The sequence below is a fragment of the Clostridium algidicarnis genome (genome assembly GCF_000703125.1).
GTDB lineage: Bacteria > Bacillota > Clostridia > Clostridiales > Clostridiaceae > Clostridium_L > Clostridium_L algidicarnis.
This window is the reverse complement of the sequence record NZ_JNLN01000001.1, coordinates 628358-686028: the sequence shown is the minus strand read 5'-3', so window position 1 is coordinate 686028 and position 57671 is coordinate 628358. Positions and strand designations below refer to the sequence as shown.

At 30.0% G+C, this 57671-nt stretch carries 63 protein-coding genes and 1 pseudogene (2 of these 64 running past the window's edge); 60 read left to right on the top strand and 4 right to left on the bottom strand.

Translation table 11 applies throughout. The features are described 5' to 3' along the window. The 8 genes from BV55_RS0103385 to BV55_RS0103350 all read left to right on the top strand — a co-directional run. On the top strand, nt 1-200 hold the 3' portion of the coding sequence (locus tag BV55_RS0103385) for a Fe-S-containing hydro-lyase (protein WP_029451362.1). It extends 358 nt beyond the left edge of the window; the window shows 200 of its 558 coding nt (coding positions 359-558); the start codon falls outside the window, past its left edge; it ends in the stop codon at nt 198-200. Between the two features lie 175 nt (nt 201-375). Further along, nucleotides 376-645: a citrate lyase acyl carrier protein gene (gene citD, locus BV55_RS0103380; RefSeq protein WP_029451361.1), complete on the top strand. Its 270-nt coding sequence runs from the start codon at nt 376-378 to the stop codon at nt 643-645. A gap of 41 nt (nt 646-686) precedes the next feature. Beyond that, nucleotides 687-1559: an HpcH/HpaI aldolase/citrate lyase family protein gene (locus BV55_RS0103375; RefSeq protein WP_029451359.1), complete on the top strand. Its 873-nt coding sequence runs from the start codon at nt 687-689 to the stop codon at nt 1557-1559. Nucleotides 1560-1589: 30 nt separating this feature from the next. Further along, on the top strand, nt 1590-3131 hold the full coding sequence (citF, locus tag BV55_RS0103370; protein WP_029451358.1) for a citrate lyase subunit alpha: 1542 nt from the start codon (nt 1590-1592) through the stop codon (nt 3129-3131). Nucleotides 3132-3303: 172 nt separating this feature from the next. Then, the gene (gene citC, locus BV55_RS0103365) at nt 3304-4329 is read left to right on the top strand and encodes a [citrate (pro-3S)-lyase] ligase (RefSeq protein WP_029451357.1); all 1026 of its coding nucleotides are present in this window, start codon (nt 3304-3306) and stop codon (nt 4327-4329) included. 20 nt (nt 4330-4349) lie between these two features. Continuing rightward, nucleotides 4350-4868, top strand: coding sequence for a citrate lyase holo-[acyl-carrier protein] synthase (gene citX / locus BV55_RS0103360; protein WP_029451355.1), 519 nt, complete (start codon nt 4350-4352; stop codon nt 4866-4868). Then, entirely contained in the window at nt 4858-5754 is an 897-nt protein-coding gene (gene citG, locus BV55_RS0103355) for a triphosphoribosyl-dephospho-CoA synthase CitG (protein ID WP_029451353.1), read from the top strand. Before citX ends, citG begins: the two co-directional genes overlap by 11 nt. Next, nucleotides 5747-6421, top strand: coding sequence for a tetratricopeptide repeat protein (locus BV55_RS0103350; RefSeq protein ID WP_242850848.1), 675 nt, complete (start codon nt 5747-5749; stop codon nt 6419-6421). The genes citG and BV55_RS0103350 overlap by 8 nt, the downstream gene beginning before the upstream one ends. Nucleotides 6422-6645: 224 nt before the next feature. On the opposite strand, the gene BV55_RS0103345 is transcribed toward BV55_RS0103350, so the two are convergent. Next, nucleotides 6646-8634 carry a sigma 54-interacting transcriptional regulator gene (locus BV55_RS0103345; protein ID WP_029451349.1) on the bottom strand — a complete coding sequence of 663 codons (1989 nt, stop codon included), beginning with the start codon at nt 8632-8634 and terminating at the stop codon, nt 6646-6648. A 734-nt stretch (nt 8635-9368) separates the two neighbouring features. Here BV55_RS0103345 and ptsP point away from each other — a divergent pair. From ptsP to BV55_RS0103310, 7 genes are all read left to right on the top strand, one after another. Then, nucleotides 9369-10985, top strand: a complete 1617-nt coding sequence (ptsP, locus tag BV55_RS0103340) for a phosphoenolpyruvate--protein phosphotransferase (protein ID WP_029451347.1) — start codon at nt 9369-9371, stop codon at nt 10983-10985. Nucleotides 10986-11230: 245 nt separating this feature from the next. Beyond that, on the top strand, nt 11231-11788 hold the full coding sequence (locus tag BV55_RS15035; protein ID WP_051652386.1) for an RNA polymerase sigma factor: 558 nt from the start codon (nt 11231-11233) through the stop codon (nt 11786-11788). Nucleotides 11789-11795: 7 nt separating this feature from the next. Next, nucleotides 11796-13229 (top strand): DUF4652 domain-containing protein, encoded by a 1434-nt coding sequence (locus BV55_RS0103330; RefSeq protein ID WP_029451346.1) that lies wholly within the window; start codon nt 11796-11798, stop codon nt 13227-13229. Between the two features lie 375 nt (nt 13230-13604). Continuing rightward, nucleotides 13605-14930: a tetratricopeptide repeat protein gene (locus BV55_RS0103325; RefSeq protein WP_029451345.1), complete on the top strand. Its 1326-nt coding sequence runs from the start codon at nt 13605-13607 to the stop codon at nt 14928-14930. A 59-nt stretch (nt 14931-14989) separates the two neighbouring features. Continuing rightward, the gene (gene iadA, locus BV55_RS0103320; protein WP_029451344.1) at nt 14990-16162 is read left to right on the top strand and encodes a beta-aspartyl-peptidase; all 1173 of its coding nucleotides are present in this window, start codon (nt 14990-14992) and stop codon (nt 16160-16162) included. Nucleotides 16163-16295: 133 nt separating this feature from the next. After that, entirely contained in the window at nt 16296-16610 is a 315-nt protein-coding gene (gene trxA / locus BV55_RS0103315) for a thioredoxin (RefSeq protein WP_029451342.1), read from the top strand. Nucleotides 16611-16809: 199 nt separating this feature from the next. Next, entirely contained in the window at nt 16810-17670 is an 861-nt protein-coding gene (locus BV55_RS0103310; protein WP_035794243.1) for an NAD(P)/FAD-dependent oxidoreductase, read from the top strand. Between the two features lie 60 nt (nt 17671-17730). Here BV55_RS0103310 and BV55_RS0103305 read toward each other — a convergent pair whose 3' ends face one another. Then, nucleotides 17731-18357 carry a cell wall hydrolase gene (locus BV55_RS0103305; protein ID WP_242850847.1) on the bottom strand — a complete coding sequence of 209 codons (627 nt, stop codon included), beginning with the start codon at nt 18355-18357 and terminating at the stop codon, nt 17731-17733. A 59-nt stretch (nt 18358-18416) separates the two neighbouring features. Beyond that, on the bottom strand, nt 18417-19499 hold the full coding sequence (locus tag BV55_RS0103300) for a hypothetical protein (protein WP_029451338.1): 1083 nt from the start codon (nt 19497-19499) through the stop codon (nt 18417-18419). Between the two features lie 277 nt (nt 19500-19776). On the opposite strand from BV55_RS0103300, the gene cdaA reads away from it, so the two are divergent. The 42 genes and pseudogenes from cdaA to BV55_RS0103090 all read left to right on the top strand — a co-directional run bounded on the left by cdaA (nt 19777) and on the right by BV55_RS0103090 (nt 51512). Continuing rightward, nucleotides 19777-20628 (top strand): diadenylate cyclase CdaA, encoded by an 852-nt coding sequence (gene cdaA / locus BV55_RS0103295; RefSeq protein ID WP_029451337.1) that lies wholly within the window; start codon nt 19777-19779, stop codon nt 20626-20628. Continuing rightward, nucleotides 20595-21821: a CdaR family protein gene (locus BV55_RS0103290; RefSeq protein WP_029451336.1), complete on the top strand. Its 1227-nt coding sequence runs from the start codon at nt 20595-20597 to the stop codon at nt 21819-21821. The genes cdaA and BV55_RS0103290 overlap by 34 nt, the downstream gene beginning before the upstream one ends. A gap of 188 nt (nt 21822-22009) precedes the next feature. After that, nucleotides 22010-23611 carry an NAD(P)/FAD-dependent oxidoreductase gene (locus BV55_RS0103285; RefSeq protein WP_029451335.1) on the top strand — a complete coding sequence of 534 codons (1602 nt, stop codon included), beginning with the start codon at nt 22010-22012 and terminating at the stop codon, nt 23609-23611. 146 nt (nt 23612-23757) lie between these two features. Next, a complete protein-coding gene (gene buk, locus BV55_RS0103280) occupies nt 23758-24849 on the top strand; it encodes a butyrate kinase (RefSeq protein WP_029451334.1) in 1092 nt (363 codons plus the stop codon). Further along, nucleotides 24842-25747: a phosphate butyryltransferase gene (ptb, locus tag BV55_RS0103275; protein WP_029451333.1), complete on the top strand. Its 906-nt coding sequence runs from the start codon at nt 24842-24844 to the stop codon at nt 25745-25747. Before buk (BV55_RS0103280) ends, ptb begins: the two co-directional genes overlap by 8 nt. A 151-nt stretch (nt 25748-25898) precedes the next feature. Next, nucleotides 25899-26972, top strand: coding sequence for a butyrate kinase (gene buk / locus BV55_RS0103270; protein WP_029451332.1), 1074 nt, complete (start codon nt 25899-25901; stop codon nt 26970-26972). Nucleotides 26973-27199: 227 nt separating this feature from the next. Beyond that, complete coding sequence (locus BV55_RS0103265; protein ID WP_029451330.1) at nt 27200-27862, top strand: P-loop NTPase family protein; 663 nt, start codon at nt 27200-27202, stop codon at nt 27860-27862. 48 nt (nt 27863-27910) lie between these two features. Beyond that, nucleotides 27911-28120, top strand: coding sequence for a 4Fe-4S dicluster domain-containing protein (locus BV55_RS0103260; RefSeq protein ID WP_029451329.1), 210 nt, complete (start codon nt 27911-27913; stop codon nt 28118-28120). Nucleotides 28121-28137: 17 nt separating this feature from the next. Then, complete coding sequence (locus tag BV55_RS0103255) at nt 28138-29208, top strand: 3-methyl-2-oxobutanoate dehydrogenase subunit VorB (protein ID WP_029451328.1); 1071 nt, start codon at nt 28138-28140, stop codon at nt 29206-29208. Continuing rightward, complete coding sequence (locus BV55_RS0103250) at nt 29208-29960, top strand: thiamine pyrophosphate-dependent enzyme (RefSeq protein ID WP_029451327.1); 753 nt, start codon at nt 29208-29210, stop codon at nt 29958-29960. Before BV55_RS0103255 ends, BV55_RS0103250 begins: the two co-directional genes overlap by 1 nt. 1 nt (nt 29961) lies before the next feature. After that, nucleotides 29962-30492 carry a 2-oxoacid:acceptor oxidoreductase family protein gene (locus tag BV55_RS0103245; RefSeq protein ID WP_029451325.1) on the top strand — a complete coding sequence of 177 codons (531 nt, stop codon included), beginning with the start codon at nt 29962-29964 and terminating at the stop codon, nt 30490-30492. Nucleotides 30493-30672: 180 nt separating this feature from the next. After that, complete coding sequence (locus tag BV55_RS0103240) at nt 30673-31308, top strand: YhbD family protein (protein WP_029451324.1); 636 nt, start codon at nt 30673-30675, stop codon at nt 31306-31308. A gap of 42 nt (nt 31309-31350) precedes the next feature. Next, on the top strand, nt 31351-32166 hold the full coding sequence (locus tag BV55_RS0103235) for a polymer-forming cytoskeletal protein (RefSeq protein WP_029451323.1): 816 nt from the start codon (nt 31351-31353) through the stop codon (nt 32164-32166). Between the two features lie 151 nt (nt 32167-32317). Beyond that, nucleotides 32318-32680, top strand: coding sequence for a DUF2089 domain-containing protein (locus BV55_RS0103230; protein ID WP_029451322.1), 363 nt, complete (start codon nt 32318-32320; stop codon nt 32678-32680). 58 nt (nt 32681-32738) lie between these two features. Further along, nucleotides 32739-33110 (top strand): SHOCT-like domain-containing protein, encoded by a 372-nt coding sequence (locus BV55_RS0103225; RefSeq protein WP_029451321.1) that lies wholly within the window; start codon nt 32739-32741, stop codon nt 33108-33110. A 111-nt stretch (nt 33111-33221) separates the two neighbouring features. Beyond that, the gene (locus BV55_RS14790; protein ID WP_035794240.1) at nt 33222-33476 is read left to right on the top strand and encodes a hypothetical protein; all 255 of its coding nucleotides are present in this window, start codon (nt 33222-33224) and stop codon (nt 33474-33476) included. Between the two features lie 19 nt (nt 33477-33495). Beyond that, a complete protein-coding gene (locus BV55_RS0103215; protein WP_029451320.1) occupies nt 33496-34494 on the top strand; it encodes a daunorubicin resistance protein DrrA family ABC transporter ATP-binding protein in 999 nt (332 codons plus the stop codon). Nucleotides 34495-34504: 10 nt separating this feature from the next. After that, nucleotides 34505-35329, top strand: a complete 825-nt coding sequence (locus BV55_RS0103210) for an ABC transporter permease (RefSeq protein ID WP_029451319.1) — start codon at nt 34505-34507, stop codon at nt 35327-35329. 12 nt (nt 35330-35341) lie between these two features. Further along, nucleotides 35342-36169: an ABC transporter permease gene (locus BV55_RS0103205; RefSeq protein ID WP_029451318.1), complete on the top strand. Its 828-nt coding sequence runs from the start codon at nt 35342-35344 to the stop codon at nt 36167-36169. A 210-nt stretch (nt 36170-36379) separates the two neighbouring features. Next, nucleotides 36380-37726: a phosphoglucosamine mutase gene (gene glmM / locus BV55_RS0103200; protein ID WP_029451317.1), complete on the top strand. Its 1347-nt coding sequence runs from the start codon at nt 36380-36382 to the stop codon at nt 37724-37726. A gap of 230 nt (nt 37727-37956) precedes the next feature. Further along, nucleotides 37957-38208 (top strand): hypothetical protein, encoded by a 252-nt coding sequence (locus BV55_RS15510; RefSeq protein ID WP_185162594.1) that lies wholly within the window; start codon nt 37957-37959, stop codon nt 38206-38208. A gap of 311 nt (nt 38209-38519) precedes the next feature. Continuing rightward, nucleotides 38520-38801 (top strand): glycine zipper domain-containing protein, encoded by a 282-nt coding sequence (locus BV55_RS15650; RefSeq protein WP_185162595.1) that lies wholly within the window; start codon nt 38520-38522, stop codon nt 38799-38801. A gap of 113 nt (nt 38802-38914) precedes the next feature. After that, nucleotides 38915-39772 carry a S66 family peptidase gene (locus tag BV55_RS0103185; protein ID WP_029451315.1) on the top strand — a complete coding sequence of 286 codons (858 nt, stop codon included), beginning with the start codon at nt 38915-38917 and terminating at the stop codon, nt 39770-39772. Nucleotides 39773-39901: 129 nt separating this feature from the next. Next, nucleotides 39902-40249 carry a TIGR04076 family protein gene (locus BV55_RS0103180; protein ID WP_029451314.1) on the top strand — a complete coding sequence of 116 codons (348 nt, stop codon included), beginning with the start codon at nt 39902-39904 and terminating at the stop codon, nt 40247-40249. Between the two features lie 146 nt (nt 40250-40395). Next, nucleotides 40396-40575 (top strand): hypothetical protein, encoded by a 180-nt coding sequence (locus BV55_RS0103170; RefSeq protein WP_029451313.1) that lies wholly within the window; start codon nt 40396-40398, stop codon nt 40573-40575. 93 nt (nt 40576-40668) lie between these two features. Continuing rightward, the gene (locus BV55_RS0103165; protein WP_029451312.1) at nt 40669-41115 is read left to right on the top strand and encodes a GNAT family N-acetyltransferase; all 447 of its coding nucleotides are present in this window, start codon (nt 40669-40671) and stop codon (nt 41113-41115) included. 183 nt (nt 41116-41298) lie between these two features. Next, nucleotides 41299-42405 carry a helix-turn-helix domain-containing protein gene (locus BV55_RS0103160; RefSeq protein ID WP_029451311.1) on the top strand — a complete coding sequence of 369 codons (1107 nt, stop codon included), beginning with the start codon at nt 41299-41301 and terminating at the stop codon, nt 42403-42405. 92 nt (nt 42406-42497) lie between these two features. Then, nucleotides 42498-42623 (top strand): hypothetical protein, encoded by a 126-nt coding sequence (locus tag BV55_RS15865; RefSeq protein WP_278246639.1) that lies wholly within the window; start codon nt 42498-42500, stop codon nt 42621-42623. A gap of 308 nt (nt 42624-42931) precedes the next feature. Continuing rightward, nucleotides 42932-43453: a P-loop NTPase family protein gene (locus BV55_RS0103150; RefSeq protein ID WP_029451310.1), complete on the top strand. Its 522-nt coding sequence runs from the start codon at nt 42932-42934 to the stop codon at nt 43451-43453. 25 nt (nt 43454-43478) lie between these two features. Beyond that, the gene (locus BV55_RS0103145) at nt 43479-43955 is read left to right on the top strand and encodes an ASCH domain-containing protein (RefSeq protein ID WP_029451309.1); all 477 of its coding nucleotides are present in this window, start codon (nt 43479-43481) and stop codon (nt 43953-43955) included. A 349-nt stretch (nt 43956-44304) separates the two neighbouring features. Next, nucleotides 44305-44892, top strand: a complete 588-nt coding sequence (locus tag BV55_RS14780) for a damage-control phosphatase ARMT1 family protein (RefSeq protein ID WP_242850846.1) — start codon at nt 44305-44307, stop codon at nt 44890-44892. 88 nt (nt 44893-44980) lie between these two features. Next, nucleotides 44981-45142 (top strand): annotated as a pseudogene (locus BV55_RS15255) (phosphoglucosamine mutase); the annotation flags it as partial. A gap of 279 nt (nt 45143-45421) precedes the next feature. Beyond that, on the top strand, nt 45422-45775 hold the full coding sequence (locus BV55_RS0103135) for a hypothetical protein (protein WP_029451308.1): 354 nt from the start codon (nt 45422-45424) through the stop codon (nt 45773-45775). A gap of 127 nt (nt 45776-45902) precedes the next feature. Then, nucleotides 45903-46643, top strand: a complete 741-nt coding sequence (locus BV55_RS0103130) for a WecB/TagA/CpsF family glycosyltransferase (RefSeq protein WP_029451307.1) — start codon at nt 45903-45905, stop codon at nt 46641-46643. Nucleotides 46644-46867: 224 nt separating this feature from the next. Next, nucleotides 46868-47194: a hypothetical protein gene (locus BV55_RS0103125; protein ID WP_029451306.1), complete on the top strand. Its 327-nt coding sequence runs from the start codon at nt 46868-46870 to the stop codon at nt 47192-47194. A gap of 100 nt (nt 47195-47294) precedes the next feature. Further along, nucleotides 47295-47546, top strand: a complete 252-nt coding sequence (locus tag BV55_RS0103120; RefSeq protein WP_029451305.1) for a hypothetical protein — start codon at nt 47295-47297, stop codon at nt 47544-47546. Nucleotides 47547-47648: 102 nt separating this feature from the next. Next, nucleotides 47649-47978 (top strand): DUF3784 domain-containing protein, encoded by a 330-nt coding sequence (locus BV55_RS0103115; RefSeq protein WP_029451304.1) that lies wholly within the window; start codon nt 47649-47651, stop codon nt 47976-47978. A 126-nt stretch (nt 47979-48104) separates the two neighbouring features. Then, a complete protein-coding gene (locus BV55_RS0103110; RefSeq protein ID WP_029451302.1) occupies nt 48105-48599 on the top strand; it encodes an NUDIX hydrolase in 495 nt (164 codons plus the stop codon). 110 nt (nt 48600-48709) lie between these two features. Beyond that, nucleotides 48710-49510, top strand: a complete 801-nt coding sequence (locus BV55_RS0103105; protein ID WP_051652385.1) for a class I SAM-dependent methyltransferase — start codon at nt 48710-48712, stop codon at nt 49508-49510. A gap of 397 nt (nt 49511-49907) precedes the next feature. After that, nucleotides 49908-50294 (top strand): VOC family protein, encoded by a 387-nt coding sequence (locus BV55_RS0103100; RefSeq protein WP_029451300.1) that lies wholly within the window; start codon nt 49908-49910, stop codon nt 50292-50294. A 296-nt stretch (nt 50295-50590) separates the two neighbouring features. Further along, entirely contained in the window at nt 50591-51034 is a 444-nt protein-coding gene (locus BV55_RS0103095) for a hypothetical protein (protein WP_029451298.1), read from the top strand. Further along, the gene (locus BV55_RS0103090) at nt 51027-51512 is read left to right on the top strand and encodes a hypothetical protein (RefSeq protein WP_029451296.1); all 486 of its coding nucleotides are present in this window, start codon (nt 51027-51029) and stop codon (nt 51510-51512) included. The genes BV55_RS0103095 and BV55_RS0103090 overlap by 8 nt, the downstream gene beginning before the upstream one ends. A gap of 172 nt (nt 51513-51684) precedes the next feature. Here BV55_RS0103090 and BV55_RS0103085 read toward each other — a convergent pair whose 3' ends face one another. After that, the gene (locus BV55_RS0103085) at nt 51685-53010 is read right to left on the bottom strand and encodes an HAD family hydrolase (protein WP_029451295.1); all 1326 of its coding nucleotides are present in this window, start codon (nt 53008-53010) and stop codon (nt 51685-51687) included. 1009 nt (nt 53011-54019) lie between these two features. On the opposite strand from BV55_RS0103085, the gene glmS reads away from it, so the two are divergent. The 3 genes from glmS to BV55_RS14775 form a co-directional block, all read left to right on the top strand. Next, nucleotides 54020-55846, top strand: a complete 1827-nt coding sequence (gene glmS / locus BV55_RS0103075; protein WP_029451294.1) for a glutamine--fructose-6-phosphate transaminase (isomerizing) — start codon at nt 54020-54022, stop codon at nt 55844-55846. Nucleotides 55847-56079: 233 nt separating this feature from the next. Further along, entirely contained in the window at nt 56080-56919 is an 840-nt protein-coding gene (locus BV55_RS0103070) for a heteromeric transposase endonuclease subunit TnsA (RefSeq protein WP_029451292.1), read from the top strand. Then, a protein-coding gene (locus BV55_RS14775; RefSeq protein WP_242850845.1) for a Mu transposase C-terminal domain-containing protein crosses the window boundary here: on the top strand, nt 56916-57671 show its 5' portion. 1173 nt of this gene lie beyond the right edge of the window; 756 of the gene's 1929 nt are visible here — the first part of the coding sequence; the start codon lies at nt 56916-56918; the stop codon falls past the right edge of the window. Before BV55_RS0103070 ends, BV55_RS14775 begins: the two co-directional genes overlap by 4 nt.

Below are 57671 nucleotides of genomic sequence, written 5' to 3'. Positions count from 1 at the left end.
ACTTTGCAGCTATAGGTGGAGCAGCTGCTCTAATAGGAAAATCTGTAGAAGAAGCTGAAATGGTTGCCTACGAAGATTTAGGAGCAGAGGCTATAAGAAAGCTCACAGTGAAGGATCTACCTGTAGTGGTAGTTATAGATAGCGAAGGTAATAACCTATATAAGATAGGACAACAAGCTTATTTAGATAGTTTAAAGTAACTTTAAGGTAGATATTATATTTAATTATAAAAAAATATTATCTTACTATTAGAACACCTTACCCATAGCTAGACGAATTTATTAATATCTTTTAGTTATGGGTAAATAAAACAAACAAAGAGGTTAAAATAAGTATTTAAATTAATGAACCTTTTTTATAAGAGGAGTGATTTTTATGAAAATTTCTAAGGTGGCAAAGGCAGGAACTTTAGAATCTAATGATGTATTTATAATGGTATCCCCAAATGAAGCGGATACTGTAGATATTAAGTTAGAAAGTATAGTAATGAAGCAATTTGGAGACCAAATATTAAAAGTTATAGAGGAAACATTAAAAGATTTAAAGATTGAATCTGTAAGCTTAAAGGCACAGGACAAAGGTGCATTAGATTATACCATAAAGGCAAGAGTAGAAACTGCAATAAAAAGAGCTATGGAAAAGTAGTAAAATAATTATAAGAAACAATATTGTGAGGTGTATTTCAAATGAAAAAATTAAGAAGAACTATGCTTTTTATGCCTGGAAATAATCCAGGGATGCTTCAAAATGCAGCTATACTAGGTGCTGATTCTATAATTTTAGACTTAGAAGATGCAGTAAGCATAACAGAAAAAGATAGTGCTAGAGTATTGGTTAGAGAAGCTATAAAAAATGTGGATTACTCATCTGTAGAGGTGGTAGTTAGAATTAATCCACTAGATACAGAGTTTGGCCATTTAGATTTAGATGGTATAGCAAGAACTAAGCCTGACAGTATAATGGTACCAAAGGCTGATGAAAATGAAATAAGAGAAGCTCATGAAATATTGAATAAAATAGAAGAAGAAGAAGGGTTTGAAAAAGGTTCTATAAAGATAATACCACTTATAGAAACAGCTTTTGGACTTGAAACTGTATATAATGTAATAAACGCTTCAAACAGAGTAGTTGCTATTTTATTAGGTGGAGAAGACTTGACCTCTGATTTAGGTATAAAGAGAACAAAAGATGGAGAAGAAATATTTTATGCGAGAAATAGGGTAGCTACAGTATGTAGAGCCTTTAAAATAGATTCTATAGATACTCCTTTTACAGATACTAATGACTTTGAAGGATTAGAAAAAGATACATTAAAAGCAAAAGGTCTTGGACTTACTGGAAAGTCTGCAATAAACCCAAGACAAATAGACAGTATACATAGTGTTTTTGCACCTACAAAAGAAGAGGTAAATCACGCATTAAGAGTGTTAAAGGCTATGGAACAAGCTGAAAGAGAAGGAAAAGGTGTGTTTTCTTTAGATGGAAAGATGATAGATGCGCCTATAATAAATAGAGCAACAACAACTGTAGAACTAGCTAAATTATTAAATCTTATATAATAAAACAATCAAAAAAGGTGGGATAGACTTATGAATAACTATATAGAAAGAGATATTCCAGAATATATAGAAGGTTATGGAAGTGTGGTTCCATTTAATGGAGCATATCAAAATTCAATAGTAAAAAGAAAGATCTCAGTTAAAGAAAGTTCTGTAGGACCAGAGGATAAAAAGATTTTAGAGTCTATAGATGAAGCTTTAGACAAGGTAGATATAAAAGACGGTATGACAATATCCTTTCATCATCATTTAAGAAATGGTGATAAGGTATTTAACATGCTTTTAGAGAAAATAGCTGAAAGAGGAGTAAAAGATTTAACTGTGGCTGCAAGTGCTATATTTCCAGTACATGCACCCTTAGTAGAATATATAAAAAAAGGCATAGTAACAAACATAATAGCAAGTTATATCTCAGGACCTGTGGCTAAGTGCATTTCAGAAGGTGGTTTAAAAAATCCAGCTATAATGCAAACACATGGAGGTAGAGGAAGGGCTATTGAAAGTGGTGATGTAAAAATAGATGTGGCATTTATTGCAGCACCAACCTCCGATGATTATGGAAATATAAATGGACTAAATGGGAAATCCGCTTGTGGAGCTTTAGGTTACGCTATAGCAGATGCAGAGTATGCAGATAAGGTTATAGCTATTACAGATACTATAGTTCCTTATCCAAACTGTCCTATTGAAATAAGTCAAATCTATGTAGATTATGTTGTAGTTGTAGATTCTATAGGTGATCCTGAAGGCATAGTTTCAGGAACAACAAAGATAACTAAAGATCCTGTGGGACTTAAAATAGCTAAAATGGCTGCAGGGGTTATGGAAGCTTCCGGATTAATTAAGGATGGAATGTCCTTTCAAACAGGTGCTGGGGGTATATCACTTGCTGTAGCACAGGAATTAAAAGATATAATGATAAGAGATAATATAAAAGGCAGCTTTGCTTCAGGTGGAATAACAGGATATATTGTAGATATGTTCAGAGAAGGGTTATTTCAATACTTATTTGATGTGCAATGTTTTGATTTAAAGGCAGTGGAGTCTTATTCTACAAGCCATAAACATCAAAGAATGTCAGCATCTATGTATGGGAATCCTCATAATAAAGGAGCTGTAGTAAATAAGCTAGATATTGTTATTTTAGGAGCTACAGAAATAGACACAAATTTCAATGTAAATGTTACAACAGCATCAGATGGAACTATAATGGGAGGATCAGGAGGACACAGCGATACAGCAGCAGGAGCTAAACTTACAATAATAGTTTCTAATCTTATGAAGGCAAGACTACCTTTAATTAGAGATAAGATTACAACAGTTAATACTCCAGGAGAAACCATAGATGTTTTAGTAACAGAAAGAGGTATTGCAATAAACCCAAGAAGGCAGGATTTAATAGAAAAATTAAAAGGAACAAATCTTCCTATAATGACTATAGAAAAGCTAAAAGATATATGTGAAGAGTTAACAGGAAAACCAAAAGATATAGAATTAAAAGAAGATATAGTAGCAGTAGTTGAATACAGAGATGGAACTGTGATAGACGTTATTAGAAAAACGAAAGAATAGATAGAAAAATAAGTTTTAGATGGAGTTTAAGTCTCCTTCTAAAACTAAAATAGTTATATTACTTAAACTAAAAAAGTTTAAATGATTAAATAAACTGTTATATTTATTCATCTGCTTTTTTGAAAATATATAGCTAAAATTAAATTATTAAAAATAGGAATAGGTGATTCAAATGGATGGATTGCAAATAGAAATTATTGATATTAACAATGAAGAAGAAAGAAATGAAGTTAAAAGATTTTTAAATACCTTTAACTTAAATTACGAAAAAGATATAGATTATACAGTAGTTTTAAGGGGAAAAGGTGATATAGTAGCTACAGCATCTAAGGGTAAAAATATCTTAAAAGGTTTTGCTATAAATCATAAGTTACAAGGTGAAGGAATTACTGCAATGCTCGTAAACTCAATTTTAGATAGGTTGTTTTATGAAGAAATATATCATAGCTTTATATTTACAAAACCTGAAAATATAGATATATTCTCATCTTTAGGATTTAAGCTTTTATATAAAGCACAAAAGGCAGCCTTGCTTGAAAGTGGTATATATGATATTCATGATCATATTAAAAAGCTTATCAAAAAGCATAATATAGATATTACTAAATCAAGATCTGCTTTGGTTATGAATTGCAATCCTTTCACCAAAGGTCACCGATACTTAATTGAAGAGGCTTCAAAGGTTTCAAACGAGGTTTTGGTATTTGTAGTAGAAGAGGATAAGTCAGTTTTTCCATTTGAAAGTCGATATAATATGGTTAAAGACGGAACTTTTGATTTGAATAATGTTAAGGTTATTAGGGGCGGGGAGTATATTATATCTTTGGCTACATTTCCTACATATTTCTTAAAAAAAGAGGATGATATATTAAAAACATATACAGATATAGATGCAGGTATATTTGCAAAGTATTTTTGTAAAGAATTAAATATAGAGAGAAGATTTGTAGGCGAAGAGCCCTATTGTAACGTAACAAGTGCCTATAATGATTCCTTACTTAAACAATTAGAAAGGTTTAATATTGATTTAACTGTAATACCTAGAATGTCTATAGATGGTGAAGCAATAAGTGCCTCTAAAGTTAGAACATTAATAAAGAATGGGGATATTAATAAGTTAGAAGCCCTTCTTCCAAGTGTGACTTTAGAGTTTTTACAAACTGAAATTGGAAAGGAGATAGCAGGAGATATAACATAAGTTAAGTCTTCGAAAAAAATATGAATTACACTAAAGAGGATATTTTAGTAGAGAGGGAAAAAAGGGTAAGTTTCCAAGAAGAACTTTTGGATAGATTCGATAAAACATTAGTCTTTATAAGGGTAAACTATCCAGGGATAATGAAAGATAATAGTACATCACAAGGAATAATAATGGTTATGGACAAACTTTTAGATGCTATGTTTGGCAGTGTAAATGTATTTAAGCTTATCACAATAACAGCAGAGGGACCTAATATTACTATGATTTTAGATAAAGAATCTTTAGAGGTTAAAAAGATGTGTGTTGAAATTGAAGACAATCATCCTTTAGGTAGATGTGTTGATATAGATGTATATTCTAGTGATGATAAAAAGAGTATATCTCGAAAAATATTAGGTAAAGCTCCAAGACGATGTTTTATATGTGATGAAAATGCTATGATTTGTGTAAGATCAGAAAACCATGAATTTAAAGATGTAGTAGATTACATAGAGAAAAGTTATAAATGGTTCAAGGGGGCTGTAAATGAAGGCTAAAGATGAAATAGGACTCATATCCTTTAGCATAGGAGAGCTTGCAGTGCAAGCAATGTTATATGAGGTTTTAACCTACCCTAAACCAGGGCTTGTATCACCAATTAATTCAGGGTCACATAGTGATATGGATTATTATAAATTCATAGATAGTACAACTGCACTTATAAAGTTCATGTTACTTTTTTCTAAGGAAGGTTATTCTAATAAAAGCCATGAAGAAATATTTAAAAATATAAGGGACATAGGCATAGAGGCAGAAAAGGAAATGTTTTTAAAAACTTCAGGAATAAATACTCATAAGGGTATGTTATTTGTTATGGGTATAACTGTAGCTGCAGTATCCAAAACTCTTTATGAAAATCAAGATTTTAAATCAATTCAAGGTAATATGAAAGCTATGACCATAGGAATTACAAAGAAAGATTTTAAAGATATTAACTTGAAAAAAGATCTATCTCATGGTGAAAAGTTATATTTAAAATATGGAATAAAGGGAGTTCGCAAAGAAGTTGAAAAAGGCCTTCCATTAGTTTTTAATTATTCACTTCCCTTTTATGAAGAAAATAAGTTATTAGTACATAAAGATAGAATAGTAAATACACTTATTGGAATAATGCAATATTGTGATGATACAACTATACTATATAGACATTCAATAGATACACTAAATGAAGTAAAGGAAAGATCAAAGTATATATTAGATCTTGGAGGAATGTGCAAAGAAGAAGGAATAAAAGAAATAATGTCTCTAGAAGAAGACTTTATTAAAAGGAAAATTAGTCCTGGTGGAAGTGCAGACATTTTAGCCGTTACAATATTCTTAGAAGAAATAAAAAAGAAATTTTTTATCAATGAATTAGAAGGGGTAAAAAATGCATATGAATAAAGATGTAAAAATAAAGATTAGGCTATTTACAGTATTAACTTTTTTAGCTGTGTTTGTAATATCTTATACAAGGTATGAAGAAGGGATTAAGTTAGAGAAAATAGAAGAAGAGCAAGAGATTATTTTAAAAGAAAAGAAAGATGAAAATGCTAAAATTATTGCAACTAATGAGAAAAATAAAGAATTAGATAGCAAAAACGAAGAAGCCTTGGCTAAGTTTTATGATGGAAAATATGATGAAGCCATACAAAAGTGTGATGAAGTTATAGATTTAGATGAAAATAATTATAAAGCCTATAATATAAAAGGTATAGCTACAGGCTACAAAGGTAATTTTGAAAAAGGCTTAGAGTATATAGATAAATCTTTAGAGATAAATCCAGACTTTGGTTACTCAAGATTTAATAAAGCTTTAATTTATGAACTATTTGGAAAGTATGAGGAATCTCTAAAATTATATGATGAGGCCTTAGAGATTGAAGACTATGTATGGAGCTATTATGGAAAGGCTAGTATATATGGTAGGTATGGAGACTTAGAAAACACTTTAAGATCTATGGAAAAGGCAATAGAATTAGATCCTAAAGTAAAAGAGGCAGCAAAGGAAGAAACGGATTTTAATAATGTTAGAAAGTACAAAGAATTTAATGATTTAATTAACTTTTAAAATTTCAAAGTACTGAGCCTATACTTAAAGTATTCTTTAAGTATAGGCTCAGTACTTATAATTTAAAGTAATAAGTTACGTCATCATAATTTAAAGTGCTTTTAAAGTATAAGTTAAGTCCTTTTAATTTAAAATACTCTTTAAGTATGAGTTAAGTCACTTTAAGTAACATAAAATAATCTTTTAAACATAGCTTATAATTCATTAAAAGTTTAAATTAACAATTAATCCACAGAAATATCATATTTTTTGCACTTTAAAGATACAGTTCTGTGGGTAAGTCCTAGCGCTTTTCCTGCCTTATTAAAACTTTTATATTTTTTCATAGCAAGTTTTATTATTTCTTTTTCGTATTCTTGAAAGTTTAAGATTTCCCCATTTGGAGTATTAATTAAAGTGGTTTCTTTTTCAAGGTCTTTTTGAATATATATAGGGAAGTCTTCTTGTGTAATTATAACTCCTTCACAAAGGTTTATAGCCCTTTCAATTATGTTTTCAAGTTCACGAATATTGCCAGGCCAGTGATACTCTTGAAGTAAAGAAAGACCCTTTTTATTCACTTCAAGAATGTTTTTATCTAATTTTTTATTCAATTTTATGATAAAGTGCTCAACTAAAGGTTCTATATCTTCTTTTCTTTCCCTAAGGGGAGGTAAGGTAATAGGAATAACATTAAGTCTATAAAATAAATCCTCTCTAAAGGTTTTATCTTTTATCATAGAAGATAGATCCTTATTAGTTGCAGCTATAACTCTAACATCAATTTTTTGTGGTGAAGTGCCACCAAGACTTTCAATTTCCATTTCTTGAAGAACTCTTAATAGTTTTGCTTGCATAGATAATAACATATCTCCTATTTCATCTAAAAATATAGTGCCCCCATCTGCAATAGCAAACTTACCAGGTTTATTTTTAATAGCACCTGTAAAGGCTCCTTTTTCATAACCAAAAAGTTCACTTTCTAATAAATTTTCAGGAATGGCAGCACAATTAACTTTAACAAAGGGTTTATTCTTTCTTTTGCTATTATTATGTATTGCTTTAGCTATAAGTTCTTTCCCTGTGCCACTTTCACTAGTAATAAGTACAGTAGAAGTGCCCTGGGAAGCTTTTTCACAAACATCTAAAACCTTTGTGAAGTTTCTATTATAGCCTATTATGTCGTCAAATGTAGATTTTAAGCTAGTATGACGTGTTAGTTCCTCTTTATAATAGTCTAATTCTTTTTGAGACTGTTTAAGCTTATTCATTAAATCTTTTATATCTTCTACCCTTTTAGAGGTAGATATGATGCCTTTAAATTCACCATCAATAAATATAGGTTCTACTGTAGATATTAAATTAATGCCTTCCTTTTTGTATATTATATCTTCTATCTTTTCTTTTGAATTAAGTACTTTCACTCTAATACCTTTAGGTGAGATATCCTTAATGTTTTTACCCAAAATAGAATTACTATTTAAGTTATAATTTTTCTCATAAGATGGATTTACATAGCTTATATAACCATCTGCATCTACAAAACAAATCATATCATGAGAAGAGGCTAAAATCTTTTTAAACTTTTCATTAACTTCTTTCATGCTAGCAATTTCTGAAATGTCTTGAAAGACACCTATAGCACCAATAACCTTATTGTTAGAGAATATAGGACTTCTATTAACCATGGTTATATGATTATTGATATGTTGGATTTTACCTAAATGTTTAATCTTTGATATAATTATATTAGGAAGATCGGAGTTTGGAATTATATCTTTTATATCTTTACCTAAGACATCTTTGGAAGTTTTATCTATAATCTTTAAGGCATAGTCATTTATAGTTGTTATATTTGAATTTATATCTATTACTATTATACCTATTGGTATGTTTTCTATTATTTGTTCATTAGCTATATTAGTTTCTTCTAAAATTGCATCTATGGCCTTCATATGTGGTGAAGTTCCTGGAAGTATATTAATTATGAAAGCACCAAGTTCATCGACAGCTTGCTTATTTTCAGAAGAAATAGTTATGGTTTCACCTTCTCTAATTTTTAAAGACAAAAGAGCAAGCATGCTTATAGCAATTGGATCCTTTGCATAGTTAGTGCTTATATAAATTTTGCTTAAATGTTTTAAAATAAGCTCATCACATTTATTTATTAGCATAGCAGCCACTCTAGTATGAAGACCGTTATGAATTTTTATAACAATATCTTTTGAAAACATCTTTAACCTCCTAAAATAGTATTAATATAAATAAGCGTTGATAAAAAGTATCAACAAATTTAACAAACTTGATACTTTTTATCAACACTATCATACTACACAGATAAATATAAATCTATATAAATAGAAGTATCTTACAAAAACACGGATGTAAAGGTTTTAAAACCCATAAATATAAAAATAAATTATGTATACATGTTTTGCCACACTTATATAAGGGTAATTTAGGGTAAAATATTATTAATAAATAAGGGTTGATAAAATTTATCAGCTTATTGTGATACCATGATGTATATAAGTTAAAATTTTTACTATAATAAATATTTACATGGATAATATGCAAATAAAAACAAAAGATTTAATAGTTCTATTTTATATAATATAAATGTAGTTAGTAAAAGGATAACTGTAGTAATGTGTATAAAGTTTGATGTAGATAAGCTTAGATATGTTAAGTAATATAAATAGTAGAATTTAAATTGGCTTAATTTTGAGACTTTCTTTTATACTACTTTAAAACGTATAAAGATATAAAATTAGTAGGACACTTGGCATGAATATTGCTTTATATATTATAAGGTGGAATTGTTACAAAAGTTAATAAAATAGGATTGTGACAAAAGTTAGTAAGATGAAGAATTTTTAAAATAAAGATAATACTATTATTTAGATAACTTATACAAATGAAAGGTAGGTGAAAATCCTGACTTTAATTATTTAAGTCAGGAAGAATTATGAAAAAAGGTATAGCCGCTTCAAGAGGATACGCTATTGGATATGTGTCAATAAAAGAAAATGAAGAGATAATAATAACTAATGATAAGGTAAAGGATACTAAAGGTGAAATAGAAAGATTGGTAAAAGCCTTAGATCTGTCTAGAACCCAAATAGAAGAAGTTAAACAAAAGGCTTTTGAAAATATGGGAGAAGAAAAGGCTGCTGTTTTTGAAAGTCACATTATGCTTTTAGAAGACCCTGAATTTGTAGGAGCTATTAAATTAGAAATTGAAGATAATAAAACTAATGCAGAAAAAGCTGTAAGTTCAGTATCGGGAACATTTTTAAGTATATTCGAACAGATGGAAGATGAATATATGAAGGAAAGAGCTGCTGACATAAAAGATGTTTCTAATAGAATAATATTGAATCTTTTAGGAAAAGTTAAAGGCCTTGAAATTCAAGAAAAAGATACTATATTAGTGGCAGATGATTTAACACCATCAGACACAGCACAATTAGATAAAGAAAAGGTAATTGCATTTTTAACTAATATTGGAGGAAGAACTTCTCATAGCGCTATAATGGCAAGAACTCTTGAAATTCCAGCGGTGGTTGGCATGAAGGATATAACTTCATTAGTTAAAAATAAGGACCTTGTAATAGTGGATGGTATTGAAGGAAATGTAATAATAAATCCAGATAAAGAAACTATTAAAATATATGAAGAAAAAGCTAAAAGTTATAATAAAGAAGTAGAAGAATTAAAGAGACTTATAGAAGTTAAGACCTCTACAAAATCTGGCAAAAGAATAGATGTATCAGGAAACATAGGACAGCCACAAGATGTAAATAAGGTTATAGAAAATGGAGCTGATGGAGTTGGGCTCTTTAGATCAGAATTTTTATATATGGATAAAGATAAATTCCCAACAGAAGAGGAACAATTTGAATCTTATAAATATGTCCTAGAAAAGATGGAGGATAAACCTGTAGTTATAAGGACTCTAGACATTGGAGGAGATAAAAAGTTATCCTACCTTCCATTACCAGAGGAAATGAATCCTTTCTTAGGATATAGAGCTATAAGATTATGTCTTGATAGAGTGGACATATTTAAAGTACAACTAAGGGCTTTACTAAGAGCTTCTGTATTTGGAAACTTAAAAGTAATGTTTCCTATGATATCTTCTTTAAATGAATTTTTAAAGTCTAAGGAAATAGTAGAAGAATGTAAGAAAGAATTAAAATCAGAGGACATAAAATATAGTGATAATATAGAGTGGGGCATTATGGTGGAAATACCATCAGCCGCAATCTGTGCAAAGGAACTTGCAAAACATGTTGATTTTTTCTCTATAGGTACAAATGATCTTATTCAATATACCCTAGCAGCAGATAGAATGAGTGAAAAAGTATCATACCTTTACGATCCAATGCATCCAGCTGTATTAAGTCTAATAAAGATGACTATAGAAGGAGCTCATAGTGAAGGCAAATGGTGCGGGATGTGTGGGGAAATGGCAGGAGATATAGAAGCTATACCTACATTAATAGAATATGGATTAGATGAATTTTCTATGAGTGCATCTTCAATATTAGGAGCTAAACAAATAATATTAGAGCAGGAATAAAAAATGATTCAAGTTACAAAAAGGCAGTTTAAACACTTTGCTTAATAAACCAATATATGGTACCCTGCATATAATTAAAATCCATATATAATTAAAATGAATATACATTTTTCGAAAATCACAGGATTAACCTGTGATTTTTTGATATAATTTAAATTAGATGTAACTACACCTTAAAGCTTACGTATATATTATGAATAGGAATAGATGCATCCATTATTACATGGATTAGGAGCGTGTTATTTTTGGATGAAGATTTAAAACTTGTAAAAGAAATTTTAGCAGGTAATATTGATAGTTTTAATATAATGGTTAATAAATACCAATCAAACATAATTAAATTTGTATATGGAATGATAAAGGATAAAGAAGCAGCAGAAGATATAACTCAAGAAGTGTTTATAACAATTTATAATAAGTTATATATGTATAATCCTCAATATAAATTTTCTAATTGGATTCTGCAAATAGCTAGGAATAAGTGTATAGACTATATAAGAAAATATAAAAGAGTTTATGAAGCTAATATTGAAGATATTATAAGTGTTTCTTCAAAAGAGCCTTCACCAGAGGAAATATTAGAATTTAAAGAAGTAAAGGTTGTTGTAGAAAAATTTATTAATGGACTTTCAGATATAGATAGACAAATAATAATTCTAAGATATACTGAAAGCTTAACTTTTTTGGATATTTCCGAAATTATGAATATGAGTGAATCAGCAGTAAAAAGGAGATACTATAAATGTAGAGATAAATTTAGAACCTTTTTTATTGATAAGAGAGAAAACATAAAAGGGGTGTAGTATTTATATGAAGTGTGATGTTTTCAGAAAAAAGATTTATGATTATATAGAAGATAATTTACAAAATGATATGAAGATTTCTATGGAAGAACATATAAATAAATGCCCTAATTGCAGGGATATCTATGAAAAGGAGATGGGAATAGAAAACACATTAAAAGATTCATTAGACGTAAATACCACCATGTTTACTAATCTTAGAGGAGACATAGTTGCATCCATAGATAAAAGCAGATATTCTAAAAGAATTCCTAAAAAAATAAAATTCCATTTTTTTAGGAATTCTAAAAGATATATCACCTTTGCAGTGTTTGCCTTTGTATTTTTAATGTCTGCACCTTATTTAAATAGGAATATATTCAATAAAGATGAAAGCTCGAAAATGGCAATAGTAGATCCTAAAGAAGACTTGAATAAGGATTTGAAATTAAAAAGTGAGAACTTAGGTAATAAAGGTATGGATATAAGTAACGAAGAAAAGAGAAGTTCCGCAGAAGATAGAAACTCTGTAGTATTAGAGATAAATAAAGATGAATATAAGGCTATATCTAAAAGGTTGGCAGATGAAACTTATGATAAAAGTGAAAGTATACCTTTGTTTACAAAGGAACCTATAAGTTATGACTATAAGCCACAAGATTCAACACCTTGGATTTCTTCTTTTAATATGGACACTTCCATTTGTATTGAAGGGAAAGAAAGTTACTATTTAAAAGATAAAAGTGGAAGTATAATAGTAAGAGATAATGCTAAAAATGAGGCGTGGAAGATATCTTTAGAAGGTAAAGAAAAAGATAAGAATTACCCAATGTATTTAGAATGGGCAGATGATAAAAATATATTTGTAATAGTAGGTATAGAAAATCATGATATATCTCCTGGAGGTAACCTGTATTCAATAAATTTAGATACTATGAAAGCTAGTTTAGTTTACAATCCAACAGCTAATAAAGAAAAGATTACTAGTGTGGAAAATAACAAAGATAGCTTAGAATTAAAAACAATTTCCTTCAATGATGATTTAAAACAAGAATATCATGAAGAAAAAAGAACTATAAATTATAAAGAAGTAACAAACTCTAAAGAAAATTCTGTAACCTTATTATATGATTTTTCAAGGAATATAAATGAAGGAAACAAGGATACAGCTTTAAAGCTATTCGAAAAAAATTTCAAACAGGAATATAAAAATTATATTGGTGATATTAAGGATATAAATAAATTAAACATAAATAGAATAGTAGATGTAACAGATGCATCACTAAGTAAAAATAATAAATATGATTTTAAAGTCTATGGTGTAATGTCAGATTATGAAATAAATACTAGTGCAGATACAAAACTTAAAAGTTCAACTTACTACAATTATTTTATCTTAATTAAACAAAAGACAGATAAAAACTGGAGTATCCTGCAAATACTAACACCACCACAAAACTAGGATATAAAATTATAATACTACATTGTGGGTGAAAATTAGTTACAAATATATTAAAGTTTTAACAAGCATAGTTTAGGTAATAGAATGAGGATATAGCTACCTTTTAGCTTAGGGTAGCTTTTTTATTTTAAATTAACATTAATATATAATAGAAATCATTGGTATAATTATATTCAATAGGACAGAGATATTTAGTTTATTTTAAAAAAGTTGTTTTAAAACATTTACATAGCAATTATAATGAATTAAGGAAAGCATATATATATAACAATTATAATGAATTAAAGAAAGCATATATACAGCATATATATAGAAACTATAATGAATTAAGAAAAGATTAATAATTATTATAAGCATAGGGAAAAGGAGAACTACATGGATAACACGTCAAAAAGAATATACTCAAAGGCAATGAAATTATACCAAGAGGGGAACATAGATAAGGCTTTAAAGTTTTGTGAAAAAGGAATATCTGAGGATTTAAAAAATGCACCTATAATAAATCTTAAGGGATTATTATTTTATATAAAGGGTGATCTTAAGGGGGCTACTGCTCTTTGGAAGATAAATAAAGATGTAAGTAATGATTCTGTAGCTAAAAAATATCTAGAAGATTCTAATGGTGATAAAGAAAAAGAAGATTTATATAAGGAAGCTGTAAAGTATTTGAAAGAATTAAAATTACCAGAGGCTATGGAAATTTTAAATGTGTGTGAACAAAGTTCATTTAATAGCATAAATGTATATAATGCACTAGCTTTATTGTATATTAAAAAAGGTGAATATGAGAAAGCTAAGGAATATGTAGAGAAGGTCCTATTAATAGATAAAAAAAATAAGGTGGCTTTAGAAAATAAAAGAATGCTTAAAAAATTTGGAGTTTTAAAGTATAAATTTCCTTATGAAAAAGTTGCAGTTTTCATATTTTCTATAATTATTTTATTTGGGTTAGTATGGAGTATAAAAACTTATATTTATCCTTTTGGAAAGATTAAAATAGGACAAGCATATTCCAGCTATCATAATAAAAAAGAAGCTAAAAAGCAAGAGAAAATTAAAGAGAATAAAAAAGATGATGAAAAAGAGAATGAAGCCTTAGAAATAGATAAAGAAATAGAAACGGATAACATTGAAGATAAAGGTGAAGATACAAATAACACCAAGGAGGATGAAAAAACAGATGAAAATAAAAGTTTCCCTTATGAACAGTTTAAAACATCTTTAGATAACAAAGATTTTAATGAAATTTATAGCTTTGTGAAAGCGTGGAACAATAAAACTTTAACTTTAAATGAAAAAAGTTTATTTGTAAAAGGAGAAGCCTTACTTATAGACCAGGGCGGAAAGTATTTTTATGAATTAGGAACTACATATTTGGTAGAAGATAATAAAGAGGCTATAAATAACTTTTTAAAAGCTTATGATTATTCTAAAGAAAGTTATTTAAACCCTCACATAATATATTATTTAGGAACTCTATATGAAAAAGAAGGAAATGTAGAAGAAGCGGTAAAATATTATGATGAATATATAAATTTATATGAAGGACAGGGCTATGAAGATATAGTGTTATATAATATGGCAATAATATATAAAGATACAGATAATAAAAAATCAAAAGAGTATGCTAAAAAGATAGAGGATATGTTCCAAAATTCTATATACAATAATTCAAAGATTCAAGAAATACTTAAAAATTAAAGAAATGATTGGAAGTTAAGGAAGTGCTTAAAAATTAAAGAAAGGGTGTGTGATTTAATATGATTACTATAATAAAAAATGTTGAAGTTTATGCCCCAGATTATTTAGGGAAGAAAGATATAGCTATTGCAGGAGGGAAAATAGAAGAGATAAAAGACTGCATAGAAGTACCAAAGGACTTTTTAGATATTAAAGTTATAGATGGCAGCGGAAAATTATTATTTCCAGGATTTATAGATGCACATGTTCACTTAATAGGTGGAGGTGGAGAAGGAGGCTTTAAAACAAGGACTCCAGAAATACAGCTGTCTGAGTTAATAGAGGCTGGTATAACCACTGTAGTTGGATGTCTTGGAACGGATGGGGTTTGTAGAAATATGAATGCTTTATTTGCTAAGGCTAAAGGGCTTGAGGAAGAAGGTATGACTACTTATTTATATACCGGTTCTTATGAAGTTCCGGTGAAGACAATAACAGGAAATATAAAAGAAGATATCATGTTAATAGATAAGATTATAGGTGTTGGCGAAATTGCTCTTTCGGATCATAGATCATCTCAACCTACCTATGATGAGTTTGTAAGACTTAGCTCCCATGCAAGAGTTGCTGGAATACTTTCAGGCAAGGCTGGTATAGTGCACATACATTTAGGTGACGGCAAAAGAAAGATGGATTATTTAAATAAAATAATAGAAGACACTGAGATACCTATAACTCAATTTGTACCAACTCATATAAATAGGAGCATTGAATTATTTAATGAAGCTATTAATTTTGGAAGAAAAGGAGGATACTTAGATCTTACAACTAGTTCTGATCCGGACTTTTTAGAAAAAGATGAGGTTAAAGCAAGTAGGGGATTAAAATTATTATTAGATGAAGGTATATCCATACATCAAATAACATTTTCTTCAGATGGTGAGGGGAGTCTTCCTATATTCGATGAAAAAAGGCAGATTATAGGCCTTGGAATAGGTTCTGTTAAATCTCTTTATAGAGAAGTAAAAGACGCTATTTTAAAAGACAAGGTCCCAGTAGAGGATGCTATAAGGACTATAACTTCAAATGTAGCAAAGGTATTAAAGCTTAATGATAAGGGATCAATTGTTAAGTCCAAAGATGCAGATTTAGTTATGGTAGATTCTGACTTAAATATAACAAATGTATTTTATAATGGAAAAGAAGTTTTTAATCAAGGAACATTGCTATCAAAAGGAACCTTTGAGAAGTAGCAGGGGTATAATTAATCTTAGTGGTAAATATTTTGGGTTGATGAATATATAAAAGTTGACTATTATTGTTATATGTAATAAAATATAAACAAGGCATACCCAATAGGGGTATAGTTTTAGGAGGTATAATATTATGATGAAAGAAGTAATGGATTCAAATTTTAAAGCCGAGATTCAAAGTCAAAGTGGAGTTGTAGTGGTGGACTTTTGGGCATCATGGTGCGGTCCTTGTAAGATGTTATCACCAGTAATAGAGGAGTTATCCAATGAAATTACTACTGCGAAATTTGCAAAGGTGAATGTAGATGAAAATCCACAAAGTTCTCAAAACTTTAATATAGCAAGTATACCAACACTACTTGTATTTAAGGATGGTAAAGTGGTAGATACTATGGTAGGTTTTAGACCAAAAGCTGAATTAGAACAATTAGTTAAAAGGCATATTTAATTAATTAAAAGATAAGAATGTTTTATATACTTTTAGTTAATGTATAATATCTATAAAGCATTGACTGGTATAATACATTCATGGAACTTTATTTATATAGGTGATTCTAAGGTTCAAGCAAAGTGAGTAATTACTCAAAGTGGATATCTAGATTAATCTTAGAATTATTTAATTTCCTCTAATTTAAGGAGGCATAATTATGCAAAGGTATGACATCGCTATTATAGGCAGTGGACCTGCGGGATTATCCGCTGCGATAAATGCAAAGATAAGAAATAAAAATATAATTGTATTTGGATATGAAGATCTTAGTAGTAAACTTATAAAGGCTCCAAAGATAAATAATTATTTGGGATTTCATGATATAAGTGGTTTAGAACTTAAAGAAAAATTCAAGGAACATATAGAATCAATGAATATAGAGATTACCTACGAAAGAGTTAATAATATATATGCTATGGGAGAGTATTTTTCTATCATGGTAAATGAAACAATTTATGAGGCTAAATCAGTAATTGTTGCAACAGGTATAGAATATACAAAGCCTTTAAAAGGAGAAGAAGAATTCCTTGGTAAAGGCGTAGGTTATTGTGCTACCTGTGATGCACCTTTATATAGAAATAAGGTAGTTACTGTAATTGGATATAATAAAGAGGCAGAAGAGGAAGCAAATTATGTTAGTGAACTTGCGTCTAAACTTTATTATATACCAATGTATAAGTCTAATTATGAGTTAAGAGATGGTATAGAGATAGTAGAAGATAGACCTATAGATATAATAGGTAAAGATAGAGTAGAAAAGCTTATCCTAAGTTCTAGACAGTTAGAAACGGATGGTTTATTTATTTTAAAGGACAGCATATCTCCAGCACAATTAGTACCAGGACTTCTTATGGAAGAAGGCCATATTAAAGTGGATAGAACTATGAAAACTAATATAGAAGGGTGCTTTGCAGCAGGAGACTGTATTGGTAGACCTTATCAGTACATTAAAGCATCTGGTGAAGGATTAATAGCAGCTTTAAGTGCTGTAAGCTATGTAGACTATAAAAGAATATAATAAGGCTTCCCAAAGTTATTTCTTTGGGAAGCTATTTTTATAATTTATATTGTTTTTATTTTAATTTACATCGAAAAACACATGATTTCCTATGGTTTTTATATTAGATTTATTTATATTTTTCATCCACTTAGAAGTTGCAGTATTTGGGTTGTAAAAAAACACAGCTTTATTTGTTGGATCATTACCTTTTATTGCATCCATAACAGCACTATAGCAGCTATCGTCAGGATTTTCATATACAGTATTATCTTTTACACAAGAAAATGCATTTTTTTGAATTATAACATCCCTTATTGTTTTAGGAAAGCTTGGATGAGACGCTCGATTTAATATTACAGAAGCAACTGCAACTTTTCCCTCATAGGGCTCTCCTTTGCTTTCTGCAGATACAGTTTTAGACATAAGGTCTATATCCTCTTTTGATACAAGTACCTTATTGTTACCAAAACTTATAACCTCCACTACGTTATTAGTTTCTTTATAAAGGTCTATAGAATTTATATTATTATTTTCAGAAACCTCTTGACTCAGGGGAATATATACGCCTTCAAAGTCCATAGCCTTAGTCTTAGTTTTATTTAAGGATATTTCAGGTATACTTTCGCTTGCATATACTTTTGGTATAGAGCTTCCAATAAGCATAAAGATCATAAGGAAAGTTAAACCTACGTAATATCTTTTCATAAAGAACCTCCTTTGGTTAACTGTGTTATTGGTATTGTTCCCCACTATAAAATTTTAATTCATTTATTTGCCTTTATTTCATCAGAAAAGGTAGTAAAAGTTGTGTTAAATTTTTGTAAACTCATTTCTATATCTTCATATTTACCTCTAATATCCTCATCTATTATCTCTAGAACACTTTTATCAGTAGTTGAATTAAAAACTGACTTTTCATTATTAATACTACGTTTAAGTTCTTTTAGGTAGATATTATAACTATTTAAAACCTCACCAAAAGCTTGATAGGTATCAATGGCATTAGGTGGGATTCTCATAGAATTAAATTCCCTTTTTATATCTTCAAAACTTTTAAAATCCTTTTCTATATCATTTTCTAATATTTCATAAGTGTATTTACCCTCTCTACATTTTTCAATGAGACTGAACTTATCCACTTTTAGAGATAAAAAGCTTTCTAACATGGAAGATAATGAGGATTTAAATTTTAAATTGTCATTAGTTTTAATATCAATATCTCTTTTTTCTTTTATGGTATTGTTAAAGGACATATAAGCCTCATTTATATATTTTATGCTTTCAGATGGGAAAATGTCTTTTGAGTGTTCAAAGTTACAATTTGAATATTCTTCAATGGCAATTTTTTTATAGTTTTCTACTAATTTTAAGGTTTCATTAAAATCTAAGGAATTAGAATTATCTAATAATACTTTTATTTGCTGGTAAAAAAGGATGTTATTATGTATACCATTTAAAAAGTTAGGACTTATATTAGGATTATCTTTAAAAATAACTTCAGTATCTTCTTTTAGAAGGATTAATTTATCTAAAGAAACATTTATTTTATTCAAATTTATTGAATTATCTTTCGTATAAATAGAGGTAGATAAATCTTTGTTTATTGAATTTAATTTAAGTATGGTATTATCTACAGATGTAGCTTTGTTTTTAGTAGCTTTAGGATTTAGATAATTAAATATACAAAAGGACACAATTATAATAAGGATAAGTGTCAATATTCCTATGATCCAATTTAAAAGTGTATTTTTAGTATTTTTAAAATTCTTAGTGTCTTTAGAGATGTCAGCATCTTTAATATCTTTAGTGGTGTTAGTATCTTTAACATTTTTAACCTCTTCATTCATATGTATCACCCCACATTTAAATTTTATTTATATTATAGAGGTTATTTTGCATATACTGTAAATGCAAGCCACATACTTTTATACAAAAAATATATTATCAAAAAATTTAGGACGAATTATATATCATCCTAAATTAAATATATTAGTATATAAGATACTTAATTACTAAAACAAGGTGCTTATTAAAATTAAAATAAAAAAACTTGTTGACAGGTACTATAAATAGATATATTAGTGTATAATTATAGTTAAGATTTTGATTTAGAGGTGAGAGGCAGTGGATTTAGCAAGTATAATAAATACAGTAAAAAATATATCATTTTTTTCAATATTAGACATATTAGTGGTCTCTTATATTTTCTATAAGGGTTATATGCTTATTAAAGAAACAAGAGCAGAACAATTGTTAAAAGGAATATTGTTAATATTAGTTTTGATTCCTATAAGTTATTTTCTGAGACTTACAATGGTTTATACTATACTTAGTAAAACTATAACTATAGGTGTTTTATCAATCATAATTATTTTTCAACCAGAGATAAGAAGAGCATTAGAGCACCTCGGAAGAACTGCCTTTAATGAAAGACATATATTGCTAGAAGATGAAACACTAATGGAGGAAATAATAACAGAACTTGTAAATGCAGTAGAAAATTTATCTGAAAGTAAAACAGGAGCTTTAATAGCCATTGAGCAAACCACGGGACTAAACGATGTAATAGCCAATGGTACTAAAATAGATGGTATTGTTACAGCAGCATTGCTTGAAAATATATTTGTAGTAAATACTCCTTTGCATGATGGTGCTACAGTAATTAGAAATACTAGAATTGTGGCTTCGGGATGTGTATTACCACTTACAGGGAATACGGATATAAATAAAAAACTAGGAACTAGACATAGAGCGGCTATAGGGCTGTCAGAAGTATCAGATGCATTGATTGTAGTAGTTTCTGAAGAAACGGGAACAATATCTCTTGCTATAAACGGAAGACTTACAAGAAACTACGATAAGGATAAATTAAAAGATATATTAATTAAAATAATGAAAACTAGGCAAGTTAAGGCATCCACCTTAGGAGAGAGGGTGAAGACATGGATAAAAATAAAATTCAAAAAAACTTCTTAATTAAAATATTGTGTTTTATTACAGCTTTTGGAGTTTGGCTCTATATTTATAATGTAGAAAATCCAACTAGAAGCTATAAGCTAACTGGGGTTCCTGTAGAGATAGTAAATACTGATACTATTGAAAGCTCTAAACTTACGGTGCTACCAAATCAAGATCTTACTGTGACATTAACATTAGAAGGGCCAGCCTCTGAAGTTTATAGAGCTAAGGCAGAACAGTTTAAAATTGTAGTAGATCTTAGCACTTATGCAGTAAAAAAAGGGAGTAATCTTATACCTGTAGAGATAACTCAGTATCCTACAAATATAAACATTAAGAAAAATGAGTCTTTAAGGGTAAATGTAGAAATTGATGAATATATAGAAAAGAGTGTACCTGTAAAGCTTGAAGTAGATGTCACTACAAAGGACTCATATTATCCATTTGAGCAAGTAGTTAAGCCTGACAATGTATTGGTTAGCGGTGCTGCTACTTATGTTAATTCTGTGCAGTGGGTTTTAGCTAAGGGCTCAGCAACCAATGCAGATGCAGATGTAAGTTTAAATCTGCCACTAAAGGCTGTAGATGAGACTATGAAAGAAGTAAAAGATGTAAAAATAAACCCAACCACAGTAGATGTACTTATCCCAGTTAGGAAGTCTAAAAATGTAACTATAAAAGTTCCTACAAAGGGAGAAAATAATAAAAATATAATAATAAAAACTATAGAGCCAGCTCCAGCTTCAATAGATTTGGTTGGAGAAACTCAAGATATTGGTAATATAGAGTATATAGAAACAGAAGCATTAGATTTATCTACCATAACAGGTAATAACACTGTGACATTAAAACTAGCATTACCAAAGGATGCAAAGCCCGTTAATGGGAAGGATACTGTATCTGTAAAAGTTACAGTAGAAACAATAAACCAAAACAGTGTGTCAGTTCCTGTAACCATAACAGGTCTTTCAGCAGGCCTTAATGCGGAACCTGGATCTAAAAATATATCTGTAGCTTTAAAAGGAACAGATAGTTTATTAAGTAATATAAAAGATGGAGACATTACAGCTACCATAGATTTAACTAACCTTGCTGAAGGAGAACATTCAATTGCACCAAAGGTAAAGGTTAAAGAAGGAATGACTATTGAAAGCATAAGCCCAGAAAAGCTAAAGATTACAATAACCAAAGTGGTAAAACCAGAAGAATAAATGACAAAATAAATAACTAACAAATGCTTCTCAAAGGATTTCCTTGAGAAGCATTTTAAAAGTGAAAATATAAATAAATAAGCAGATAATTAATGTAAATAATTGTATGCACCTCTGGGGTGCTTCCAATTTATTGGAAGCACCCCAGAGGTGCAGACATAAAATGGAATAAGATTAAGGAGAATAATATGACTATAAGAATAAATAATATAAATTTAAAAATAGATGAAGATATGGATATGCTAAAAGGAAAGGTAGCTAAAAAGTTAGGGATAAATGAAGAAGAATTTATGGAGTTTAAAATAATAAAGGAATCTATAGATGCTAGAAAAAAGAATGATATAAGGTTTAATTATTCAATAGAGGTTAATTTAGAAAATGAAGGTATATTAATTAATAATATAAAAGATAAGGATGTTTTTATAGAAAAGGGATATGAGGAGTTAAATATAGAACTTGGTGATAAAAAACTAAGTCATAGACCTGTCATTGTTGGTATGGGGCCATCAGGTTTATTTAGCGCATTAATGCTAGCAAGATCTGGGTATAATCCAATTATAATTGAAAGAGGCCAAGATGTAGATAGAAGGACCAAAACTGTAGAAGACTTTTGGACCAAGGGAATATTGAATAAGGAATCAAATGTTCAATTTGGTGAAGGTGGGGCTGGTACATTTTCTGATGGAAAGCTTACCACTAGAATAAAGGATAAAAGATGTGATTATATATTAAGAGAACTTGTGAAAGGCGGTGCCCCAAAGGAAATAATATATAAGGGTAAGCCTCATATAGGTACAGATATATTAAAGGGAGTAGTTAAGAATATAAGAAAAGAGATAATAGCTTTAGGGGGAGAGGTCCTATTTGATCATAAATTAGAAGCTATTAATTCGAAAGATGGAATATTAAATTCAATTATGGTTAATGGAAGTGAGATACCTTGTGATTGCTTAATATTATCTATAGGTCATAGTTCAAGAGATACCTATGAGATGCTAAGCAAGTCTTCTGTTTTAATGGAACCTAAGGCCTTTGCTATAGGGGTCAGGGTTGAACATAAACAAGAAGTTATTAATTATAGCCAGTACGGTAAAAATGCAAATCATCCAAGACTTAAGGCAGCGGATTATAGATTAGCATATAGAAGTGAAAAGTTACAAAGATCTGTTTATTCATTTTGTATGTGTCCTGGAGGAGAGGTTGTTGGTGCAAGCTCAGAGGAAAATTTACTTGTGGTAAATGGTATGAGTTATCATAAAAGAGATTTAGAAAATGCAAACTCAGCCATAGTAGTTAGTGTTTCAAAAGAGGACTTTGAAGGAAGTGATATACTAGCGGGAGTTAACTTTCAAAGGCATTATGAAAGATTAGCTTATAATTTAGGTGGGGGAGGATATGTAGCCCCAGTACAACTTGTAGAAGACTTTATACATGATAAAAATAGTACTAAGCTATCAGGGGTAAATCCAAGTTATAGACCAGGATATGAATTTAAAGAGTTAAGTAGATGCCTACCATCCTATGTTGTAGGTGGTTTAAAAGAAGGTATGGTGGATTTTGAAAGAAAGATAAAAGGATTTTCTAAAGAAGGGGCCATAATGACAGGAATTGAAACAAGGACCTCTGCTCCAGTTAGAATAATGAGAAATGAAAAGCTTCAAAGTCCCTCTGTGAATGGATTATATCCAGCAGGAGAAGGCGCAGGATTTGCAGGAGGAATAATATCAGCAGCTGTAGATGGCATTAAGGTAGCTGAAAGTTTAATGAAAGAATATTCACCATTATATTAATTTTTCTAAAAGTTATGGTTTTTATATAAAAATTTGTTACAATATATGAGTAAGCTCAGTTTTGTTCACTGCTTTTTTATAATTTTTAAAATATAAAAAAGTAATGAACAGAATAAATAAATTTAATATAATAGGGGGATTTTTATATGTGTGAAGATTACATATTAGCAATTAATCCTGGTTCAACATCCACTAAGATATCATTATACAATGGTGATATTTGTGTAGAAACTGAAAATATACTTCATACACCTTTAGAAATATCAAAATATGAGGATATCTATTTACAAAAGGATATGCGAACAGAATGTATATTAAATTGGCTGAAAAGAAAAGGTTTAGATTTAAATAAAATTAAAGCTGTAGTTGGTAGAGGTGGACTATTAAGGCCTATGCCAGGGGGAACTTATAAGGTAACAGAAAAGATGATTGAAGATCTTAAAATTGGATATCAAGGTCAGCACGCCTCTAATCTTGGAGGGATTATTGCATACGATATAGGAAAAGATATTAATGCACCAGCATTTATCGTAGATCCTGTAGCTGTAGATGAAATGGATGATGTGGCAAGGATATCAGGAATGCCAGAAATAGAAAGAAAATCATTAGTTCATGCTTTAAATATAAAGGCTGTTACAAGAAGGGTTTGTCAAAGAGTTAACCTAGACTTTAATAATAGCTCCTTTGTAGTAGCACACCTAGGTGGAGGAATTTCAATATCACCACTTAAAAATGGCAGGATACTAGATGCAAATAATGCCAATGAGGACGGTCCATTTTCACCAGAAAGATCAGGAGGACTTCCAGCTGGAGATTTAGTTTCCATTGCATTTAGTGGTAAGTATACTCAAAAAGAATTAAAAAAGATTATAATAGGTAACTCCGGGTTGGTAGGATATTTGGGAACCAATGATGGAAGAGAAGTTACAGAAAGAATAGCTAAAAAAGATGAAAGAGCAAAATTTATATTATATGCTATGTCCTATCAGATAGCAAAAGAAATAGGCTCTATGGCTACAGTTCTAAATGGAAAAGTTGATGCCATAATTTTAACTGGAGGTCTTGCATATAATAAGCAATTAGTTAATTGGGTTAGAAAAATGGTAGAATTTATCGCTCCTTTAGAGGTAGTAGAAGGAGAAGATGAGATGATGGCTTTATCTAAGGGTGCCCTTAGAGTTATAAAAGGTAAAGAAAAAGCAAAAATTTATGAAGAAGAGGTGCAAATAAATGGCTAAGACATTTGAGGAAGTACTAAGTAAAGTAAAAAAAGGAAAGATGAGAACAGTAGCTGTAGCAGTTGCCCAAGATGAACCAGTGCTTGAAGCTGTAAAAGCTGCAAAGGAACAAGGAATAGCAAACGCTATATTAGTTGGAGACGAAAAAGCTATAAAAGAAATAGCAAGACAAATAAATATGGACTTAGAGGGTTTTGAAATAGTTAATGAAGAAAATATTGTCAAGGCAGCATTAAAGGCAGTAGAACTTGTATCTACAGGAAAAGCAGACATGGTTATGAAGGGCTTAATAGATACTGCAAACTTCTTAAGAGCAGTTTTAAATAAAGAGATAGGACTTAGAACAGGAAAACTTATGTCACATGTAGCTGTATTTGAAATACCAAAATATGATAGACTTATATTTATGACAGATGCTGCATTTAATATGTATCCAGATATTAAAGCTAAAATAGATATAATAAACAATTCAGTATATGTGGCAAAAGCAATAGGAGTAGATATGCCAAAGGTTGCTCCAATTTGTGCTGTTGAAGTGGTAAACCCAGATATGCCAGCAACTGTAGATGCATCTATACTTTCAAAGATGAATGATAGAGGACAAATAAAAGACTGTATTGTAGATGGACCTTTTGCTCTAGACATTGCACTTTCTATGGAAGCTGCTAAGCATAAAAAAGTAGGGGGGCAAGTAGCAGGACAAGCAGATATAATGTTATTACCAAATATAGAGGCAGCTAATGTAATGTACAAAACATTAACGTACACTACAGAATCAAAAAATGGTGGTCTTCTTGTTGGAACTTCAGCTCCAGTAATAGTTACATCAAGAGCAGATAGCTTTGAAACAAAATTAAACTCTATAGCCCTGGCAGCATTAGTAGTAGCTGCAAAATAAGTTAAATAAGTTTTTAAATATCTACAAAAAGATTCTATAAATAAATATTTGTAAAAATATTTATTTATAGAAGTATAAGAATGAAAATAAAGATTAAAAAATAAAAACAACAAAAAACTAAAAATAAAATATGAAAACAGGGGGAATACATATGTCATATAAATTACTTATAATAAATCCAGGGTCAACTTCAACCAAAATAGCAGTATATGAGGATGAAAAGGCTTTGCTAACTGAAACATTAAGACATACCTCAGAAGAAATTGAAAGTTACAATAACATATTTGAACAATTTAAATTTAGAAAAGATGTAATTTTAAATGTATTAAAAGAAAAGAATTTCGATATAAAGGAATTAGATGGGGTAATTGGAAGAGGAGGCTTATTAAAACCTATAATAAGTGGAACCTATGAAGTAAACGAGGCTATGATAAGGGATCTTAAAGTTGGAGTTCAAGGACAACATGCCTCAAACCTTGGTGGAATAATAGCAAATGAAATAGGAAAAGAATTAAATGTGCCAGCTTTTATAGTAGATCCAGTAGTTGTAGATGAGATGGATGAGGTAGCAAGAATATCTGGAATGCCAGAAATAGAAAGAAAAAGTATATTTCATGCACTAAATCAAAAAGCTGTAGCAAAAAGATATGCAAAAGAAAGCAAAAAAAGCTATGAAGAATTAAACCTAATAGTTGCACACCTAGGTGGTGGAATTTCTGTTGGGGCTCATAAAGGTGGAAGAGTAGTAGATGTAAACAATGCCTTAGATGGAGAAGGACCATTTTCACCAGAAAGAAGTGGTGGACTTCCAGTAGCAGATCTTGTTAAACTTTGTTATAGTGGCAAGTATACTCAAGACGAAGTGAAGAAAAAGATAAACGGAAAAGGTGGATTTGTAGCTTATCTTCAAAGCAATGATGCAAGAGAAGTTATTGAAAGAGCTTTTGAAAAGGGAGATGAAAAAGCTAAGCTTTTATTTGAAGCTATGGCATATCAAGTAGCAAAGGAAATAGGAAAGAGCGCTGCAGTTTTATGTGGTAAGGTAGATGCGATACTACTAACAGGTGGAATAGCATATTCAGAAAAAATGACAAAGGCCATATCAGATAGAGTAAGCTTTATATCTAAGGTAGTTATCTATCCAGGAGAAGATGAAATGTTAGCACTAGCAGAGGGTGGACTTAGAGTTTTAAATGGAGAAGAAGAGGCTAAAAATTATAAATAAAGTCTCTTTTATGCTAAATTAAGCATTGGAAATTAAAGTGCAATTAACGAATTGTAAGAATATACAGGCATATTCAATATAAATGAATACTTAAAGCATCTAAAAAATATGAGTTTTTAACAGATAAATCATAGTAAAAGACTAGTGTACTTCACATATATATACTATAATAAGAATGTAAGAAAAAATAATATAAAAAATTGAAGTAGCTTGGAGGAAAAAATAGTATGAGTAGAATCAGAATTTTCACAGGTCACTTCGGCAGTGGCAAGTCCGAGATAGCTATAACCTATGCTTTAAATCTTGCAAAAAGTGGCAAGAAGGTTTCATTAGTAGATATAGATATTGTTAATCCTTATTTTTGTATAAGGGACTTAAAAGCGCCACTAGAATCTAAAGGAGTAAGAGTTATATCAGCAGATCCTAGCTTTTCAAATGCCGAACTTATGGTTGTACCACCAGAAGTCTCATCAGCATTTAATGATAAGTCTTCTGAAGTTGTAATGGACATAGGTGGAGACAATACAGGGGCTACAGTTTTAGGACAATACAATGCTTATTTGAAAGAAGAGGATTATGACTTATATTTTGTAATAAATAACAATAGACCTCTTACTTTAGACTCAGAAGCTGTAGAAGAACAAATAAAAGCTATAGAGTCATCTAGTAGACTTAAAATAACATATTTGATCTCTAATACTAATTTATCTTATGAAACTACTACAGAACATATATTAAAAGGGGACAAGGATACCTATGAAACATCTAAAAGGTTAAATATCCCTTATAAATATGTGGTTTGCAGAAGAGATATGGTAGATAGTATAAAGGATAAAGTACATGCACAAATTTTGCCAATAGATATTTACATGAAGCCACCATGGCGTTAAAATCTAACAATAATATGTAATCGTTTTAAAATTAAGGAGGTATAGTTCATGCCAAGAGTTACATTTAGAGAAGAAAGATGCAAAGGATGTGGACAATGTATAATTGCCTGTCCCAAAAAGATAATAAGCTTTTCTGAAAAGCTTAATGAAAAGGGTTACCACCCAGCAACTATAACAGAAGAAAATATGGCATCTTGCATAGGATGTGCGTCCTGTGGAAGAATGTGTCCAGATTTAGTTATAACTGTGGAAAAATAATTTAAGGGGGATTTGAAATGGGACAAAAAGTTTTAATGAAGGGTAACGAAGCAATAGGCGAAGCAGCTATTCAAGCTGATTGTAAATGTTTCTTCGGATATCCTATAACACCTCAAACAGAAGTAGCAGCATATATGGCAAAAAAGATGCCTAAAATAGGAAGAGTATTTATGCAAGCAGAAAGTGAAATTGCAGCTATAAATATGATTTATGGATCAGCAGGAACTGGAACTCGTTGTATGACATCATCTTCTAGCCCTGGAATAAGCTTAAAGGCTGAAGGAATATCATATATAGCCGGAGCAGAACTTCCTTGCGTTATTATAAACATAGTAAGAGGAGGCCCTGGTCTTGGAAGCATACAACCTGCTCAATCAGACTACTTCCAAGCAACTAAAGGACTAGGTCATGGAGACTATAACATGCCTGTTTATGCACCAGCATCTATTCAAGAAATGGTAGACTTAATCCAAGGAGCTTTTGATGTAGCTGATATATATAGAACTCCTGTAATGATTATGGGAGACGGTATGCTTGGACAAATGATGGAACCAGTAGAGTTTAAAGAAAGAAAGAAAAGAGAACTTCCAGAAAAGACTTGGGCAGCAAATGGCCTAAAAGGAAGAAAGACACATAACGTAATAAACTCTTTATATCTTCAATCAGAGGATTTAGAAAAACATAATATAAAATTACAAGCTAAGTTTGCTAAAATAAAGCAAGAAGAAGTTAAATATGAATTATATAACTGTGAAGAAGAATGCGACGTAATAATGGTTGCATACGGAACCACATCAAGAATATGCAAAAATGTTGTAAAACTTGCAGAAGAAAAAGGAGTAAAGCTAGGACTTGTTAGACCTATAACTTTATGGCCATTCCCAGTAGAAGCTTTTGAAAAGGTTATTGATAAGGCTAGACTTGGATTTATATCTGTAGAAATGAGTGCAGGTCAAATGGTAGAAGACGTTAGACTTGCTGTAAATGGAAGAAAACCAGTAGACTTTTACGGAAGAACTGGTGGAATAGTTCCAACACCAGATGAGATACTAAATAAAATTATGCAAATGGTAGGGGGTGCAAAATAATGGCAGTAGTATTTGAACCAACAAAAGGCTTATTAGACAAACCTACTCACTATTGTCCAGGATGTACGCACGGAATTATCCACAGATTAGTGGGAGAGGTATTAGTAGAATTAGATGTTGTAGATAAGACTATCGGAGTTGCTCCAGTTGGATGCTCTGTATTAGCTTATGATTATTTTGCCTGTGATATGTTTGAAGCAGCTCATGGTAGAGCACCAGCAGTTGCTACAGGAATAAAAAGATCAGTACCAGACTCAGTAGTATTTACTTATCAAGGAGACGGAGACCTTGCAGCTATAGGAACAGCAGAAATAGTACATGCTGCAGCTAGAGGAGAAAATATAGTAACAATCTTCGTAAACAACTGTATATATGGAATGACAGGGGGACAAATGGCGCCTACTACATTACCAGGACAAATTACAGAGACATCACCTTATGGAAGAGATGTTGCAACTCAAGGACATCCAATAAGAGTTTCAGAAATGATATCAACTCTTGATGGAGCTTGCTATGTAGAAAGAGTATCTGTAGACAGTGTTCCAAATGTTATAAAAGCTAAAAAAGCTATAAAGAAAGCTTTTGAAAATGCTATAGCAGGGAAAGGATTCTCTATGGTTGAGGTATTATCAATATGCCCAACTAACTGGGGACTATCAACTAAGGAATCACTACAATGGTTAAGAGATAATATGATGACACATTACACACTTGGCGTTAAAAAAGATACAACAGTACCGGAGGTGAAGTAAAATGGCATCACAAGAAATTATATTTGCAGGATTTGGTGGACAAGGAATATTGTCCATGGGTAAGTTTATAGCTTATGCAGGAATGGATGCTAATATGAATGTATCTTGGTTACCATCCTATGGCCCTGAAATGAGGGGAGGAACTGCAAACTGTTCAGTAATACTTGCAGATGAACCAGTAGGATCCCCAATAGTAACTATGCCAGATAGCGTAGTTGTTATGAATAGACCATCTTTAGATAAGTTTGAAAAAACTATAAAAAAAGGTGGACTTGTAATATTAGACTCAGACCTAATCGCAAGAGAAGTAGAAAGAGATGATATACAAGTTATAAGAGTACCAGCTCAAACAATAGCAGCAGAATTAGGATCAACTAAGATTGCTAATATGGTTCTTTTAGGAGCTTTAGTTGCAAAGACAGGTATAGTATCCATGGAAGTACTTCTAGGATCACTAAAAGATCATGGTAAAGAAAAGTTTTTTGAAGTTAATAAAAAAGCTTTAGAAAAAGGTGCAGAATACGCTAAATAAATAAATAAATAAATAAATTTATAGCTGAAAAGCTCATAAAAAGATAAACAAAAAAAGACTTTAGAGGTAAAACTTTAAAGCCTTTTTTTATTTCAAGTAATGAAAATAAATATTTACAACGTAACAATGTTATGTTACACTAAAAATATGGTAAAGGAAAGTAAGAAAGGAGGGATACTTTTGGATGAGGAACTTATTTCAAAAAAGGACTTACTTGAGTTAACAGGAATATCTTACGGCCAATTATACAGATGGAAGAGAAAAAACGTAATACCAGAGGAATGGTTTATTAAAAAATCTACATTTACAGGACAGGAAACCTTTTTTCCAAAAGAAAAGATTTTAGATAGAATAGATAAGATAATAAATCTAAAGGATGGACTGTCTTTAGACGATTTAGCAGATAAGTTTTCTAATAATCCTTCAGATATAATACTTAAAAAAGAAGAAATAATAAAATATAATTTAGCGTCAAAGTGGACTTTTGATGTATACGAAGAAGTTTTTAATGTTTCTTTAGAATATTCTTTTGATGAAGTTCTATATATATATATTTTAGATAGGTTACTACAAAGTGGAGATATAAGCGTAGATGAAGGAAAGTCCATAATAAACTTATTAAATAAAAACTATAATAAATTGAAGGATAAAGAATATGAGATAACATTGTTACGAAGACTTGGGGTGGGGTTATGGATAATAAACGAGTACACAAAGGATATATATTATGATGAAAATTCTAAGGTAGTTATGAGACATTCAATAAGTAAATACGTAGAAGAATTAAAGCTAGAATTAGAAAGGCATAACAACTGAGATTATGATATTATAATAATTTATAGATTAGGAGGATTTAATATGAATGAGTCATTTGATAAAGAAAAAAAGGGTGATATTAAAATATCAGGTTCTGGAAGCGCTGGAGGAGGATCTTATGATGAAGTAAAGATAAGCGGTTCTGGAAAGATAACAGGAGACTTAGATTGTAATTTACTTAAGATTAGTGGTTCTGGAAAGATAGATGGAAACATAAAGGCTAAAGATATTTATACCAGTGGAAGCTTTAAATCTATAGGTAATGTAAAATGTAATGAATTTAAAGGTAGTGGAAGTTCAAAAGTAATGGGGGATATGGAAGCGGATGAATTTAGTTGCAGTGGATCAATGAAGGTGGAGGGAAATTTAAATGGTATCGACATGTCTATATCAGGATCTATTGGTATATCTAAAAGATTAAGTGGAACAAACCTTAAGTGCACGGGAGTTTTAGATGTAGAGGAAAACTGTGAAGTAGAAGAATTTAAATCCTTTGGAGCCTTTAATATAAAAGGATTACTTACAGCGGATAATATAGCTATAAATATAGGAGGTTACTGCAGAGCAAAGGAAATTGGGGGAGAAAAGATAGAGATAAAAATAGGACCTCAAAAGGTATTCAACTTCTTTGGACTTGAAAATATCCTAGGATCTTTATTTAATAATTATTCAGGAAATGTACTAGAAGCGGAAATCATTGAAGGTGATGAAATATATTTAGAATGCACTAGGGCAAAGGTAGTAAGAGGAAATAATATATTTATAGGTAAAGATTGTGAGATTGAAAGAGTAGAATATAAGGGTGAATTAACAATAGAAGATAGTAAATCTGTAAAAGAATCTATTAAGATAGTATAGAAATTAAATATGTTAATATAAGAATTAAATATATTAATATAAGCATTAACATAATTAATAAATACACATAATATAATTAAAAAGATTAATATATAGATTGAAATTAACTTATTAGTGATATATAATTTAGTTATAGGGAGGAGTTGGTAAATTGTCATATAAAGTTTTAAGTAAATGTCCAGTTTGTTCTAAAAAGTTAAAAGTAACAAAACTTCAATGTTCCAGTTGTGGAACTACTATAGAAAATGAATTTTCCCTATCTAAATTTGAATATTTAAATGCAGATCAACTTAATTTTGTAGAGATTTTTCTTAAATCTAGAGGAAGTATAAAAGAGGTAGAAAAAGAGCTTGGAATCTCTTATCCTACAGTTAGAGCTAAATTAGATGAGGTAATATCTACGTTAGGTTATGACGTACCTAAAAAAAGTTCTGTAAATAATACTGAAATCTTAGATATGCTAGAAAGAGGAGAAATAACTTCAGAACAAGCCGTAGAAATGTTAAAGAGTTAAAAATTTTAATACTTAAAGTAATAATAATACATTAATTTAAAATAATGGAGGGGTATTTATGAGAGAGGAAGTATTAAGAGTTTTAAAAATGGTTGAAGAGGGAAAGATTACTTCAGAAAAGGCTTCAGAATTAATAGAAGCTTTAAACAAGTCAGTAGAACCTGAGGCTATGTCTAAAACAAACTCAAATGATGAGAAAATGTTGAAGATAAAGGTTATGTCGGGAGACGAGGATAATGTAAATGTTCAACTTCCAGTAACATTTATAAAGTCTTTAATGGGTTCTTGTAAAAAGGTTCCTTTAAATATAAAAGGAATGGAAAATGTAGATGTAGATATGCTTATAAGTGCTATAGATCAAGGATTAACAGGGAAAATAGTAGATGTAAAAAGTTCCAATGGGGATACTGTAGAAGTGGTAATAGAATAATAATTACAACTCAAGTTATGTCTTAATAAGAGTAAACATTATTAAAGCATAACCCAAATTATTATTTTCAAAATACCCAAGGATTATTAACATTTTAGAGAGGTGTTTTACTTGATAGTTACTGTTAAGTCAGAAGGAAAAAGATTTAAAGTACCTTTTCCAACAAGACTTTTAACTTCAAAACTTGTGCTTAGAATTATAAAAAGGGTATGCATTAAAAATGCAGATGAAGCTCAAAAAAAGTATTTAGAGGATATAGATTTTAATAGTATTTCTAATAGTATGAAGTTACTTAAAAAATACAAAGGATTAAAGATAGTAGATATAAAGTCTAAAGACGGAGACATCATTGAGATAATAGTATGAATTTTATGGGGGGATTTATATGGGGAGTGCTGTGGAAGTTAAAAATCTAAAGAAGTGTTTTATAACGAGGAAAAAGAAATTTTTTAAAACCATAGAGAAGAAAGAGTTTAAGGCTGTGGATGATATAAGTTTTGATATTTATAAAGGAGAAGTTTTTGGATTCTTAGGACCAAATGGAGCAGGTAAAACCACTACTATAAAGATGATAACAGGACTTTTAAGACCAACATCAGGGCAGGTTAAGGTTATGGGAAAAGATGTAGATAAAAATCAAATGGAGGCCTTAAGAAATTTAGGGACAGTGCTTGCAGGGGATAGGAGCGTGTATTGGAAGCTAACAGGAAGAGAAAACCTAGAGTATTTTGCTTCGCTTTATGGCTGCAGTAGTAAAGAGGCTAAAGAAAGAGCCTCTAAGATGCTAAAGAAATTAGAGCTTCAAGAAAAGGCAGATGTATTAGTAGAGAAGTATTCTACTGGTATGAAACAAAAGGTAGCCTTAGGTAAGGCCCTGATTTCTGAGGCACCTGTACTGCTTTTAGACGAGCCTACCTTAGGACTAGATCCACAATCAGCACTAAACCTTAGAGAAATTATTTTGAATCTTAAAAGTGAAGGTAAAACCATATTGCTCACTACTCATTATATGGAGGAAGCAGATTTTCTTTGCGATAGAATAGCAATAATAGATGGAGGTAAGATAATAGCTTTAGATACCCCGAAAAATTTAAAGAAGGGTATAAATAAGTTAAAGCTTATAAAAATAGAAGTTAATAAGAGTAATGATGAAATGATAGATGCTATTAGTAAGATAGATAAGTTGGAAAGGGTTTCAAGCAAGTATGATGATGAAAAAAGAAATTATATATTAACCATACACCATAATAATGGGGATGAAATAATCCAACCAATATTAGATCTTCTATCTCATAATAAATGTAGCATACAAAATATAAAGGTAGTAGAACCTTCACTAGAAGATGTATTCATAAATCTTACTGGAAAAAGTTTAAGGGAGTAGGGGGATATTAATGCAAAGATTAAGAAATATAAGAGCAATAGCAAAAAAAGATCTAACTCAATTAATACGATACCCTACGTGGATGATTAGCTTAACTATATGGCCTTTAATATTCCCTATGATATATATATTAACTGGAGTTGCTATGGCAGGATCAAATGGAGGAGGATTTAAAGACTTTGACAAATTAGCAGGTACAGACAACTTTAGTGCTTTTATAGTGGTAGGGGTAATGGTATGGATGTGGGTAAATTCTGTTATGTGGAGCTTTGGAACATCACTTAGAGATGAGCAAACCAGAGGCACGCTAGAATCTAATTGGCTTTGTCCTATAAATAGATTTGATATGTTAATAGGTGGGGCTATGGTTTCTATAGTAATGGGATTTTTCGTTGTTTTTGTAAGCTTTATTGAGTATAGACTTTTATATGGTATTAAATTTACGGGAAATGTATTAGAGTGGATTATTGTATTTTTGAGCTTAATACCTGGGGTTTATGGATTTGGCAGTATGTTTGCAAGTCTTGTGCTTTGGGCTAAGGAAACTGGAGCAGCAGTTCAGCTAGTTAGAGGTATAATAACGATATTTTGTGGTATAAGCTTTCCTATAATGATAATGCCACAGTGGATGCAAAATGTTGCTAATATTTTACCTTTCACTTTTGGTATATCAGCAGCTAGGAAGATAATGATACAAAACTTAGGAATAGTTGGGGCTAGAGATGATATATTAATGTGTTTATTAATAGGTTGTATATATTTAGCAATTGGTAGAGTATGCTTTATGGCCGTAGAGAAAAAGGTTAGAGACTCAGGATCTCTAGAAAGGTTTTAAGGGTGAGTATTTATGAGTATTAGAGAAAATTTAAATATTTTAAGAGCAAGATTTATAATTTCTGCTAAAATATATTTTAGATATCCTTTAAATATTATATTAAGTTTGTTCAGCCCCATAATATGGCTTAGCCCTTTTTATTTTATGGCAAAAGCTTTTCAGGTTGAAGGTAAAATTTCAGGATTTGAAAGCTATACTGGTAATTCAGATTTTATAGGATTTATGGTTATAGGATACATGATGGCATCTTATATGAGTGTAGCCATGTGGTCTATGGGATTTTCGCTAAAAGAAGAAATGAGACAAGGAGTATTAGAATCTAATTGGAGTACCCCTGCAAATAAGATTCTTTTAATGGTAAGCCAAAGTATGTTTAAGTTTTGCATTGCAACTTTAGAAATAATAATTACAGGAGTTATCTGCCACTGTATCTTTGATTTCAATATAACACCAGATATATTAAAAATAATAGTTATATTAATACCAGGAATAATATCATTAATAGGAATAGGAGTTGCAATTTCTGCAATGGTTCTTATAACTAAAGAGGCAAACACTATTATAGATATATCTAGTGGCTTTTTATCAGCATTTTCAGGTTCGTATTTCCCTCTTAATGTTTTACCTAAATCACTTATGGTAATAAGTTTTGCAATTCCACTAACCTATTTAAATGACAGTATGAGAGGAATACTTTTAGGTCAAAAAACATTTTTACCATTTAAATATGAGCTAATTATAATAATTATGTTTACCTTTTTAAGTGCATTTTTAGGAGTATTTATATTTAATAAAACTGAAAGAAAATGTAGGGAACTTGGAGTTGTTTCAGGACATTAATTTATTAAACGTGTGTATTTAAACAGTATATAAAGTACATTAAGTAGCTTTAAAGAATATACTAATACATTAAAGGCTGTATCATAAAAGATATAGTCTTTAATTTTACATAAATATACAGGTAACAATTTAAAGATTGTTTAAATATCTACCCTATTATATAATAAGAGTGTTAATTAAAAAAATTAAGGATTAAAGTGAGGTAAACCTATGAGTAGAATATTTGGAACCGATGGAGTAAGAGGCATAGCTAATAAAGAGCTTACCGCTGAAATAGCATATAACTTAGGTAGAGCAGGAGCATATGTACTTACGGAAGGAACTCATAAACCAAAGATATTAGTAGGAAAAGACACTAGAATATCTGGGGATATGTTAGAAGCTGCACTTGTTGCTGGGATACTATCAGTAGGAGCAGAGGCAGTTTGTTTAGGGGTAGTACCAACACCAGCTATAGCATATTTAACAAGAGAATATGGGGCAGATGCAGGAGTTATGATATCCGCATCTCATAATCCAGTACAAGATAATGGAATAAAGTTTTTCGATAATAAAGGATATAAGTTATCAGATGAATTAGAAGATAGCATACAAAGCACCATTGAAAGTAACTTTAATGGAGTTCCGGTGCCTATAGGCCCAGATCTCGGGAAAAGGGTAATAGAAGAAGCAGGACTAGAAGAATATGTAGAGTTTGCGAAATCAACAATAGATGTAGACTTAAAGGGAATGAAGATAGCCTTAGATTGTGCTAACGGAGCATCATTCAAAGCAGCAGTAGATACATTTAGATCCCTTGGAGCAGAAGTTGTAGTTATAAACAATGATCCAGATGGTATAAATATAAACAAAAACTGTGGATCAACTCATCCAGAAGAATTAATGGAATACGTAGTGAAAAAAGGCTGTGACTTAGGTCTTGCATTTGATGGAGATGCAGATAGATGCCTTGCAGTAGATGAAAATGGAAAGCTTATAAATGGAGATTTTATTATAGCCATCTGCGCAAAAAGTCTTAAAGCACAAAAGAGACTAAAAGGTGATACTGCAGTAGTTACTGTAATGAGTAACTTAGGACTTCAAATAGCCCTTGAAAAAGAGAATATAAAGACAATAAAAACTAAAGTAGGAGATAGATACGTACTAGAAGAGATGGTAAAGGAAGGATATAAACTAGGCGGAGAACAGTCAGGCCATGTTATATTTTTAGATTACAACACTACAGGAGATGGAATAGTTACAGGGCTTCAACTAGCAGCTGTAGTTAAAAAGAGCAAAAAGACTCTATCAGAACTAGCATGTATGATGAAGGAATTACCACAGGTACTAGTGAATGCTAGAATACCAAATAATAAAAAGAACATTCATGAAATAGATGAAGAAATAATAAAAGAAATAAAAGAAATAGAGAAATCTCTTCATGGTTGTGGACGAGTTCTTATAAGACCATCAGGAACAGAAGCATTAGTAAGAGTAATGCTCGAAGGAGAAAACCAAGAAGAACTAGATAAAATGGCACATAGCCTAGCAAAGTTAATAGAAAAGAAAGCAAACTAAGGTATCTTAAAAACAATTTAAGAGCTTTAAATAAAATTAAGCTAAACAAGATTTAACTTAATAAATGGGGGACAGTTCACAAGTGTAAGGCACTTGTGAACTGTCCCCCATTATTTTTGGGCTTTAAGAAGATGCTTTAATTCAATTAAGCTTATACATTATATTGAATATGATGTTATAATTAACATATAAGCAGTATCATTTAAGACATGTAGAACAACTTAATATGAATGAAAATAAATAGTGATTTTCCAATAAATCATAAAAGGTATGATCCACGAATTGCTATATGCCGTTTGAAAAAGGTGCTTGTTACAGTCTCAGCGGTGGGTATATTTGGATCTTTGTTGTCTTGGTTTATTAAACCTATGATTTCAATTATAACATTCGGAGTTATTATGGTTATATTTGGTTTTTCTATTAGTTATATTGGAGCCAAGAATTGCTTAGTAATAGAAAAAAAGAGTTTACCCGATGACTAGTTGAAATAACCATTTATGATACGCGTCTTTCCTATTTTATGATACTATAAATGCCTAGACTTGGGAAATGATTTATTGCTTGAAACAGCAGGATTATATTTGTGGAATTTAGAAACAGAAAAATGGTGTAGTATTTTGGAACAATATTTTGAGATATATCTTAAAAAGGATATATATTATAAACAACATGTACAATATAATAGGTTATTTTTGTTGATAAATAAATAGACATAATTGAATATAATCATTGTTTAATATATAGCTAAGTTAAATTGTAATGGTAAAGTTAAGTGCAGTAAAGGAGGTTGAATATGTCTGATAAAAACAATAATAATGAAAAAAAAGATAACCAAAATTATTATCTTAGCGTTGGAATTGGAATTGGATTAGCATTTGGAGCAGCATTTGGAGTACTATTTAATAGGATAGCTATTGGAGCTGGATTAGGTATGCTTCTTGGGATAGTCATAGGCGTAGTAATGGACAAAAATACAAGAAGTGTAAAAAGAGATGTAATTAAAGTTGTTTTAGTGAGTATTATAGGTGTGGTTCTTATATTATTAGTACCTAAGATAATTGATTATTTATGGTGATTTAACTGTTATAGCATAAAATCACTATTTTACATTTTTCATATATTGCATCATAACAGCGGATATATGCAATATAAATATTATTTATATAACTAGAATAGGAGTAAATGAAAATGAAACTTAAAAATGGTGATAAAATAGGTATAGTTGCTTGTTCAAATGGACAACCATTGTCATATAAAACAAAGATTGAAGAATTACTTAAGGTTATTACCGAGATAGGATTAATACCTGTGTGTAGCAATTTTATTTTCGAAAAATATTCTGTATTTAATGGTAGCCCTAAAGAACGTGCAAAGGCATTACTAAAATTTTATCCTGATGTGGAGATTAAAGCTATATTTGATATATCTGGTGGTGATATTGCAAATGAGATATTAGAATACTTAGATTTTAATTTGATTAAAAACAATTCAAAGCCATTCTTTGGATATAGTGACTTGACTACTATAATAAATGCAATATATTCAAAAACAGGAGAGACATCATATTTATACCAGATTAGAAATTTAATATATGATAATAAAGAACTTCAAGTGAAATGGATTACAAATTCGCTTTTTTATGGACAGAAAGATTTATTTGATATTAAGTATTCATTTATACAAGGAAATAAGATGGAGGGTGTTGTTGTTGGTGGTAATATTCGATGTCTGCTGAAACTAGCAGGAACACCCTATTTACCTGATTTTGAAAATAAAATATTACTTTTAGAAGCTTTTGGTGGAGAGGTATCTCTTATAACAACATTTTTTAACCAATTAAAGCAGATGGGGGTATTCTCGAAAATCAATGGGATCCTGCTTGGAACTTTTACAAAAATGGAAGAGAATAATCTTAAGCCCACAGTTGAAGAGATACTTATAAATGTACTAAATGACAGGCAACTACCTATTGCGAAAACTAAAGAGATAGGACATGGAAGTGATTCAAAATGTATTGCAATAGGGAAGTTTATATCTTTATACTGATTATGAATTTACATAAGGAGTTCATAATCCTTAATAAATTAAGAATAAGGTTAAGGTACTTTAATAAAATATTGTGAGGTAAAAATTATTTATATAGAATACAGATAGATAAGAATTTGGAGGTTAATTATGAAAAAGTGGTATGATGAGGAGTACGAATTTGAAATTGAGGTAACTGGGTTTCTTCGCAGTGACCATACAGAGCGGTACTGCCGAAACGGTGAAGAAGTGGGGGATAAGTATACCTGTACCTATGGCTGTCCCATAAATTTGGATGGACAGGGTATCTGTTCCAAGGTTATGATGATTATGTTCCCAATCATGGAGTCAGTCAGAAGTGGCGGAGATTTAGAGAACATTGGCGGCGACGGTAAATATAGCAAGGACATTGTGTGCCCAGATGGCTGCGTCATGTTCAGGCTGACGGCAAAGAAACTTGACAATGAGAATTTTTATAAGGGGAAGTTTTTTGATTAGTTTTGATTTTTATTGTGCTCAGTTTGAAGATAAGCCGAAATATATAAATTCCAAATTTTTAGAGATGAGTATAATGGACATTTTAAGGTTAGTTATGTCGCATCCTTCTTTTATTACGTCAGAACTGAAGAAAGTTGTGAAAATTGATGAATGATGAAATAGTAATTCGTGAATTGAAAGAGTTGGATTTAATGGAGGCTCTTAAATTATGGAGAATATCTTTTAATGCAGGATTCTCAGTAAATTTTGATACAAAAGAAATTCTAATAATCCTGGGTCAGAAGATTTTTGGAATTCCATGGGATGGACTGTTATCCAGGACATAAAATACTTATATAAAGAGTTTTAGTTTGGAATACAACTTTATTAGATTAAGTATTTGATAATATATATAATCTTTATAGGAGAGGAAATAAAAAATGAAACTAATAGATATTAATAAAGATAATTGGTTAAAGGTGGTTTTTCTAACTACTAATAAAGGGGATATGCCTACACTATGTGAAGAATTTGTTGCATCTAATGTATTATCTATTGTACAAGCTCAATATGAAAATAGTTGGACAACAAAAGCTATAGAAGATGATGGGGAAATAATTGGATTTACTATGTATGGTTTTGATGAAGAAGAAAATTATTTTGAATTATGTAGGATTATGATTGATAAAAGGTTTCAAGGAAGGGGATATGGAAGCAAAGCCATGAATTTAGTAATAGATGAAATGAAAAAGTTAGATGGTTGCAAAGAAATATATTTATCCACTGATCCACAAAATGAAATAGGAAAACATATATATGAAAAACTAGGATTTATAAATACAGGAAAAATCATAGATGATGAGGAGCTTTTTTGTTTAAATTTTTAAAAGTAGTGCATAATTTTTCAATCAAAACTACACAAAGAAATATTACCTCCACATTCTAAGTTGAACTTAACTGTAGGTTAAGTTCAACTTAGAATTACCAACTACGCATCCATTGGTAATCAAGGTAAATCAAGATATACTTAATGTGTAAGATCTTATACTAATAATTATGGAGTGATTAAGTTGGAAAAATTAAAAATAGGTGAAGTTATATATAATTTAAGAAAGGAAAAAGGAGTAACACAAGAAGAATTAGCACATTTCATAGGAATTTCTGCAGCTGCTGTTTCAAAGTGGGAAAGTGGAATTTCATATCCAGATATAACTTTATTAACAGGACTTGCTACATTTTTTAATGTAACAATTGATAAGCTGTTAAATTTCAAAATTGAATTGTCAGATGAAGAAGTTATGAAGATTTATAGTGAGTGTGAGGCACTTTTTAGTAATAAATATAATTTAGAAAAAGCTATTGAAGTAAGTGAAAATAATGTATTGAACCACTCAAATAGTTATCTTTTGAAGCTTAGAATAGGATTTTTATTTTTTGCCTATTCATGGAGAGCTGGGGATGATATGAAGGGTAATGACATGCTTAGTTATGCTACTAAACTTTTTGAAGACGTGTCTGTAAATTGCACTAAAATGGAATTAGTAGAAGTAGCATTGTTTCAATTAGGAGCTATTTATACAGAGTTTGAGGAGTATGACAAGGCTATAGAAGCTTTGAATAAAATCCATAAAAGTAAGTGCGATCCAAATGATATACTTTCAAGTATCTATATAAAACAAGAAAATTATAAGGAAGCAAGAAGGTTGCTACAAGGTAAATTATACAAGGGCATTCATGAGATATCAATGGCTTGCATGGGATTAACTACGTCTTATGAAAAACATGAGAAGGATTATGAGATGGCAGAAAAATATCAAAAATTAGCTCTTGATGTTAAAAAAATCATATCAAAAGATGAAGATGCAAGTTTGATATTAATGTCAGAATATCTTAGATTAGTAGAAGTTTATCTTAAAGCAAGTAAATACAATAAAGCAATAGAAACATTGAAATTAATGATGGATAATATTGGGGCAAATGATATTAATGATTTTGAAAAAGACATAAATAATATCTGGTGTTTTAATGAAGTAACAGTTGCAAAGAGAACACTAACCTTGAACTTATATGAAAACATTTCTAAAATATTTGAGGAACCAATTTATAATGTTATAAGAGAAAATAAAGAGTTTATTAGTATATTAAATGAGTTAAAAAGATTAGAAACTAGTGAATAAAAGAGCTTATATAAGCATTATTCAATCAACAAGACAATGTTTTTGTGCTGAAAACAAATTGTTTGTTAATTTTCTATTGGAGGAATTTTATAATGCAAGATATTAATTTAATAAATGGATATAAGATTAAGTATCTTTCCAAAGAGAACAATAATATTGTTGAGAAATTATGTGAGAAGTGTTCAGATTATTATATATTGCACGGTGGAATGAATTAGGGAAAATAGCACATGAAGCACTGGTTGGATGAGCAAAAGATTTAGGAGCAAAGTCATTTAGAATAGGAGTAATTGAAGATAACTATAAAGGTATTAACTTTTGGTCGTCTTTAGGATATACAAAGATAAAAGAGGTTAATATGGATTTTACGGCAAAGACGCATGTAGTAAATGTTATGAGATTGGAGTTTTGCAACTAACTAAATATATTCTACGAAAACTATAAACAACATAAACAATATAATAGGTTATTTTTGTTGATAAATAAGTAAAAATATAAGTAAAAGTTTTATGATGTGGAGTAAAATATGAAAATATATATTGTCGGTTCAGTTTCTAGTGGTAAATCTACACTTGCAAAAAGACTATCTAAAACATTAAAAATTCCTTATCAATCACTTGATGAATTTGTACATATACCTGATAAATCAACGCCTTCGGGTAATCGTAAAAGACAAGTTGAAGAACGAGATAATCTGTTTTATTCATTAATAAAGCAAAAAGAATGGATTATTGAAGATATAGGTAGATCTTGTTTTGAAGATGGTTTAAAAGAATCATATAAAATTATCCTACTTGAAATTTCTACAAAAATAAGGAATTATAGAATAATTAAACGTTGGATTAAGCAGCGACTTGGAATTGAACAATGCATTTATAATCCACGATATAAAATGCTTAAGTGTATGTTGAGATGGTCAAAAGATTATGACTTAGGAAAAGATAATTTAAAGGATAGAATTTCTACATATCAAGAAAAGGTTATCATTATAAGAAACAGGAAGGATATTAATAACTTTATTGAGAGATGTATAAATTCAATAAAATAAACAAAACTTCAGGAGGGTAACAGTAATGGAAAATAAAAAATATTTACAAGAAGAAATTGATACATTTTGGAAAACCTTTTTAAGGGAAACCAAAAGACATGAAACAACAAAGTATTTAGAGGTATTTCATTTTGAATTAACTGAAAAATGGGCAAATGAATTATTGCGGTTGGTTTTAATTGGGCAAAAGAAGGCTACAGCAAGTAGTTTATGGGGGTATGAAATTGAAGGTGAACGTATACCTAAGATTGGTGATTTAAGTATTATCACTGATTGGGAAGGTGTACCACGATGTGTTATTGAAACAATTGAGGTAGCAATTATCCCATTTTCAGATATTACTTATGATATTTGTAAGCGTGAGGGGGAGGATGATACATTGGAATCTTGGTGTTCAGGACATATTCATTTTTTTAAGGAAGAAGGAAATGAACTTGGGTATGAATTTAGAGATGATATGCCAGTGGTTTTTGAAGATTTTAAAGTAGTATATCAAGTATAGATTTTATAGGAAAAATAAATCTAATCTGAATATTATAGTTGGGGAATTGAATAAAAATCCTTTTAATAATTTTATGCGATAATGGAATAAAATGATAGATAAATTAGATAGAGAAACTATAATTTGTTGAGGAAGAGTTATTGAGGGAAGTTTTTACTTATCTCAGTAAAAGGGATTTTGAGGCAACCACACCAGAAATTATTGGAGAAATTTTTAGCTTGATAAAAAAACATACGAATAATCCAGACCCATACAAAGAAACCAGAAATTATTACAATACATTGTTTTTGAAATTGTTACCGAATTTGAGAGGAAGATTAAGCAAGCTGGAAATTCGTTTCAATTAGCAGTGCGATATGCCATTGTTGGTAATATCATAGATTTTAATCCTATTCACAATACATTATTAGAGGATATTTTTAATTGCTTTGGGAAAATCGAACAGTTAGAATTAGCAATTGATGATTCTAAGGCACTAATGGAAGATATTTTAAATGCAAAAATATTATTATACTTAGGTGACAATTGTGGAGAAATCTGCATGGACAAGATTCTTTTAAAGAAAATAAAAGAACTGAATCCTAATGTTAAAATATTATTTGGAGTACGAGGTAAACCTGTTGTAAATGATTCTATATCTATAGACGCATATGCTGTAGGAATTGATGAATATGCAGAGGTTATAGATAATGGGGATGGTTCTCTTGGGACTGTCCTTAAACGAACAAGTCCTGAGTTCAAAGAAGTCTATAAAAAGGCTGATGTAGTAATTGCAAAAGGGCAAGCGAACTATGAATGCTTGAGTGAAGAAAATAAAAACATTTATTTCTTGTTAATGACCAAATGTGATGTGATTGCAAATGATATTGACGTTGAGGAAAAGAAAATGATTTGCATGAAAAACAAAGTTTGTAGAAGCAATGCATCAATTATATAGGTAAGTAACAAATTCTCAATTTGTAGTTGAGTTACTTCACATTTATTCTTAAATTATGAAGAATATTTAATTCAGAGGCAATAGTTTAATAAAAGAAATAGAGAAATCCCTTCATGGTTGTGGACGAGTTCTTATAAGACCTTCAGGAACAGAAGCCTTAGTAAGAGTAATGCTCGAAGGAGAAAACCAAGAAGAACTAGATAAAATGGCACACAGTCTAGCAAAATTAATAGAAAAGAAAGCAAACTAAAGTATCTAAAAAAACAGTTTAAGAGCTCTAAATAAAATTAAGCTAAACAAGATTTAACTTAATTTAAATAGGGGACAGTTCACAAGTATAAAGCACTTGTGAACTGTCCCCTATTATTTTTAACTTTATATGATTTAATTCAATTAGGTTTATACATTATATTGAATATGATGTTATAATTAACATATAAGCAGTGTCATTTAAGACATGTAGAACAACTTAATATGAATGAAAATAAATAGTTATTTTCCAATAAATCATAAATTGTGGGGTGGAGAAATGGATAAATTTCAAAGTGGCATTATTGTAATTACTTTTGCCACATTGGGAATATATATATTACTTTTAATAGTAGATGTTGAAAGATCTTCAAAATGGTTAAAATGGTATCAACAAATGGATGTGGATGAACAGAAAAAGTATGATCCACGAATTGCTATATGCTGTTTGAAAAAGGTACTTATTACAGTTTCAGTGGTGGGTATATTTGGATCTTTGTTGTCTTGGTTTATTAAACCTGTGATTTCAATTATAACATTCGGAGTTATTATGGTCATATTTGGTTTTTCTATTAGTTATATTGGAGCCAAGAATTGCTTAGTAATAGAAAAAAAGAGTTTACCCGATGACTAGTTGAAATAACCATTTATGATACACGTCTTTCCTATTTTATGACGTAAAAGTATTATAAGGCGAAACTAAGGATTATTAATGATGATAATGTTGTACTTAAAAATTTATAAAGAAAGGATGAAAGCATATGATACGAACAGTTAATATTTTAGATGTTGATTTTTCAAAATTGACACTAAAAGAAACAATGAATTTAATTAGAGATAAGATAGATAACTGTAATAACAAGTTTTTACATATTATGACCGTAAATCCTGAAATTGTAGTTCAAATTCAAGAAGATAATGAACTGATGGAAATTTCAAAAAAAGCAGATTTGCTAACACCTGATGGAGTAGGGATTGTTTGGGCTTCAAAAATACTTAAGAATCCAGTTCCAGAAAGAGTTACAGGTTATGATTTATTAATTGAATCGCTAAAACAAGGTAATTTATATAATTGGTCATTTTATTTTTTGGGTTCAGATGAAGAAGTTAATAGGAATATGGAAATACATGTATCTAACTTTTATCCCAACATAAAAGTTTCAGGAAGACATCATGGGTATTTCAATCATGAAGACGAAGAAGAAATAGTCCAAGAAATAGAATATTTATGTCCAGATATTTTAATTGTTGCTTTTGGTTCCCCACATACTGATAAATGGATTGAAAAGCATAGAAAAAGAATTAGTGCCAAGGTTGTATTTGGTGTAGGTGGAAGTATGGATGTTATAACAGGAAAAGTAGCAGAAACTCCTGAAATTTGGAAGAGGCTTAATTTTGAATGGCTATATAGAAGAATTATAATGCCTGAAAGAAAAGACAGACAAAAAAAGCTTAAAACTTTTGCCATTAAAGTTATAAAGCAAGCTTTAGGTTTTAATTAAATAGTTATTAAGATATCAACTTCTTTGGGTTTATTAAATGAGATACATAGGAAATAGATTAGCTTATAAATTTATTATCTTCATTATAGTTCGTATAATTCATAAATTATGAAGAGTATTTAATTCAGAGGCAATAGTCTAATAAAAAAAATAAGGTTACAGATATAATTCTAATGTATTGTAGTTCGAAGTTGTAAAATAAGGCGAATTAAATGGAGGATATTATGGTAGGAAAGTATAAAATAATAACTTTGTGCGGGAGTACGAGGTTTAAAGATGAGTTCTTGAAAGTACAAAAACAATTAACTCTTGAAGGTAATATAGTTATTTCAGTAGGATTGTTTGGACATGCTGATGGTGAGTTTGAAAATGTCATCACTCCTGAAATTAAAGTAATACTTGACGATATGCATAAAAGAAAAATTGATATGTCTGATGAAATTTATGTGATTAACAAAAACGGATATATAGGCGAAAGTACAAAAAGTGAGATAGAATACGCTATAAAGACTAGAAAAAGGGTTGATTATTTAGAGTGCCATAATGCTTAGTCTGTTTCGCAATGTTCATATATTACATCATAACAGTAGATATATGAAAGATAAATATTATTTAAAGTTTATGAAAAATGATAAAATGGGAGGAAATAAGTTGAAAAAAGAGTTTATCAAAAAGGTAATCACACTGATTATTATTATAGGATGTATTTTTTTAGTGCTAGGATTATTAAGTTTATTTGGGATAATTAATATGGAGGCAATGCCACTTATATTGCTATCAGCAGGTCTCTTTAATATATCAAATGCATATTACGTGTATAGTAAGAATAAAAAGTCAGCTGTTTTCTTAATTCTATCTGGATTATTTTCAATCTTTGTTTCTATATTTATAACACTTTTTTAGAAAATATAAGATCGTAATAGTAATAAAAGACGAAGTAAAGATAATATGCAGACAAATATAAATTAACAAGACATGCCAATAACAAAACGCAGGAGGTTTTATATGAAGAGTATGGATATATATGGATTAATTATAATTACATTAATTATGGGAGGGATGTTTACATTTTTAGGATGGGTAATTAAAAGTCAAAATGCAGGGGATATGCTGAATGGATTTGATGAGAAAAAATACGATAAAGATAAAGTCTCAAAAATAGTAGGCGGAGATATATTGTACACAGGTCTATTAGTTATTCTCATAGGGATTGTTGGTGTCTTTTTAAGTAGCAAATTTTATAATTATATAACTATTGCACAGGTCGTTATTTACGTAATAGGAATTATAAAAAGTATGTATGACATGAATAAAAAATGTAGAATAAAAAGGTGATTATGCAGTCTTATAGTTACTATAAATAAAAAGACTTTAGACGTTGAGAGCTATTTTAAACTGTTACAATAAAATTTCAACTTAAGGGTTAGCATTATAAATAGCAATCTATAGGGGGACTAGTAAATGTCAAGAGCAAAAATGCAAGTTTTAATAATACCATATATTAAAAATGAAGAGGGAATAAAATATTGTATATTCAATAGAGTCGATGCAGAAGACAATGAAGATTTCTGGCAGTTTGTAGCTGGTGGCGGTGAAGATGATGAAAAACCGTTGGAAGCAGCGATAAGAGAAACATGGGAAGAAACTGGCATAAAGGAAAGTACTATGTTTTGTCAATTAGAAAGTATAAGTTATATACCAACGAATTGTTTTTCAATGGAAAGGCGTAAGGAATGGGGAATGGACTGCCTTGTAATTCCAGAGTATAAATTTGCTGTTTATGTTAGAAACAACAATATTCAAATATCAGATGAACATAAAGAATATAGATGGGTTAATTATGATATAGCAGTTGAATTATTGAAATTTGAAAGTAATAAGATAACCTTGTGGGAATTAGATAACAAAATAAAGATGAATTTACTACAACAACATGATGAGAGTCTAATTGTATAATTTCTGAAGAATTTTCTATTAAGTGAGCAAAGTTTAATATAAAACTAAGTTAAATTGTAGTGGTAAAGTATTGTAAAGTTAAATTGTTTATATTATGGGAGGTAACCGAAATGTCTACTATGGATAAAATAGAAAATGTAAAACAGCAATATTCTAATGATAAAAATTTGTCTGTAAGAACTAAATTGCATTTAAAACACAGCACAAATAAGCAAGGATTTGTGCCTTGGTTATTTGATAAATACGAGTTTCCTCAGAACTGTCGCATATTAGAACTTGGTTGTGGAAATGGTGGACAATGGCAAGAGCAGATTAAAAATATACCTAAATGTTGTAGTTTAACTCTATCGGATTTTTCTAAAGGTATGGTAGATATAGTTAGAACAAATTATTCTAAATACAATAATATTTCATTTCAACAAATCGATATACAAAATATTACTTTTCCAGATGAAACCTTTGATATTATTATTGCTAATCATATGCTATACCATATTCCTGACTTGTCAAAAGCATTATCCGAAGTAAAACGTGTACTTAAGACTGACGGAAAATTCTATTCAACTACTAATGGGAATGGTGGGATGCGACCTTTTTTACATAATGCCTTAAAGCATTTTAATCCCCATGGGGATACAAAAGCATTCACACAGGAATTTTCTTTTAATCTACAAAATGGATATGAAATACTAAGTGGTTATTTTTCAGGAGTGAAAAGGATGGATTTTGAAGATTCATTATCAATTACAGAAACACAAGATTTAGTTGATTGGATAAAATCTACTATATCTATAGCAAGTTATTCAGAAAAAGACCTTGATGGATTATTTGATTATTTTGAAGATATAAGAAAAGAATACGGTGCAATCAACATTGAAAAAGAATGCGGCTTATTTATCTCAATTAAATAGTTCGTATTAATAAAAATGATCTTCAGGCGGTGCTTAAAAAATGGAGCCGATTAAGGTAAAAGGAGTATTTTTCTTAAAAGATAACTGGATATAAAAGAAGGAACTTTTAAAAGGTTTGGAACTTATATTATATATTTCAATCTTTGTTTCTATATTTATAACACTTTTTTAGAATAGGCATAAGTATAATTTTTAGTAAGTGTATTTCGCGTTGTACGACATGATGAAGCTAACTTATAGTGTAAATATATCGGAAAGTAACTGATAACTTGGATGAAAAATACTTATTTGATGAAGTAGTTTTAAATTATATCATAAAACATGAAGAATAAAGTTAAGTCACCTTAGTAAATTAAGGCGAACTATATGTTAAATTAAGAAAGGGGAAAAATATATGATGAAAGCACAAATTAATCTTATTACGATTTGGACAAATGATATAGATAAAATGAAAAACTTCTATAATCAAGTTCTCGGATTTAGAATTGAAAATGACCTTGGTAATTATGTTGAATTTGAAAACGATGGAGTAAGATTTGCTATTTGTAGGAGAGATGTTATGTATGTGTATAGTAGTGAATATAGGAAAGAGTCATTTGGACAGGGCTTTGAACTTGCTTTCCCATGTGAAAATCCTAAAGATGTTGATGAATCATTTAAGAAGCTAATCTCTAAAGGAGCAACTTCTATTCATGAACCACAAGATATGCCTTGGAATCAAAGAACAGCACTATTTGCAGACCCAGATGGAAATATACATGAAATTTTTGCGGAAATTAAATAATACGTAGTTTTCATAAATTATGAAGATGATTTAAAAGAATCAGATAAAATTATCTTACTTGAAATTTCTAAAAAAATAAGGAATTATAGAATAATTAAACGTTGGATTAAGCAGCGAGATAGAATTAAACCGAGTTTGAAAATAAAATATTACTTTTAGAAGCTTTTGGTGGAGAGGTAGCTCTTATAACAACATTTTTTAACCAATTAAAGCAGATGGGGTATTCTCAAAAATCAATAGAATCCTACTTGGAACTAAACCCAATATTTTAAGTAATTTTGAAGGGAGGATATGTAATGAATTTAAAATATAAAAAGCTTATTTATACTTTAGTTGGGGGAATTATCATCCTTTCATGCAGTTATAATTTTTACCAACATAATAAGATAAATGCTTATAAAGAAGAATTAACTAATATAGTGAGAAATAATGTACAAGAATTTGCTAGTACTTTGGCTAATACAAATGATGAGGTTCTTTATGCTAGGAAATATGCAAGTATTGTTACTGCACAGCAAGCGTATATTGTTTTAAGTGACAAGAATGGGTTTACTTCAGATGAATGGTCTTCTAGTCTACCTGGGTTATTTCTTGAAATAAAACAGGTTATGCTTAATGATAAAGATAAGTTTAAAGAAGTATTTAAAGAATCAGAGGTGTCAGAATTAATGTTCAAGATATCAGATAACTTTGAAGATGGGGAGTCTATAAATAAGGTTTATAAATTATTAAGTGATTAAATCTCCAATATTTATTAAGGTAAATAGGGAAGAATATTCAAATTACAAAACAAAAGAGGTGGGAAACATAGATTTTATAGTAGATACATTATTTCAGATATTTTTTGCGTTTTTTTGGATAGTTGCATTGTTGCTGCTTTTCATTAAAACCAAAAAGGACAAGAAAAATAAAGGCGGATTTTTAGTATTTTTAATATTAAGTCCCTTACTTATGATATGGACGCTTTATTCTTATAATTATGTATTGGAGCCACGTTTTCAAGATATTAAATATTATATTAATAAAGATTATCAGATTACTACTGGAAAGTGCAGTAGTTTGAATGATGGGGGGAAGGGAGTAACTTCATCATTTGTATTGGATGAAGAGACTTATTATTATAATAAAAGGCTTAATAAAATTTATAAGGGTAAAAGTTATAAGTTACACTATCTTCCTAATAGTAAATATGTTATTGAATCGGAAAGTTTGGAATAATCATGTAGATATAGGAGGTAGTAATATGAGAGCTGATAAAAGATAACTTATTTCATACAGTTTACAGGGTCCTTAAGCTATAAAAAGAAGATGATTTTTGCTTAATATATAAATCATCTTCTTAATTTAGGATATAATTTTTAAAAGTATTAATAATAGGTGGCATGCTTGATTATCTAAGTAGTCTTTCCTCATTAGTTCCAAAGAGGACAGATTTTTGGCTTTGGATAAACTTTCCTGTGTTTTCATTTCTTCCTTGGAGGTGGTATCTGGCATTTTTCATACCAATGCTGTCAGCAGCCATTTTTGATAGTTTAAAGAGTTCTTTATCTCTGCATCTATTAATGATTAAGCTAAAGCGTGTATCCTTAAAGAAAGATAACATAGAAACGTCACCATGATTGTCTCCACCAACTATTAAGGGGGACTTGCCACCATGTTTTTTCACTAAAAACCTTTCGATGGTTTTGGTCTTTCCTTCACCTTGTGTTTGGTGATAATTTATTTTAAGTTCTGGTTTAATTAAATTATTATTATCAATTTCAAGCTGCATACCAAATACATTTTCCTTTGGAATACTGTATCCAAACTTTGGATTTGAAGCAAATTCTCTAACCACGTATAAATAAGAGGCAGAGCAGATATAAACATCTATTCCATTATACATTAAAGTTTTATAAAGGTTTTGCATCTCTTTTATTGCTTTAACACCAGTATTGAAGGTAACGGATATAATGCCTGACTTACCCTTTAAAGCTAGAGGGCTTGTCCAAGTAGTTCTATTAATTTCATGTTTCAACCAGTAAATGATGGATTCTTCTGATAACCTCGAGACTTCATCACTTGTCATCTTAGAAAAAAGATACATGGACCAGGTGTAACCTGCAGCTAAATCAAAAGAACTTCCTATAGCGCTATAAAGATACCTAGTTTTAGCTATAAAGTCTTTATACTCTAAAGTTTCTTTAATATGCTCTAAGGATTTATTTCCATTTAACCCTTCATAATTATCATATAAGAATCTATAATCAGAATATATGTCAGCACCAATTAATTCAATATTGATAGGGTTTCCTTCGTTATTATTAAAATTCTCATTAAAATTATCCTTTGGGATATCTTTTCTAATAATTTCATTAAACTCCTCTGGACTCATTTTAAATTTAAGGTGTATTAATTGATAGGCTAAAACAGCATCTTCAGTATCATTAATTATAGAAGTATTATCCCAATCAAATACAGCATAAGGTCTTTTATTTTCATCGTAAATATTACTCTTATTACTATTAGTTTCTATAAGGTTTTTCAAAGATTCATAGTTTTCATAGGCAAAGTTACCTCTATTAAGGATAACTTCCTCTTTATTATATTGGTTATCATGACTATCTTGATTTGTGTTTTCATCACTTGTTTCAAAAGAACATTTAAATTCTTTTGTAAGGTTATTCATATTAAAATTTAACCAAGTTACATCAGCTTCTTTTTTTATATTACTCATTGGTGACCCTACCTTACTTAATAGATTAAAACAATATTTATTCTATATATAGAAACACTTAATTTTAAGCTTTTTAAAATACTGTTTAAAATAATTGTATCATATTAAGGGGGACAGGGCACTTGGAAGTTTTAATTTTTTGTATGATGACTAGCCCTTTTGTAGCAAAGAATTCTGTTGGTATTCAAATAAGGAATGATGATATGTAAGGCAAATACATAGCTTGTAAATGGAAATAAATAGTTAAAACTCTTGACGATAGTATGGAAAAATGCATATAATGATGTGATAGCTTTTAAGATATAAAATAGAATAATAAAAGATAAGAATAATAAATAAGGTTTGAAAGTTTAATATAAGCGCCAGGACTAAAGCTCCACCGACCAAATCATAGATTTTTGGAAGGACAAATGAATCTCCGCTTACAGCGGAGAAAGCTCCACCGACCAAATCGGAGATTTTTGGATGGGTAAGGAATCTCCGCCTACGGTGGAGAAAGCTCCACCGACCAAATCATAGATTTTTGGAAGAAATAAGGAATCTCCGCTTACAGCGGAGAAAGCTCCACCGACCAAATCATAGATTTGGGGTGTCGCTTTAGTTGACGAGGATGAGGATTATCGAGATTTCGGCGGGTGCCTCACGGTATAGCACTATCGTAAAAAATTATAAAACTAGAAAGTGATTTCTAGCACAACATAATTTAGGTGTTAAAACTTATCTATATTCAATTCTTTTTTGTTTCTAAAGCTAATCAATTAATAAGTATTAAAAAACTAAAACACGATGAATTACCTTAATTAAATTTTAAATTTTGATGTAGGACTTTTTTGTTATATCTTTATTTCTATTAAGGACTAAAGATGTAGTAAGGTCTTTTGTAATGCTTAAGATATTTATATTAGGATAAAATATTTACGAGCCATTATATTTTCAAAGAAATTTTAAAGTAATATTTAAAGGATTTATTTGTTGTGTAAAAAAACAAAACAGAAAAGGAGACAAAAAGATGTGTGGAATAGTAGGATTTGTTGGTAAAAAGGATGCTTCACCGATTTTAGTAGAGGGGCTTTCAAAATTAGAATATAGAGGGTATGACTCTGCTGGTGTGGCTATTTTAAAGGATAATTCAATTGAAGTTTTAAAGTGTAAGGGTAGATTAAAAAATTTAGAAGAAAAGTTAGCTAAAGATCCTATAAAAGGTAATATCGGAATAGGACATACAAGGTGGGCAACACACGGGGAGCCTTCAGATGTTAACTCTCACCCTCATAGCAATAAAGACGAAAGTATAAGTGTAGTTCATAATGGAATAATAGAGAACTATTTAAATATAAAAGAATGGCTTATGTCAAAAGGATATGAATTTTTATCAGAAACAGATACAGAAGTAATACCAAATCTTGTGGATTATTATTATAATGGAGATATTTTAGATGCAGTTATGAAGGCAACAGCAAAGATGGAAGGAAGCTATGCTCTAGGAGTTATATGCACTAAGGAGCCTGAGAGAATAATAGCAGTTAGAAAAGATAGCCCGTTAATAATTGGAGTAGGTAAGGGAGAGTACTTTATAGCTTCAGATATACCAGCAGTTTTAAACCATACTAGAGAAGTTTATCTATTAAATGATAAAGAGTTCGTGGTGCTCACAGATGAAGGTGTTGAAATCTTTGATGAAAATAAAGAAAAGATAGAAAAAGATATATTTCATGTAACTTGGAATGCTGATGCAGCAGAAAAAGGTGGATATGAAGACTTTATGTTAAAGGAAATCCATGAGCAGCCAAGAGCAATAAGAGATACTATGGCATCTAGAATAATAAAAGGAAAACCTATAGTTTTAGATAAGATAAAACTTACAAAAGAGGATCTAAAAAATTATAACAAGATATATATAGTAGCTTGCGGAACTGCATATCATGCAGGGGTAGTAGGTAAAACTGTTATAGAACGTTTAGCTAGAATCCCAGTAGAAGTTGATATCGCATCAGAATTTAGATATAGAGATCCGATAATGGATAAAAATACTTTAGTAATGATTATAAGTCAATCAGGAGAAACAGCAGATAGCTTAGCTGTACTAAGAGAGAGCAAGAAAAAAGGTTGTCGTGTTATAGCAGTTACTAATGTTGTAGGAAGCTCAGTATCTAGAGAAGCAGATGATGTTTTATATACTGTAGCGGGACCAGAAATAGCAGTAGCATCAACAAAAGCGTACGTAACCCAGCTAGTAGCTATGTATATAATAGCTTTATACTTTGCAGAACTTAAAGAAACTACATCAAAAGAAGAAATAGAAAGCATAAAAGAAGAGTTATTAAATCTTCCAGAAAAAGCTGAAAAGGTATTAGAAAATAAAGAAATACTTCAAAAGTTTGCAGCACAAAACTACATGCATAAAGATATGTTCTACCTAGGAAGAGGCCTTGACTATGCAGTTTCTATGGAAGGATCTTTAAAGCTTAAAGAAATAACCTACATCCATTCAGAGGCATATGCAGGTGGAGAGCTTAAACACGGTCCAATAGCACTTATAGAAAAAGGCACCGTAGTAATATCTACTATAACTCAGATGGATCTAAAGGATAAAATGATAAGCAATATAAGAGAAGTAGTTACAAGAGGAGCAAAGACACTAGCTATAACCTTTGAAGGAAATGAAGAGGTAGAAAAATCCGTAGATTCAGCAATATATATACCAAAGACCTTAGATATATTATCCCCAATACTAAGCGTTATACCACTACAATTAATTTCATATTACGTGGCAAAACAAAAGGGTTGTGACGTAGATAAGCCTAGAAATTTAGCCAAGTCAGTAACGGTGGAATAGGGGTATTAGGTAGTCTTGGAACTTGTGTAGCTTTATAAAAAAGTTTGATAATTTATAAAAAAGATTGATAATTTATAAAGAAGTTTGATTAAAAAGATTTATTATGGATATGCTATATTTTAGAGAATGTAGTATGGAAAAATTAAAAACAAATAAAAGAATGTAAGAAAACTGCACATTCTCATCTAAGGTGAGAGTGTGCAGTTTTTTATTTATAAATTGAGGTGAAGTGAATGGCTAAAAGAAAAAGAAATTTAGATGTAGCTAAAATGATTAAAGAAGGAAGAGGTATAGGAAAAGGAGACAAATATAAACCTTGGATTAAAATTCAGGACGTACCTTCTTTAGGTAGGTCAAGTAGGATAAGAGGAATAAAAACGGGAAGGCAGCATGAGTTATTATCAGATATGGAAAGAAACTATTTCTATTTCTTGGAGTACTCAGATAAGGTTGAAGATATAAGAGAACAATTTCCACTACTTCCTATTGAAGATACAATACTTATTGCCAATGAGTTGGGTATAGAACACCCTAAACACCCTGAGACAGGCGAGTTTATCGTTATGACTACGGATTTCTTAGTGGCTTTAAATTATAACAATAAGTTTTATGAAGTAGCTAGAACAATAAAATCCAAGGATGACCTTATGAATAAAAGAATATTAGAGAAGTTCGAGATTGAGAAACAGTATTGGGAAAAAAGAGGTATTAATTGGGGAATTGTTACTGATGAGGAGATAGATAAGATAATGGCAAACAATATTAGTTTAGTTCATAGTTATAAAGAAATATCTTCAGTAGATAGTTTTAATGATATTGAAATCAGTGAATTGAAGGATTTAATATACGAATTTATGAAAAGAATAATTGATAATGAAAAAGCTATGAGAACTATATGTAATGATTTTGATAATGAAATGTGTTTAGAAAAAGGAAGTAGTCTTTGTATATTTAAATATTTAATAATAAATAAAATTATTGAAATAGACATTACAGAAAGAATTAACGTTAATAAGGCTATACCTAGTATAAGCATAGTAGAAAAATCGATTAAGAAGGTGGAAGCAATATGATATTTATTAATTCGGTTTTTAAATATGTGGATGATGAAAATGGAGAAAGAATAAGGATCATTAGCATTATTGAATATTATGTTTACTTAGTAAATATTGATTCAGCAACATCAATGCCAAGAAAGGAATTATTAAAAACTATTGAAGAAGAAATTGAGGGAGAAAAACTAGTAGCTATTAAAGACCCCTTTGCAAGAATAATTAACGAAAAAGAGCTTTCAGAGCTTCAAATTAGTAAAAGAAGTGTAGCTTGGGAGTTTATTGAAAAGTATTGGGAAACAAATAAATATGAACTCTTAGAGAAAAATCACAGGGAAACTAAACTTATAGAAATAGCTAATTCTTCAGGACTAAGTTTGCTAAAAGTGAAAAGAACTTTTAGTAGGTACTGGCAAAGAGGAATGAATAAAAATGCTTTACTGCCTGACTATATAAACTCTGGAGGAAAAGGCAAAGAGAAAAAGCTGTCTGATTTAAAAATAGGAAGGCCGGCAAGAGTAGACTATTCAGGAGACTCTATTGAAGGAATTAATATAACTGATGATGTGAAAAAGCATTTTGAATTTGCCTTAAATAAGTACTATAGAAACAATAAGAAGATATCTTTAAAAGAAACATATACTCTAATGCTTAGAGACTTCTATTCTGATGTATATAAAGAAAGTAATGAGATGAAGCATATCGTTTGGGATAATGAGAGAATACCTAAATATAATCAGTTCTATTATTGGTTTAAGAAGTCTGAAGACGTT

Bases quoted from the DNA above. Each gene is read 5' to 3' on its own strand.
- BV55_RS0103330 (WP_029451346.1), top strand. From the start codon at position 11,796: ATGAAGTGTGATGTTTTCAGAAAAAAGATTTATGATTATATAGAAGAT.
- buk (WP_029451334.1), top strand. From the start codon at position 23,758: ATGTGTGAAGATTACATATTAGCAATTAATCCTGGTTCAACATCCACT.
- BV55_RS0103105 (WP_051652385.1), top strand. From the start codon at position 48,710: ATGTCTACTATGGATAAAATAGAAAATGTAAAACAGCAATATTCTAAT.
- citG (WP_029451353.1), top strand. From the start codon at position 4,858: ATGAAGGCTAAAGATGAAATAGGACTCATATCCTTTAGCATAGGAGAG.
- BV55_RS0103115 (WP_029451304.1), top strand. From the start codon at position 47,649: ATGAAGAGTATGGATATATATGGATTAATTATAATTACATTAATTATG.
- BV55_RS0103125 (WP_029451306.1), top strand. From the start codon at position 46,868: ATGGTAGGAAAGTATAAAATAATAACTTTGTGCGGGAGTACGAGGTTT.
- BV55_RS15510 (WP_185162594.1), top strand. From the start codon at position 37,957: ATGAAAATAAATAGTGATTTTCCAATAAATCATAAAAGGTATGATCCA.
- BV55_RS0103300 (WP_029451338.1), bottom strand. From the start codon at position 19,499: ATGAATGAAGAGGTTAAAAATGTTAAAGATACTAACACCACTAAAGAT.
- BV55_RS0103285 (WP_029451335.1), top strand. From the start codon at position 22,010: ATGACTATAAGAATAAATAATATAAATTTAAAAATAGATGAAGATATG.
- BV55_RS0103245 (WP_029451325.1), top strand. From the start codon at position 29,962: ATGGCATCACAAGAAATTATATTTGCAGGATTTGGTGGACAAGGAATA.
- iadA (WP_029451344.1), top strand. From the start codon at position 14,990: ATGATTACTATAATAAAAAATGTTGAAGTTTATGCCCCAGATTATTTA.
- trxA (WP_029451342.1), top strand. From the start codon at position 16,296: ATGATGAAAGAAGTAATGGATTCAAATTTTAAAGCCGAGATTCAAAGT.
- citF (WP_029451358.1), top strand. From the start codon at position 1,590: ATGAATAACTATATAGAAAGAGATATTCCAGAATATATAGAAGGTTAT.
- BV55_RS0103130 (WP_029451307.1), top strand. From the start codon at position 45,903: ATGATACGAACAGTTAATATTTTAGATGTTGATTTTTCAAAATTGACA.
- BV55_RS15865 (WP_278246639.1), top strand. From the start codon at position 42,498: ATGCAAGATATTAATTTAATAAATGGATATAAGATTAAGTATCTTTCC.
- BV55_RS0103085 (WP_029451295.1), bottom strand. From the start codon at position 53,010: ATGAGTAATATAAAAAAAGAAGCTGATGTAACTTGGTTAAATTTTAAT.
- BV55_RS15650 (WP_185162595.1), top strand. From the start codon at position 38,520: ATGTCTGATAAAAACAATAATAATGAAAAAAAAGATAACCAAAATTAT.
- BV55_RS0103070 (WP_029451292.1), top strand. From the start codon at position 56,080: ATGGCTAAAAGAAAAAGAAATTTAGATGTAGCTAAAATGATTAAAGAA.
- BV55_RS0103180 (WP_029451314.1), top strand. From the start codon at position 39,902: ATGAAAAAGTGGTATGATGAGGAGTACGAATTTGAAATTGAGGTAACT.
- BV55_RS0103135 (WP_029451308.1), top strand. From the start codon at position 45,422: ATGGATAAATTTCAAAGTGGCATTATTGTAATTACTTTTGCCACATTG.
- ptb (WP_029451333.1), top strand. From the start codon at position 24,842: ATGGCTAAGACATTTGAGGAAGTACTAAGTAAAGTAAAAAAAGGAAAG.
- citX (WP_029451355.1), top strand. From the start codon at position 4,350: ATGAATTACACTAAAGAGGATATTTTAGTAGAGAGGGAAAAAAGGGTA.
- BV55_RS0103255 (WP_029451328.1), top strand. From the start codon at position 28,138: ATGGGACAAAAAGTTTTAATGAAGGGTAACGAAGCAATAGGCGAAGCA.
- BV55_RS0103095 (WP_029451298.1), top strand. From the start codon at position 50,591: ATGAATTTAAAATATAAAAAGCTTATTTATACTTTAGTTGGGGGAATT.
- BV55_RS0103100 (WP_029451300.1), top strand. From the start codon at position 49,908: ATGAAAGCACAAATTAATCTTATTACGATTTGGACAAATGATATAGAT.
- BV55_RS0103305 (WP_242850847.1), bottom strand. From the start codon at position 18,357: ATGAAAAGATATTACGTAGGTTTAACTTTCCTTATGATCTTTATGCTT.
- BV55_RS0103210 (WP_029451319.1), top strand. From the start codon at position 34,505: ATGCAAAGATTAAGAAATATAAGAGCAATAGCAAAAAAAGATCTAACT.
- BV55_RS0103250 (WP_029451327.1), top strand. From the start codon at position 29,208: ATGGCAGTAGTATTTGAACCAACAAAAGGCTTATTAGACAAACCTACT.
- glmM (WP_029451317.1), top strand. From the start codon at position 36,380: ATGAGTAGAATATTTGGAACCGATGGAGTAAGAGGCATAGCTAATAAA.
- BV55_RS0103325 (WP_029451345.1), top strand. From the start codon at position 13,605: ATGGATAACACGTCAAAAAGAATATACTCAAAGGCAATGAAATTATAC.
- glmS (WP_029451294.1), top strand. From the start codon at position 54,020: ATGTGTGGAATAGTAGGATTTGTTGGTAAAAAGGATGCTTCACCGATT.
- citD (WP_029451361.1), top strand. From the start codon at position 376: ATGAAAATTTCTAAGGTGGCAAAGGCAGGAACTTTAGAATCTAATGAT.
- BV55_RS0103225 (WP_029451321.1), top strand. From the start codon at position 32,739: ATGAGAGAGGAAGTATTAAGAGTTTTAAAAATGGTTGAAGAGGGAAAG.
- BV55_RS0103165 (WP_029451312.1), top strand. From the start codon at position 40,669: ATGAAACTAATAGATATTAATAAAGATAATTGGTTAAAGGTGGTTTTT.
- BV55_RS0103170 (WP_029451313.1), top strand. From the start codon at position 40,396: ATGAATGATGAAATAGTAATTCGTGAATTGAAAGAGTTGGATTTAATG.
- BV55_RS0103235 (WP_029451323.1), top strand. From the start codon at position 31,351: ATGAATGAGTCATTTGATAAAGAAAAAAAGGGTGATATTAAAATATCA.
- BV55_RS0103185 (WP_029451315.1), top strand. From the start codon at position 38,915: ATGAAACTTAAAAATGGTGATAAAATAGGTATAGTTGCTTGTTCAAAT.
- BV55_RS0103290 (WP_029451336.1), top strand. From the start codon at position 20,595: ATGGATAAAAATAAAATTCAAAAAAACTTCTTAATTAAAATATTGTGT.
- buk (WP_029451332.1), top strand. From the start codon at position 25,899: ATGTCATATAAATTACTTATAATAAATCCAGGGTCAACTTCAACCAAA.
- citC (WP_029451357.1), top strand. From the start codon at position 3,304: ATGGATGGATTGCAAATAGAAATTATTGATATTAACAATGAAGAAGAA.
- BV55_RS0103110 (WP_029451302.1), top strand. From the start codon at position 48,105: ATGTCAAGAGCAAAAATGCAAGTTTTAATAATACCATATATTAAAAAT.
- BV55_RS0103375 (WP_029451359.1), top strand. From the start codon at position 687: ATGAAAAAATTAAGAAGAACTATGCTTTTTATGCCTGGAAATAATCCA.
- BV55_RS0103205 (WP_029451318.1), top strand. From the start codon at position 35,342: ATGAGTATTAGAGAAAATTTAAATATTTTAAGAGCAAGATTTATAATT.
- BV55_RS0103350 (WP_242850848.1), top strand. From the start codon at position 5,747: ATGAATAAAGATGTAAAAATAAAGATTAGGCTATTTACAGTATTAACT.
- BV55_RS0103260 (WP_029451329.1), top strand. From the start codon at position 27,911: ATGCCAAGAGTTACATTTAGAGAAGAAAGATGCAAAGGATGTGGACAA.
- BV55_RS0103150 (WP_029451310.1), top strand. From the start codon at position 42,932: ATGAAAATATATATTGTCGGTTCAGTTTCTAGTGGTAAATCTACACTT.
- ptsP (WP_029451347.1), top strand. From the start codon at position 9,369: ATGAAAAAAGGTATAGCCGCTTCAAGAGGATACGCTATTGGATATGTG.
- BV55_RS0103145 (WP_029451309.1), top strand. From the start codon at position 43,479: ATGGAAAATAAAAAATATTTACAAGAAGAAATTGATACATTTTGGAAA.
- BV55_RS0103265 (WP_029451330.1), top strand. From the start codon at position 27,200: ATGAGTAGAATCAGAATTTTCACAGGTCACTTCGGCAGTGGCAAGTCC.
- BV55_RS0103345 (WP_029451349.1), bottom strand. From the start codon at position 8,634: ATGTTTTCAAAAGATATTGTTATAAAAATTCATAACGGTCTTCATACT.
- BV55_RS0103215 (WP_029451320.1), top strand. From the start codon at position 33,496: ATGGGGAGTGCTGTGGAAGTTAAAAATCTAAAGAAGTGTTTTATAACG.
- BV55_RS0103310 (WP_035794243.1), top strand. From the start codon at position 16,810: ATGCAAAGGTATGACATCGCTATTATAGGCAGTGGACCTGCGGGATTA.